At 71.3% G+C, this 57,671-nt stretch carries 49 protein-coding genes and 1 pseudogene (2 of these 50 running past the window's edge); 18 read left to right on the top strand and 32 right to left on the bottom strand.

Annotated elements, in window-relative coordinates:
- The 6 genes from DEJ24_RS09740 to DEJ24_RS09715 all read right to left on the bottom strand — a co-directional run.
- Nucleotides 1-887, bottom strand: part of the annotated coding region (locus tag DEJ24_RS09740) for a prepilin-type N-terminal cleavage/methylation domain-containing protein (RefSeq protein WP_111078448.1) (this coding region is incomplete at its 3' end). Its footprint begins 134 nt before the window's first position; 887 of its 1,021 annotated nt are in view.
- A 78-nt stretch (nt 888-965) separates the two neighbouring features.
- Nucleotides 966-1,406, bottom strand: coding sequence for a type II secretion system protein (locus tag DEJ24_RS17315; RefSeq protein WP_111078447.1), 441 nt, complete (start codon nt 1,404-1,406; stop codon nt 966-968).
- Between the two features lie 181 nt (nt 1,407-1,587).
- The gene (locus DEJ24_RS09730) at nt 1,588-2,811 is read right to left on the bottom strand and encodes a type II secretion system F family protein (RefSeq protein ID WP_111078446.1); all 1,224 of its coding nucleotides are present in this window, start codon (nt 2,809-2,811) and stop codon (nt 1,588-1,590) included.
- Nucleotides 2,811-4,448: a type IV pilus twitching motility protein PilT gene (locus DEJ24_RS09725; RefSeq protein ID WP_309147011.1), complete on the bottom strand. Its 1,638-nt coding sequence runs from the start codon at nt 4,446-4,448 to the stop codon at nt 2,811-2,813. Before DEJ24_RS09725 ends, DEJ24_RS09730 begins: the two co-directional genes overlap by 1 nt.
- Nucleotides 4,449-4,465: 17 nt before the next feature.
- Entirely contained in the window at nt 4,466-6,133 is a 1,668-nt protein-coding gene (locus DEJ24_RS09720; protein ID WP_111078445.1) for a GspE/PulE family protein, read from the bottom strand.
- Between the two features lie 190 nt (nt 6,134-6,323).
- Complete coding sequence (locus DEJ24_RS09715; RefSeq protein ID WP_181436573.1) at nt 6,324-7,355, bottom strand: GNAT family N-acetyltransferase; 1,032 nt, start codon at nt 7,353-7,355, stop codon at nt 6,324-6,326.
- 56 nt (nt 7,356-7,411) lie between these two features.
- On the opposite strand from DEJ24_RS09715, the gene DEJ24_RS09710 reads away from it, so the two are divergent.
- On the top strand, nt 7,412-7,810 hold the full coding sequence (locus DEJ24_RS09710) for a VOC family protein (RefSeq protein ID WP_111043506.1): 399 nt from the start codon (nt 7,412-7,414) through the stop codon (nt 7,808-7,810).
- Nucleotides 7,811-7,941: 131 nt separating this feature from the next.
- Here DEJ24_RS09710 and DEJ24_RS09705 read toward each other — a convergent pair whose 3' ends face one another.
- The 6 genes from DEJ24_RS09705 to DEJ24_RS09680 all read right to left on the bottom strand — a co-directional run bounded on the left by DEJ24_RS09705 (nt 7,942) and on the right by DEJ24_RS09680 (nt 19,213).
- On the bottom strand, nt 7,942-11,823 hold the full coding sequence (locus DEJ24_RS09705; RefSeq protein ID WP_110903686.1) for a DNA-directed RNA polymerase subunit beta': 3,882 nt from the start codon (nt 11,821-11,823) through the stop codon (nt 7,942-7,944).
- 44 nt (nt 11,824-11,867) lie between these two features.
- A complete protein-coding gene (rpoB, locus tag DEJ24_RS09700; RefSeq protein WP_110903685.1) occupies nt 11,868-15,356 on the bottom strand; it encodes a DNA-directed RNA polymerase subunit beta in 3,489 nt (1,162 codons plus the stop codon).
- Nucleotides 15,357-15,716: 360 nt separating this feature from the next.
- Nucleotides 15,717-16,373, bottom strand: a complete 657-nt coding sequence (locus tag DEJ24_RS09695) for a hypothetical protein (RefSeq protein WP_146245966.1) — start codon at nt 16,371-16,373, stop codon at nt 15,717-15,719.
- Nucleotides 16,374-16,728: 355 nt separating this feature from the next.
- Nucleotides 16,729-17,403: a response regulator transcription factor gene (locus tag DEJ24_RS09690; RefSeq protein WP_111078442.1), complete on the bottom strand. Its 675-nt coding sequence runs from the start codon at nt 17,401-17,403 to the stop codon at nt 16,729-16,731.
- A complete protein-coding gene (locus DEJ24_RS09685; RefSeq protein ID WP_181436572.1) occupies nt 17,400-18,707 on the bottom strand; it encodes a sensor histidine kinase in 1,308 nt (435 codons plus the stop codon). The genes DEJ24_RS09690 and DEJ24_RS09685 overlap by 4 nt, the downstream gene beginning before the upstream one ends.
- Entirely contained in the window at nt 18,707-19,213 is a 507-nt protein-coding gene (locus DEJ24_RS09680; RefSeq protein WP_111078440.1) for a hypothetical protein, read from the bottom strand. The genes DEJ24_RS09685 and DEJ24_RS09680 overlap by 1 nt, the downstream gene beginning before the upstream one ends.
- A gap of 130 nt (nt 19,214-19,343) precedes the next feature.
- Between DEJ24_RS09680 and DEJ24_RS09675 the strand changes: the two genes are divergently transcribed.
- The 6 genes from DEJ24_RS09675 to DEJ24_RS09650 all read left to right on the top strand — a co-directional run bounded on the left by DEJ24_RS09675 (nt 19,344) and on the right by DEJ24_RS09650 (nt 24,418).
- Nucleotides 19,344-20,186 (top strand): spermidine synthase, encoded by an 843-nt coding sequence (locus tag DEJ24_RS09675; RefSeq protein ID WP_111078439.1) that lies wholly within the window; start codon nt 19,344-19,346, stop codon nt 20,184-20,186.
- A 108-nt stretch (nt 20,187-20,294) separates the two neighbouring features.
- Nucleotides 20,295-20,939, top strand: coding sequence for a DUF4064 domain-containing protein (locus DEJ24_RS09670; protein WP_111078438.1), 645 nt, complete (start codon nt 20,295-20,297; stop codon nt 20,937-20,939).
- 110 nt (nt 20,940-21,049) lie between these two features.
- On the top strand, nt 21,050-21,862 hold the full coding sequence (locus DEJ24_RS09665) for a hypothetical protein (RefSeq protein WP_110903678.1): 813 nt from the start codon (nt 21,050-21,052) through the stop codon (nt 21,860-21,862).
- Nucleotides 21,859-22,365: a SprT-like domain-containing protein gene (locus DEJ24_RS09660; RefSeq protein WP_258374474.1), complete on the top strand. Its 507-nt coding sequence runs from the start codon at nt 21,859-21,861 to the stop codon at nt 22,363-22,365. Before DEJ24_RS09665 ends, DEJ24_RS09660 begins: the two co-directional genes overlap by 4 nt.
- Before the next feature lie 9 nt (nt 22,366-22,374).
- On the top strand, nt 22,375-23,070 hold the full coding sequence (locus tag DEJ24_RS09655) for a CGNR zinc finger domain-containing protein (RefSeq protein ID WP_111043514.1): 696 nt from the start codon (nt 22,375-22,377) through the stop codon (nt 23,068-23,070).
- A gap of 97 nt (nt 23,071-23,167) precedes the next feature.
- Nucleotides 23,168-24,418 carry an Nramp family divalent metal transporter gene (locus DEJ24_RS09650; protein ID WP_111078437.1) on the top strand — a complete coding sequence of 417 codons (1,251 nt, stop codon included), beginning with the start codon at nt 23,168-23,170 and terminating at the stop codon, nt 24,416-24,418.
- Nucleotides 24,419-24,473: 55 nt separating this feature from the next.
- Here DEJ24_RS09650 and DEJ24_RS09645 read toward each other — a convergent pair whose 3' ends face one another.
- Nucleotides 24,474-24,776: a DUF427 domain-containing protein gene (locus tag DEJ24_RS09645; protein WP_110903675.1), complete on the bottom strand. Its 303-nt coding sequence runs from the start codon at nt 24,774-24,776 to the stop codon at nt 24,474-24,476.
- A gap of 50 nt (nt 24,777-24,826) precedes the next feature.
- Nucleotides 24,827-25,435 (bottom strand): hypothetical protein, encoded by a 609-nt coding sequence (locus DEJ24_RS09640; RefSeq protein WP_111078436.1) that lies wholly within the window; start codon nt 25,433-25,435, stop codon nt 24,827-24,829.
- A 158-nt stretch (nt 25,436-25,593) separates the two neighbouring features.
- Between DEJ24_RS09640 and DEJ24_RS09635 the strand changes: the two genes are divergently transcribed.
- The 4 genes from DEJ24_RS09635 to DEJ24_RS09620 all read left to right on the top strand — a co-directional run bounded on the left by DEJ24_RS09635 (nt 25,594) and on the right by DEJ24_RS09620 (nt 27,787).
- Complete coding sequence (locus DEJ24_RS09635) at nt 25,594-26,226, top strand: GNAT family N-acetyltransferase (RefSeq protein ID WP_110903673.1); 633 nt, start codon at nt 25,594-25,596, stop codon at nt 26,224-26,226.
- A gap of 68 nt (nt 26,227-26,294) precedes the next feature.
- Nucleotides 26,295-26,768 (top strand): hypothetical protein, encoded by a 474-nt coding sequence (locus tag DEJ24_RS09630; protein ID WP_110903672.1) that lies wholly within the window; start codon nt 26,295-26,297, stop codon nt 26,766-26,768.
- 16 nt (nt 26,769-26,784) lie between these two features.
- Nucleotides 26,785-27,417, top strand: a complete 633-nt coding sequence (locus tag DEJ24_RS09625; protein ID WP_111078435.1) for a DUF1684 domain-containing protein — start codon at nt 26,785-26,787, stop codon at nt 27,415-27,417.
- Nucleotides 27,418-27,427: 10 nt separating this feature from the next.
- Nucleotides 27,428-27,787, top strand: a complete 360-nt coding sequence (locus DEJ24_RS09620; RefSeq protein ID WP_111078464.1) for a GntR family transcriptional regulator — start codon at nt 27,428-27,430, stop codon at nt 27,785-27,787.
- 70 nt (nt 27,788-27,857) lie between these two features.
- Here DEJ24_RS09620 and DEJ24_RS09615 read toward each other — a convergent pair whose 3' ends face one another.
- On the bottom strand, nt 27,858-28,754 hold the full coding sequence (locus DEJ24_RS09615) for an endo alpha-1,4 polygalactosaminidase (RefSeq protein WP_258374775.1): 897 nt from the start codon (nt 28,752-28,754) through the stop codon (nt 27,858-27,860).
- Nucleotides 28,755-29,163: 409 nt separating this feature from the next.
- Between DEJ24_RS09615 and DEJ24_RS09610 the strand changes: the two genes are divergently transcribed.
- Entirely contained in the window at nt 29,164-30,798 is a 1,635-nt protein-coding gene (locus DEJ24_RS09610) for a DEAD/DEAH box helicase (protein WP_111078433.1), read from the top strand.
- Between the two features lie 113 nt (nt 30,799-30,911).
- Complete coding sequence (locus tag DEJ24_RS09605) at nt 30,912-31,112, top strand: CsbD family protein (RefSeq protein ID WP_110824283.1); 201 nt, start codon at nt 30,912-30,914, stop codon at nt 31,110-31,112.
- A gap of 121 nt (nt 31,113-31,233) precedes the next feature.
- Here DEJ24_RS09605 and DEJ24_RS09600 read toward each other — a convergent pair whose 3' ends face one another.
- Complete coding sequence (locus DEJ24_RS09600; RefSeq protein WP_110903668.1) at nt 31,234-31,788, bottom strand: NUDIX hydrolase family protein; 555 nt, start codon at nt 31,786-31,788, stop codon at nt 31,234-31,236.
- A 146-nt stretch (nt 31,789-31,934) separates the two neighbouring features.
- The gene (locus tag DEJ24_RS09595; RefSeq protein ID WP_111078432.1) at nt 31,935-32,627 is read right to left on the bottom strand and encodes a PadR family transcriptional regulator; all 693 of its coding nucleotides are present in this window, start codon (nt 32,625-32,627) and stop codon (nt 31,935-31,937) included.
- 150 nt (nt 32,628-32,777) lie between these two features.
- Between DEJ24_RS09595 and DEJ24_RS09590 the strand changes: the two genes are divergently transcribed.
- The gene (locus DEJ24_RS09590) at nt 32,778-37,526 is read left to right on the top strand and encodes an ATP-dependent helicase (protein WP_111078463.1); all 4,749 of its coding nucleotides are present in this window, start codon (nt 32,778-32,780) and stop codon (nt 37,524-37,526) included.
- Nucleotides 37,527-37,534: 8 nt separating this feature from the next.
- Nucleotides 37,535-38,314, top strand: a complete 780-nt coding sequence (locus tag DEJ24_RS09585) for an Fpg/Nei family DNA glycosylase (protein ID WP_111078431.1) — start codon at nt 37,535-37,537, stop codon at nt 38,312-38,314.
- Nucleotides 38,315-38,362: 48 nt separating this feature from the next.
- Here the strand turns inward: DEJ24_RS09585 and DEJ24_RS09580 are convergent, their stop codons facing one another.
- The 5 genes from DEJ24_RS09580 to DEJ24_RS09560 form a co-directional block, all read right to left on the bottom strand.
- Nucleotides 38,363-38,881: a hypothetical protein gene (locus tag DEJ24_RS09580; protein ID WP_111078430.1), complete on the bottom strand. Its 519-nt coding sequence runs from the start codon at nt 38,879-38,881 to the stop codon at nt 38,363-38,365.
- A gap of 75 nt (nt 38,882-38,956) precedes the next feature.
- Complete coding sequence (locus DEJ24_RS09575; protein ID WP_258374777.1) at nt 38,957-41,023, bottom strand: glycosyl hydrolase; 2,067 nt, start codon at nt 41,021-41,023, stop codon at nt 38,957-38,959.
- 2 nt (nt 41,024-41,025) lie between these two features.
- Complete coding sequence (locus DEJ24_RS09570) at nt 41,026-41,766, bottom strand: HlyD family efflux transporter periplasmic adaptor subunit (RefSeq protein ID WP_111078428.1); 741 nt, start codon at nt 41,764-41,766, stop codon at nt 41,026-41,028.
- A complete protein-coding gene (locus tag DEJ24_RS09565; RefSeq protein ID WP_258374773.1) occupies nt 41,763-43,778 on the bottom strand; it encodes a glycosyltransferase family 2 protein in 2,016 nt (671 codons plus the stop codon). The genes DEJ24_RS09570 and DEJ24_RS09565 overlap by 4 nt, the downstream gene beginning before the upstream one ends.
- A 388-nt stretch (nt 43,779-44,166) precedes the next feature.
- Complete coding sequence (locus DEJ24_RS09560; RefSeq protein ID WP_220033961.1) at nt 44,167-45,087, bottom strand: LysR family transcriptional regulator ArgP; 921 nt, start codon at nt 45,085-45,087, stop codon at nt 44,167-44,169.
- Nucleotides 45,088-45,155: 68 nt separating this feature from the next.
- Here DEJ24_RS09560 and DEJ24_RS09555 point away from each other — a divergent pair, with 68 nt between their 5' ends.
- On the top strand, nt 45,156-45,944 hold the full coding sequence (locus DEJ24_RS09555; RefSeq protein ID WP_181432741.1) for a LysE/ArgO family amino acid transporter: 789 nt from the start codon (nt 45,156-45,158) through the stop codon (nt 45,942-45,944).
- A 190-nt stretch (nt 45,945-46,134) separates the two neighbouring features.
- Here the strand turns inward: DEJ24_RS09555 and DEJ24_RS09550 are convergent, their stop codons facing one another.
- From DEJ24_RS09550 to DEJ24_RS09530, 5 genes are all read right to left on the bottom strand, one after another.
- Entirely contained in the window at nt 46,135-47,622 is a 1,488-nt protein-coding gene (locus DEJ24_RS09550; protein WP_375334703.1) for an APC family permease, read from the bottom strand.
- Nucleotides 47,623-47,713: 91 nt separating this feature from the next.
- Nucleotides 47,714-48,601 carry a hypothetical protein gene (locus DEJ24_RS09545; RefSeq protein ID WP_111078426.1) on the bottom strand — a complete coding sequence of 296 codons (888 nt, stop codon included), beginning with the start codon at nt 48,599-48,601 and terminating at the stop codon, nt 47,714-47,716.
- Between the two features lie 19 nt (nt 48,602-48,620).
- Entirely contained in the window at nt 48,621-49,445 is an 825-nt protein-coding gene (locus tag DEJ24_RS09540; protein ID WP_111078425.1) for an alpha/beta fold hydrolase, read from the bottom strand.
- Between the two features lie 219 nt (nt 49,446-49,664).
- On the bottom strand, nt 49,665-50,177 hold the full coding sequence (locus tag DEJ24_RS09535; protein ID WP_111078424.1) for a methylated-DNA--[protein]-cysteine S-methyltransferase: 513 nt from the start codon (nt 50,175-50,177) through the stop codon (nt 49,665-49,667).
- Nucleotides 50,174-51,787, bottom strand: a complete 1,614-nt coding sequence (locus DEJ24_RS09530) for a DNA-3-methyladenine glycosylase 2 family protein (protein WP_111078423.1) — start codon at nt 51,785-51,787, stop codon at nt 50,174-50,176. The genes DEJ24_RS09535 and DEJ24_RS09530 overlap by 4 nt, the downstream gene beginning before the upstream one ends.
- A 104-nt stretch (nt 51,788-51,891) precedes the next feature.
- Between DEJ24_RS09530 and DEJ24_RS09525 the strand changes: the two genes are divergently transcribed.
- Complete coding sequence (locus DEJ24_RS09525; RefSeq protein ID WP_111078422.1) at nt 51,892-52,452, top strand: molybdenum cofactor biosysynthesis protein; 561 nt, start codon at nt 51,892-51,894, stop codon at nt 52,450-52,452.
- A gap of 99 nt (nt 52,453-52,551) precedes the next feature.
- Here DEJ24_RS09525 and DEJ24_RS09520 read toward each other — a convergent pair whose 3' ends face one another.
- The 5 genes and pseudogenes from DEJ24_RS09520 to folE form a co-directional block, all read right to left on the bottom strand.
- Entirely contained in the window at nt 52,552-53,100 is a 549-nt protein-coding gene (locus tag DEJ24_RS09520; protein WP_111078421.1) for a type 1 glutamine amidotransferase domain-containing protein, read from the bottom strand.
- 144 nt (nt 53,101-53,244) lie between these two features.
- The gene (locus DEJ24_RS09515; RefSeq protein ID WP_258374478.1) at nt 53,245-53,901 is read right to left on the bottom strand and encodes an HAD-IA family hydrolase; all 657 of its coding nucleotides are present in this window, start codon (nt 53,899-53,901) and stop codon (nt 53,245-53,247) included.
- Between the two features lie 30 nt (nt 53,902-53,931).
- Nucleotides 53,932-54,678 (bottom strand): pyrimidine reductase family protein, encoded by a 747-nt coding sequence (locus DEJ24_RS09510; RefSeq protein WP_111078420.1) that lies wholly within the window; start codon nt 54,676-54,678, stop codon nt 53,932-53,934.
- Nucleotides 54,675-55,616: a dihydropteroate synthase gene (gene folP, locus DEJ24_RS09505; RefSeq protein ID WP_111078419.1), complete on the bottom strand. Its 942-nt coding sequence runs from the start codon at nt 55,614-55,616 to the stop codon at nt 54,675-54,677. The genes DEJ24_RS09510 and folP overlap by 4 nt, the downstream gene beginning before the upstream one ends.
- A gap of 116 nt (nt 55,617-55,732) precedes the next feature.
- A pseudogene (folE, locus tag DEJ24_RS09500) lies at nt 55,733-56,299 on the bottom strand (GTP cyclohydrolase I FolE); the annotation flags it as partial.
- A 154-nt stretch (nt 56,300-56,453) separates the two neighbouring features.
- Here folE and DEJ24_RS09495 point away from each other — a divergent pair.
- A protein-coding gene (locus DEJ24_RS09495; RefSeq protein ID WP_111078417.1) for an NCS2 family permease crosses the window boundary here: on the top strand, nt 56,454-57,671 show its 5' portion. The gene runs 252 nt beyond the window's last position; only the first 1,218 of its 1,470 coding nucleotides appear in the window; it begins with the start codon at nt 56,454-56,456; the stop codon falls past the right edge of the window.

Below are 57,671 nucleotides of genomic sequence, written 5' to 3'. Positions count from 1 at the left end.
CCGTCGCTGTACGGGAAGAGCGACGTCGTCGAGGTCGACGAGACCGTTGACACGAGCCCGTGGGTGAACGTGGTGGTCATCGCAGTCGGCAGCTTCGCCCCGGACGGCACGTTCGCCGCGTACTTCGACGTGATCACCGTCGGCTGGTCGTACAGGAAGGTCTGGTTCCCGGTGCCGCCGGCGCTCGTCGTGACCGGCTTGGACGGCGCGGTCTGGCCGTCCGGGTCGATGTTGCCGGCCTTCGAGACCGTGACGGTGTAGTTCCCCGGCTTGACGCCGAGGGCGTAGGTGCACCCGTTGCCGTCGGTGAGTGCCGGCTGCGCGTTCAGGGTCCCGGCCCCGTTCCCGACCGGGGTGATCGTGACCTTGACCCCTTGGTTCGGCCCGCCGGTCGAGGTCTGCACTCCGACGACGATGGAGGAGGACGTCGCGCTGGAGACCGACGACGACGGTGCGACCAGGGTGTCGAGGACCACCGTCTTCTGCCGGGGAGACGTCCCGCTCGTCCAGCTCACGGTGATCGCGATGCGCTTGTACGCGAGGACGCCGGTACCGGCGCCGCAGGTCTTGTCCGAGCCGTCGGAGTTGATCCAGTTCGTGGTGCGGGTGATCGAGTAGTCCTCGCCGCCGACCTTCTGCGACGAGGTCTCGTCGTCGAGCGTGAACACGTCCTTCGTGCTCCGCGCCTCGTCGATCTCCTGCGACGCGAGGTTGAGCGCCGCCTCACGCGACCGGTTGTCCTGCGTGAGGTACATCGTGGAGACGATCCCGGCAGCCACACCCATCGCGATCAGGGCGAACACGGTCATCGCGACCATCACCTCGATGATCGAGACGCCGCGGTCGGCGCCGGGCGCCGTGTGCAGGCGCTGGACGAGACGGTGCACGGTGCTCCCTCGTGGATCGCGGTGGTCGGGGTGTGACGAAGGGCGGGCCGCGTACGGCCCGCCCTTCGTCGGGTGGGACTAGGCGCAGAGGCCCTTCACGACGCCACCGTCGTTCGTGACACTCCAGCCCTGGTTGGCGTTGCTCGTGGCCTGGATGCAGAACTTGCCGTCCGTCGCACCCGCGCCCGTCTTGAACGCCGGGGCGACACCCGTGCCGCTGTAGGTACCGGCGACAGGAGTTGAGTAGCCCTGGTCCGCGAGACCGGTGAGGTCGGCGGGGTTCTTGTTGTTCTGCGTGAAGTACGTGACGACCGCGGTCTTCGCGTTGGTCAGGTCAGAACGCGTCGCGGCGTCCTTCGCGTTGTTCTGCACACCGATGTACACCGGGATGGCGATCGCGGCGAGGATGCCGATGATGATGACGACGACGAGGAGTTCGATGAGCGTGAAGCCCTTCTCCTTGTCGGCGAGGAGACCCTTACGGCGAGCGTCCAACTTGCCCATGAGCGCGAAGTACATGAGTTTTCCGTTCTTCAGGAATGCGATTGTGAGATGTTGCGGGGCTGTGCTCTGCCGCCACGGAGAGCCTATTCATGGCATTCTCCGGGCGGAATCCCGAGAACGGGGGGTGAGCCGTGAACGAAATGCCCCCAGTACCGGGGGTGCAACGGGTCGGACCACTCCCGAACGGGGGAGGGAGTCAGTGCACCACCGTGCTGATCTGGAAGATCGGCAAGTACAGGGCGACGATCATGCCACCCACCACGACGCCGAGGAACGCGATGAGGAGCGGCTCGATGAGTGAGGTCAGTGCCTCCGTCGTCGCTTCCACCTCGTTGTCGTAGAACGACGCGATCTTTTGCAACATGATCTCCATCGAACCGGCGTCTTCACCCACCGCGATCATCTGCGACACCATCGACGGGAAGACATTCTCGCGGCTTAGCGGTTGGGAGATGGATTCACCTTTCCGAACCGATTCGGAAACACGGCCGAGTGCTTTTTCGACGACGAAGTTGTTCGACACCTGGCCGGCGATCTGCAATGCCTGCAAGATCGGCACACCGGCACCGATCATGTTCGAGAGGTTCCGAGCGAACCGCGCCATCACGATCTTCTTGGTCAGCTGCCCGAACACCGGCAGACGGAGGCGCATTGGGTCGACGACGCCGCGGAAGCCGTCCGTGTTCTTGTTCGCCCGCCACCAGAACCACCCGAGGACGAACGCAACCGCCATGACCGGTCCGACGTAGACCATCGCGTGTGACAGGTAGACGAGCATCATGGTCGGGAGCGGCAACTTGCCGCCGAGGCTCGAGAACATGTCCTGGAAGATCGGGACGATGAACACGAGCATGATCACGACGGCGAGCAACGACATGATGAGCACGACGACCGGGTAGGTCATCGCCGATTTGATCGTCGTCCGGAGCTTGTGCTCCTTCTCGAAGTTCGTCGCGATCGAGTCCATGGCCTGGTCGAGGAATCCGCCGGTCTCTCCGGCGCGGATCATGTTGATCATGATCGGCGGGAAGTCCACAGGGTACTTCCCGACCGCGTCGGAGAAGGAAACACCCTGCTCGACCTCGTCGCGCACCTTGCCGAGGATGACCTTGAGCTTCTTGTTCTCGGTCTGGTCCGCCAGGATGCTCAGCGTCTTCAGCAGCGACAACCCCGACGACAACATCGTCGACGCCTGCCGCGCCATGATCGCCAGGTCCTTGAGCCCGACGCCCTTCTCGAAGCCCGGGATCTTGATCTCGGTCTGCAGGCCGGTTCCGGCCTTCGCCTCGGTGATGGCGATCGGCGAGACGCCCATGCCACGCAGGCGCTGGACGACGGCACCTTCGGACGCGGCGTCGACGCGCCCCTTGACGAGCTTCCCCGCCCCGTCCCGCCCGCGGTAGTCGAATGCGAGGGACATCAGTAGCCTCCGGAGAACTTGTCGCCGAAGTCGATCCCGCTCGCGGCGATGGCGTCGGCGGACGCGTCGGACGGGGACTCGACGCGCTGCACGAGCCGGTCGAAGCCCTCGAGGTCGTGGACCTTCTCGAGCGCCGCCTTGCGGGTGATGGTGCCGACGTTGACCAGCTCGGCGAGGTCCTGGTCCATCGTGTGCATGCCCGCGTCGCGCCCGGCCTGCATGGCCGAGGTGATCTGGTACGTCTTGCCCTCACGGATGAGGTTGCCGATGGCCGGGGTCGTCTTCATGATCTCGGTGGACACGATGCGCCCGGTGCCGTTGGCCTTGGGGACGAGGGTCTGACAGACGACGCCTTCGAGGGTGGCGGCGAGCTGGGTGCGGATCTGGCCCTGCTGGTGCGGCGGGAACACGTCGATGACGCGGTCGATGGTGCCGGGGGCACTCTGCGTGTGCAGGGTGGCGAACACCAGGTGGCCGGTCTCGGCGGCGGTGAGCGCGACGGAGATCGTCTCGAGGTCGCGGAGCTCACCGATGAGGATGACGTCCGGGTCCTGGCGCAGCACGTGCTTCAGCGCTCGGGCGAACGAGTGCGTGTCCGCGCCGACCTCGCGCTGGTTGATGATCGCCTTCTTGTGCTCGTGCATGAACTCGATCGGGTCCTCGACCGTCACGATGTGGTCGGCCCGGGTCTCGTTGACCAGGTCGATGAGCGCGGCCAGGGTGGTCGACTTGCCGGAGCCGGTCGGTCCGGTGACGAGCACGAGGCCGCGCGGCAGCTTGGCGAAGTCCCCCACGTACTCGGGGATGCCGAGCTGCTTGAGGGTCTTGATCTTGGTGGGGATGATGCGGAAGGCCGCGCCCCAGTTGCCGCGCTGCTGGTAGTAGTTCACGCGGAACCGGAACTCCGGCGACAGCGAGTACGCGAAGTCGAGTTCCTGTTCCTGGTCGAACTGTGCGGCCTGCTCGGCGGACATGAGCGTCTTGAGGGCGGCGATGACCTTGTTGCGCGCCCACGGGCCTCCCGGCACGGCGGGACGCAGCGAGCCGTCGACGCGCACGATCGGCGGTGCGTCGGCGGTGACGTGCAGGTCGGACGCCCCCTGGTAGACGACCTGGGCCAGGGCGGTCACGAGGTCGGAGTCGGCGTCTTCGCGGGCGTGGCGCGTGAAGTTGATCTCGGCGCTGCCCGTCGGGGCGACCATCTGCACCGGCGGGGCGGCGACGGTCTGGAGGTTCGTGGTGGCGACCGCAGGCACCACCGGCAGCCGTTCGGTCACCTGGTACCCGAGAGCCGGGTCCGGTTCGTACCCGTAGCTCGCGGTCGACGGCGGCACCGCGGCGGGAGGTGTGGCCGGTACGGCGTACGGCTGCGCGACGGGGACGGCGACCGGCACGCCACTCGGGGCGGCCCAGCCGGCGAGGTCGTCGCTGAGGTCGTAGACGGGGGTGGCTGGTGCGGCTGGTGCCGCTGATGCGGCAGGGACGACGGGCGCCCCGGATGGTGCCGGGGACTGCTGCGCGGCCTGCGCGAGGCGCGCAGCACGGCGTCCACCGACCTCGAGACCGGGGGTACCGGGGTGCCAGCCGTCGACGGGTTCGTCCCCGGCGGGGCTCAGGTCGTACACGGAGTCGGTCATCTGTTCGTCTCCCACGGCTACGCGACCACGCGCAGGATCTCGTCGACGCTCGTCAGGCCGAGTTTGACCTTCTCCCACCCGTCCATGCGGAGGGTGAGCATGCCCTGCGCCTGGGCGACCCGGCTGATCTCGGCGCTCGAGGCCCGGGACACGGCGAGGCGCTCGATCTCCTCGGTCACGGTCATCACCTCGTGCAGGGCGATGCGTCCCCGGTACCCGGTGTTCGAGCACACCGAGCAGCCGATCGGGGCGAAGAAGTCGGGCACGGGGGCGTCGGCACTGTCGAGGAACCCGAGCGCGTGGAGCTGCTCGGCCTCGTAGAAGGCCGGGGCCTTGCACCGGTCACAGAGCTTGCGGGCGAGCCGCTGGGCGACGACGCAGTCGAGCGCCGACCCGACGAGGAACGGCTCGATGTCCATCTCGGTGAGACGGGTGATCGCCGAGGGGGCGTCGTTCGTGTGCAGGGTGGAGAGCACGAGGTGCCCGGTGAGGGACGCTTCGATCGCGATCTGGGCGGTCTCGTGGTCGCGGATCTCACCGAGCAGGACGACGTCGGGGTCGGAGCGGAGGATGCTGCGGAGCGCCGAGGCGAAGGTCAGCCCGGCCTTCGGGTTGACCTGCACCTGGTTGACCCCCGCCATCCGGTACTCGACCGGGTCCTCGACGGTGATGACGTTGATCTCGGGCTTCGCGACGGCGTTGAGCGTCGTGTAGAGCGTGGTCGACTTGCCGGAGCCGGTGGGGCCGGTGACCAGGATCATTCCGTACGGCTTCGAGTAGGAGCGCTGGTAGGCCGCGGCGTTCCGGTCGAGCAGGTTGAGGTCCTTGAGGGTCAACGACGTGTTCGTGTTGTCGAGGATCCGCATGACGACCTTCTCGCCCCACACCGTCGGCAGCGTCGCCACTCGGAGGTCGATCTGGCGGCCACCGTGCCGGACGGACATGCGGCCGTCCTGGGGCTTCCGTCGCTCGGCGATGTCGATGTCGCTCATGATCTTGAGCCGGCTGATCACGCCGTTCTGGATGTTCTTCGGCGCCGGGCTCATCTCGTGCAGGACGCCGTCGATGCGGTAGCGGACCCGGACCTCGTGCTCGCCGGGCTCGATGTGGATGTCGGACGCGTGGTCCTGGATCGCCTGCGACACGAGCAGGTTGACGAACCGGACGATCGGGACGTCGTCGAGTGAGCCGTCGCCGATGTCGGCCTGGTGCTCGGTGGTGCGCGCCTCTTCTTCGAGCGAGGAGGTGAGGTCGTTGAGCTCGTCGTCGGCGCGCAGGTAGCGTTCGAAGGCGGACAACAGGTCACGTTCGTCCACCTGCAGCGGCTTGATCGGCCGGCCGGAGGCGGTGCGTGCGTCGTCGATCGCCAGGACGTTGGCCGGGTTGACCATCGCGAGCACGAGGGTCTCGCCCTCGAAGCCGATGCCGAGCACCGAGTGCCGACGGCAGAGCGGAGCGGGCAGGACCGAGACGGCCGTGCCGTCGACCGGGTAGTCGGTCAGCGGGACCGTCTTCGAGTTGTGCGACGCCGCACGCGCGGTGATGTACTGCGCCTCGCTCACGACGCCCTGCTCGACCAGTGAGCGGATCGCCTGCTCGTCGACGTCTTCGTGACCGGTCATCGCGTCGAGGTACTCGATCGGGAGGGCGCCGTTGAGGATCAGGATCTCGGACAGGGTTGCCATGTGCCCTGTACCTCCTTGCTTGCGCGCGCGACGGATCGGCGTGGTTCGGTGGGCGCCGCCAGGGTTGCGGCGCTCGACCACGGTACGTCCGGTGTCGCTGCGCAGAGCAGTCCCAGAAGGAGGGGGCGGCGGGGTCCTGACTGGACCCAGAACAGGGGTACCCGCGGGTATCGAGTTCCGAGCTCGGTTGCTAGAGGGCCATCGAGGTCGTGATCGTCGCGGTCCCCGCGACGAAGCCGAACCGTTCGTACAGCGCCACGGCACCACTCGGGTTCTCGGCGTCGACCTCGAGCGACGCTGCGGAGAGGCCGGCGTCACGGACGGCGTCGAGGGTCGCACCGAGCACCAGCGGAGCGAGGCCACGACCGCGTGCGCGACGGACGACACCGACCCAGTGGAGGTACCCGAAGCTCCGACCGCGGGCAGCGAAGGCGCCGGGGTCGGACTCGACGACGGTGAAGGCCAGGACGTCCCCGTGCTCGTCCACCACGACGCGCGACAGGTCCAACCGGCTCTTCTCCGCCGTGAGGTACCCGCGCCAGTCCGCTTCCACCATCGGCTGCGAGCCCCAGTGGTCGCGGAAGGCGTCGTTCTTGGCCGCGCGCATCGGCTCGACGTCGGCCACCGTCGCCGCGCGCAGTACGAGCCCCTCGGGCAGCGGTGGTCCGGACCGCCGCCCGGGCGCATCCGCGTCGTCCAGGACGACCTGCATGTCGAGCCACGTCCGCACCGGGTGCAGTCCGGCGTGCGCGGCGAGTGCGAGTGTCGACGATCCCTGCGGTGCGGTGAGGTCGATGGCACCGGGCAGGTCGAGGTCGAGCCCGGCGAGGTGCTGCCGTGCTCGCCCGGTCTGCCACGCGAGCATCCGTCGGCCGATCCCCCGTCCGCGGTGCGCGGGGCGCACCGAGCCGCCGAGGATGACCCGGGCAGCGGTGTCCCGCGTCGGGACCGGGATGACGATGGCGTAGGCGTGCACATGCCCCTCAGCATCGATGCCGACCACCGTGTCACGCTCGGGGTCGAGCCCTTCTGTGGACAGCCGGTGCATGAAGTCCTCCGTGGAGGGATGCGCGTGCGGCTCGTCGACAGCAGCCGACTCGAGGGCGATGCCGTGCACCTCCGGCAGGTCCGCCATCGTGGCCGGCCGGAACGTCAGGCCACCGACCGGGGTCGGGACATCGAGGTGAGCCGGAGCCGTGACCCGTTCGCGCAGCGTCGCCATCCTCACAGCATGCCCTACCCCTCGACGCACCGGGCATCGACGGACCATGATGAGACATGGACATCACGAGCGTGACCGTGGGGTTGCCCGTCACCGACCTGGAGGCCTCCTGCCTCTGGTACGGCGCGGTGTTCGAACGGGTCGAGCCCGATCTCGAGCCCACCGAGGGCGTCGCCGAGTACGAGGTCGGCGGCATCTGGATCCAGCTCCTCGAGGACCCGGACGCCGACGACAATCCTGTCATCGTCCGCTTCGGCGTCGACGACGTCGTGGCGCAGCACGCCCGGATCGCAGCCCTCGGGATCGACGTCGGACCGGTCGAGTGCGTCGACGGTGCCGTCGACTGGTTCGACGCCCGCGACCCCGACGGCAACGTCCTGAGCCTGTACTCGCTCGCCGACGAGAGCGGCCGTGGTTCCGGCGGTCGCGACAGCGACGCCGGTCGCTCCGTCTAGGACCGGGCCGGATCCGGCCTGGAGGCTCGTGGCGGGCCCGCCCCGTGCCTCCCGTCCGGCGTCTCCCCCGTGACAGCGGAAGGGCCCCGCATCCGACTGGATGCGGGGCCCTCCTCAGGGACTCACTCGGTTCAGTTGTACGTACCCGGCGTGAAGTCGTCCGACGAGAAGCTGTCGAAGTCGACGAAGCTCAGGTCGGCGTCCGAGAACGACGAGTCGTCCGCGAAGATGCGGTTCGGGTACCGCTCCGCCTTCGCTTCTTCCGTCGCGTTCACGTCCACGTCGCGGTACCGGCTGAGGCCCGTCCCGGCGGGGATGAGCTTACCGATGATGACGTTCTCCTTGAGGCCGACGAGCTGGTCCTGCTTGCCCTCCATGGCCGCCTGCGTCAGGACGCGGGTGGTCTCCTGGAAGGACGCGGCGGACAGCCACGACTCGGTCGCGAGGGACGCCTTGGTGATGCCCATGACCTCCTGGCGAGCCGAGGCGGTCTTGCGACCCTCCTGCAGCGCCGCCCGGTTGATCGCGTTGTAGCGCGACCGGTCGACGAGCTCGCCCGGCAGCAGGTCGGTGTCGGCGTGGTCGACGACGGTGACCTTGCGGAGCATCTGGCGGACGATGACCTCGATGTGCTTGTCGTGGATCGGCACACCCTGCGAGCCGTAGACGTCCTGCACACCGTTGACCAGGTGCTTCTGGACCTCTCGGACACCCTTGACCCGGAGGACTTCCTTCGGGTCGACGGTGCCGGCGATGAACTGCTCGCCGAGCTCGACGTGCTGGCCGTCCTCGATGAGGAGGGTCGCACGCTTGAGCACCGGGTAGATGAACGGCTCGTCGCCGTTGTCCGGCGTGAGGATGATCCGACGACCCTTGTCCGTGTCCTCGATCGTGGCGCGGCCGGGGGCCTCGGCGATCGGGGACGCGCCCTTCGGGGTGCGAGCCTCGAAGAGCTCGGTCACGCGGGGCAGACCCTGCGTGATGTCGTCGGCCGAGGCCGAACCACCCGTGTGGAAGGTACGCATCGTCAGCTGGGTACCGGGCTCACCGATGGACTGGGCGGCGATGATGCCCACAGCCTCGCCGATGTCGACCAGGTTGCCCGTGGCGAGCGACCGGCCGTAGCACTGCGCGCAGACACCGACGGCCGACTCGCAGGTCAGGACCGAGCGCACCTTGATGCTCTCGACCCCGGCTGCCAGCAGCTTGTCGAGGAGGACGTCACCGACGTCCTCGCCGCCCTCGGCCACCACGGTGCCCGAGGCGTCGACGGCCTCGGTCGCGAGGGTGCGCGAGTAGACGGTGTTCTCGACCCGCGGGTCGCGGACGAGCTTGCCGTCGGCACCCATCGTCGCGATCGGCAGCTCGAGGCCACGGGTCGTCCCGCAGTCGTCCTCACGGATGATGACGTCCTGCGACACGTCCACGAGACGACGGGTCAGGTACCCCGAGTCGGCGGTACGGAGAGCCGTGTCCGCCAGACCCTTGCGAGCACCGTGCGTGGCGATGAAGTACTCCGCCACGGTCAGGCCTTCGCGGTACGAGTTGATGATCGGGCGGGCGATGATGTCACCCTTCGGGTTGCTCACCAGACCACGCATACCGGCGATGTTGCGCACCTGCAGCCAGTTACCACGAGCACCCGAGGACACCATGCGGTTGATGGTGTTGTCGATGGGGAAGTTGTCCCGCATCTCCTGCGCGATCTCGTTGGTGGCCTCGGTCCAGATCTTGATCAGGTCGGCGCGACGTTCCGCGTCGGTGATCAGACCCTTGTCGAACTCACCCTGGACCTTGGCGGCCTGGATCTCGTAGCCCGCGATGATCTCCTTCTTGCGAGGAGGCGTCACGACGTCCGAGAGGGCGACGGTCACACCGGAGCGGGTGCCCCAGTAGAAGCCGGCGTCCTTGATCCGGTCGAGCGCGGCGGCCGTCTCGGTCTTGGAGTAGCGCTCGGCGAGGTCGTTGACGATCGCGGAGAGCGTGCCCTTGTCGGTGACCTTCTGGACGAACGGGTAGTCCGTCGGGAGGGTCTCGTTGAAGAGCGCACGGCCGAGGGTGGTCTCGAGGAGGATCGACTGACCGACCTCGTAGCCCTCGGGTGCTTCACCCTCGGCGAAGTGGACACCCGACATGCGGATCTTCACCATCGCATTGAGGTGCAGCGTGTTCTGGTCCTTCGCCATGATCGCCTCGGCGACCGAGGAGAACGAACGGCCCTCACCCACGGCGCCCTCGCGGACGGTCGTGAGGTGGTGCAGACCGATGATCATGTCCTGTGCGGGCAGGGTCACCGGACGGCCGTCGGACGGCTTGAGGATGTTGTTCGAGGCGAGCATCAGGATGCGGGCCTCGGCCTGGGCCTCGACCGACAGCGGCAGGTGCACGGCCATCTGGTCACCGTCGAAGTCGGCGTTGAACGCAGCACAGACCAGCGGGTGGAGCTGGATGGCCTTGCCCTCGACGAGCTGCGGCTCGAACGCCTGGATGCCGAGACGGTGCAGCGTGGGCGCACGGTTCAGCAGCACGGGGCGCTCGCGGATGATCTCCTCGAGCACGTCCCAGACCTGGGCACGCGAACGCTCGACCATGCGCTTGGCCGACTTGATGTTCTGCGCGTGCGACAGGTCGATGAGGCGCTTGATGACGAACGGCTTGAACAGCTCGAGCGCCATCTGCTTGGGCAGACCGCACTGGTGGAGCTTGAGCTGCGGGCCGACGATGATGACCGAACGACCCGAGTAGTCGACGCGCTTGCCGAGCAGGTTCTGGCGGAAACGACCCTGCTTGCCCTTGAGCATGTCGCTCAGGGACTTCAGGGCGCGGTTGCCGGTACCCGTGACGGGGCGACCACGACGACCGTTGTCGAACAGCGCGTCGACCGCTTCCTGCAGCATGCGCTTCTCGTTGTTCACGATGATCTCGGGGGCACCGAGGTCGAGCAGGCGGCGGAGACGGTTGTTGCGGTTGATCACACGACGGTAGAGGTCGTTGAGGTCCGACGTGGCGAAGCGGCCACCGTCGAGCTGCACCATGGGGCGCAGTTCCGGCGGGATGACCGGCACGACGTCGAGCACCATCGCTGCCGGCGAGTTGCCGGTGGCGAGGAAGGAGCTGACGACGCGCAGACGCTTGATCGCACGGATCTTCTTCTGGCCCTTGCCCTCGGCGATCTGCAGACGCAGTGCCTCGGCCTCGGCGGCCAGGTCGAAGGCCTCGAGCCGCAGCTTGATCGCCTCGGCACCCATGTAGGCGTCGAAGTAGATCCCGAAGCGGTCCTGCAGCTCGTGGAAGACGGCGTCCTCGGGCTTGAGGTCGCCCACCTTGAGGTTGCGGAAGTCCTCCCACACACGCTCGAGACGGGTGATGTCCTCGTCGAAGGACTTGCGGACCTGGGACATCTCCTTCTCGGCGGTGTCCTTGGTCCGACGCTTCACGTCGGCCTTGGCGCCTTCTTCCTCGAGCGCTGCGAGGTCGTCCTCGAGCTTCTTGAGGCGGTCGGCGATGATCGAGTCGCGCTGGTTCTCGAGGTTCTTGATCTCGAGGCGCATCTCGTTCTCGAGGCCGGGCATGTCAGCGTGACGGCCCTCCTCGTCGATGCTGATGATCATGTACGCCGCGAAGTAGATGACCTTCTCGAGGTCCTTCGGGGCCATGTCCAGCAGGTAACCCAAGCGCGACGGGACGCCCTTGAAGTACCAGATGTGCGTGACGGGTGCGGCGAGCTCGATGTGGCCCATGCGCTCACGACGGACCGAGGACTTGGTGACCTCGACGCCGCAGCGCTCGCAGACGATGCCCTTGAACCGGACTCGCTTGTACTTGCCGCAGGCGCACTCCCAGTCGCGGGACGGACCGAAGATCTGTTCGCCGAACAGACCGTCCTTCTCGGGCTTCAGGGTGCGGTAGTTGATCGTCTCCGGCTTCTTGACCTCGCCGTACGACCACTGGCGGATGTCCTCGGCGGTAGCGAGGCCGATCCGAATGGCGTCAAAGGAAGTTGCTTCGAGCAATGTTCTTCTCTCTTGCTGGTTCGAAACGTGTTCAGCGGGCGGGATCAGATGTCGTCGACGGACGACGACTCGAACCGCGAGGAGATGTTGATGCCGAGCTCTTCAGCGGCACGGAAGACCTCGTCGTCCGTGTCGCGCAGGCTGACCGCCTGGCCGTCCGCCGAGAGGACCTCGACGTTCAGGCAGAGCGACTGCATCTCCTTCATGAGGACCTTGAACGACTCCGGGATGCCGGGCTCCTGGATATTCTCGCCCTTGACGATCGCCTCGTAGACCTTCACGCGGCCGAGGATGTCGTCGGACTTGATCGTCAGGAGCTCCTGGAGGGCGTACGCGGCACCGTATGCCTCGAGCGCCCACACCTCCATCTCGCCGAAGCGCTGTCCACCGAACTGCGCCTTCCCACCCAGCGGCTGCTGCGTGATCATCGAGTACGGGCCGGTCGAACGAGCGTGGATCTTGTCGTCGACCAGGTGGTGCAGCTTCAGGATGTACATGTAGCCGACCGACACGGGCTCCGGGAACGGCTCGCCGGAGCGGCCGTCGAAGAGCTGTGCCTTGCCCGAGGAACCGATCAGGCGCTCGCCGTCACGGTTCGGGAGCGTGGAGTCGAGGAGGCCCTCGATCTCGCGCTCGTACGCACCGTCGAACACCGGCGTGGCGACCTTCGTGCCGGGGGCTGCGCTGTGCGCGGCTTCCGGCAGGTTCTCGGCCCACTCCTGGATGCCCTCGACCTGCCAGCCCTGCTTGGCGAGCCACCCGAGGTGGATCTCCAGGACCTGGCCGAAGTTCATGCGACCGGGGACGCCGAGCGGGTTGAGGACGATGTCCACCGGGGTGCCGTCCGCGAGGAACGGCATGTCCTCCACGGGCAGGATCGTCGAGATGACGCCCTTGTTGCCGTGGCGGCCGGCGAGCTTGTCGCCCGCGGTGATCTTGCGCTTCTGGGCGATGTAGACGACCACGCGCTGGTTGACGCCCGAGCCGAGCTCGTCGTCGCCGTCCTGCGAGTCGAACACCTTGACGCCGATGATCGTGCCCTCTTCACCGTGGGGCACCTTGAGCGAGGTGTCGCGGACTTCGCGCGACTTCTCGTTGAAGATGGCACGGAGCAGGCGCTCTTCCGCGGACAGCTCGGTCTCGCCCTTCGGCGTGACCTTGCCGACCAGGATGTCGCCGGGGCGGACCTCGGCACCGATCCGGATGATGCCGCGCTCGTCGAGGTCGGCCAGGAGGTCCGGGCTGACGTTCGGCAGGTCGCGGGTGATCTCTTCCTTGCCGAGCTTCGTGTCGCGGGCGTCGACCTCGTACTCCTCGATGTGGATCGAGGAGAGCGTGTCGTCCTTCACGAGGTTCTGCGACAGGATCATCGCGTCCTCGTAGTTGTAGCCCTCCCACGGCATGAACGCGACGAGGAGGTTCTTGCCGAGCGCGAGCTCGCCGTTCTCCGTCGCGGGGCCGTCGGCGATGACCTCGCCCTGCTCCACACGCTCACCGGCGCTGACGATCACGCGGTGGTTGTAGCTGGTGCCCTGGTTCGAGCGGTCGAACTTGCGCAGGTAGAAGGTCTGCGTGCCACCCTCGTCGAGCTGCAGGGTCACGGCGTCGGCCGAGACCTCGGAGACGACACCGGCCTTGTCGGCGGTGACGACGTCACCGGCGTCGATGGCGGTGTAGCCCTCCATGCCGGTACCGACGAGCGGCGACTCGGAACGGAGGAGCGGCACGGCCTGGCGCTGCATGTTCGCACCCATGAGGGCGCGGTTCGCGTCGTCGTGCTCGAGGAACGGGATGAGCGAGGTCGCGACCGACACCATCTGGCGCGGCGAGACGTCCATGTAGTCGACCTCGTCGCGGGCGACGAGTTCGACCTCTCCGCCCTTCTTGCGGACGAGCACCTTGTCGTCGGCGAAGTGGAAGTCGTTCGTCAGCGGGGCGTTGGCCTGCGCGACGACGAACTCGTCCTCTTCGGAAGCGGTCAGGTAGTCGATGGTCTTCGTGACCTCGCCGTCGACGACGCGACGGTACGGGGTCTCGATGAAACCGAACGAGTTGATCCGACCGAACGACGCGAGCGAACCGATCAGGCCGATGTTCGGGCCTTCCGGGGTCTCGATCGGGCACATGCGGCCGTAGTGCGACGGGTGGACGTCACGGACCTCGACGCCGGCGCGCTCACGGGACAGACCACCCGGGCCTAGGGCCGACAGGCGACGCTTGTGCGTCAGACCCGCGAGCGGGTTGTTCTGGTCCATGAACTGCGACAGCTGGGACGTCCCGAAGAACTCCTTGATCGCGGCGACGACGGGACGCACGTTGATGAGCGTCTGCGGCGTGATGGCCTCGATGTCCTGCGTGGTCATGCGCTCGCGGACGACGCGCTCCATGCGGGACAGACCGGTGCGGACCTGGTTCTGGATCAGCTCGCCGACCGCGCGGATGCGACGGTTGCCGAAGTGGTCGATGTCGTCCACGTCGAGGCGGAGCTGGACCGGCTCACCGTCACGGACGCCGTCCATGTGGGTGCGCTCGGCGTGCAGGGACACCAGGTACTTGATCGTCGCGACGATGTCCTGCACGGTGAGCACCGAGTCGGACAGCGGGGCATCGATGCCGAGCTTGCGGTCGAGCTTGTAACGACCGACCTTGGCCAGGTCGTAGCGCTTCGAGTTGAAGTAGAAGTTGTCGAGGAGCGCACGCGCCGCCTCGGCAGCGACCTGCTCGCCCGGACGCAGCTTGCGGTAGATGTCCTTGAGCGCCTCTTCCTTCGTGAGGACGGCGTCCTTCTCGAGGGTCGACTCCATGGACGCGAAGCCCTGGAACTCCTCCATGATCTCTTCGCTCGTCAGGCCGAGGGCCTTGAGGAAGACGGTCACGGACTGCTTGCGCTTGCGGTCGATGCGCACGCCCACCTGGTCGCGCTTGTCGATCTCGAACTCGAGCCAAGCGCCACGGGACGGGATGATGCGAGCCGAGTAGATGTCCTTGTCGGACGTCTTCTCCTGCTGGCGCTCGAAGTACACGCCCGGCGAGCGGACGAGCTGCGAGACGACGACACGCTCGGTGCCGTTGATGATGAAGGTGCCGCGCTCGGTCATGAGCGGGAAGTCGCCCATGAAGACCGTCTGCGTCTTGATCTCACCGGTCATGTGGTTCATGAACTCGGCGTTGACGTAGAGCGGGGCAGCGTAGGTCTTGCCACGCTCCTTGCAGTCGTCGATGGAGTACTTCGGGTCCTCGAGCTCCGGGGACGTGAACGAGAGCTGCATGGTCTCGCCGAGGTCCTCGATCGGGGAGATCTCCTCGAAGATCTCCTCGAGGCCGGAGTGCAGCGCGAGGTCGGTACGACCCTGCTCCTGCCCTTCGGCGAGGCGGGCCTTCCATGCGTCGTTGCCGACGAGCCAGTCGAAGCTCTCCGTCTGGAGGGCGAGCAGATCAGGAACCGTGAGGGTGTCCGTGATCTTGGCGAACGAGAGTCGCGAGTGGTTGCGACCGTTCTTGGGGTTGGTGGATGCGTTGGGCGCAGCAGCCAAGGGTGTGACCTCCGGTAGGCCCCGTCGGGCCGACACTGACGAAGCAGTGTGTAGGTGAGTGGATTGATCGCTCGGCGCAACCCGGTGATCAGGACACGAGTACGGTGTGCTCCGGGTCCGGAGCCGCGTGTGGGATGATCGGTGAGCGGGTCCCGCCGCCATATACGGGACCGGCATCACCAGGCGTGTTCAGCGAAGCACCTGCTGAGAGGCGTCTTCGTGGAACTCGGTCGACCGCAATATGACGACACGGATGCCAGGGAGCGCGAACTGTCATCATAGGTGGCTCGACAGTGCGCTGTCCAGTCCCTGGCTTGACCGAGATCGAGTCCGACGTGTATAAGCCCCGGGCGACCGGTCTCATTCCCCGGCGGAGGGCCCTGCAGGCCAGCCGGGACGGCCACCAGGACCCGTGGCAGCGCCGTCGACGGTGCTGTCGGCAGTGCTGTCGACAGTGGCGCCGACCAGCGCCCGCACCGCGTCCTGCGGCCGGTCGCTCCGCACGAACGTCGTCCGTCCCGACGCGTCGGTGATCTCCACACCGGGCCCCGGCGTGAGCACGAGGGCTCGGCGACGACGACCGATCCGCAACCCGAGGCCGCCGTAGGTGCGCGCGTCCGCCTCGGTCACCCGGACGGCCGTGATGCTGCGCCGGGCGATGCGCCGCCGCGGGAGCGGGCGGAAGTGCAGGACGACAGCGTCATCGGTGACGGTCAGGCCGGCCCGGGCGACCAGCGCCAGGACCCCGACTACGACCGCGACGAGGCCGGGGATCACGAGCGCCGACTCCGGCGCGTCCCCGGGCCAGCCGAGGACGGCTGCGGTGAGCGCCAGCCCGGCGGCCAGGACGACCCCGCCGACGACTCGCATCCAGGCCGGCGCACCCTGGTGGTCGTCGACGAGCGGACGGGAGGCACGGCTCGGCCCCGCCGTGCTCCGTACCCGGTCCGGAGCGGACGTCGGCGACCGGTCCGGTCGGCTCGGTCGGACGGGGACGGACATGGTGTCGGCGGTCATGGGGTGCTCCTTCGGGCGCGGGGCCCGGACGTCGTGCGGCGGTGCGTCTGCGGCGGTGCGTGGTGCAACGCTCGGTGCAGCGGTGCAGCGGTGCGCGGTGCAGCGGTACGGGTGGACGCGGAGCACGTCGTCGAGACCCGCGACGGGAGCGGGGCTCGTCGTCGGGCAGGCGTCCGGGTCGGACCCCTGCGGGGACGCACGAGGGACCGGGACGACGGGCACGACCGGTCGGTGGGGACCCGCGGTCGCGTCGCTCGTCGTCGTGAGGACCGCACCACGGTACATCGCGAGGCTTGACGTCCCCTGTCAGTCGATGCAGAAGCATCGAAAAGCGCGGTACGACGAGCCCGGCCGGTCAGCGCAGGACGCGGGCGACCGCCTCCGCCCGGGTCCGGACGCCGAGCTTCGCGAAGACCTGGTTGACGTAGGACTTCACGGTCGGCACGGTCAGGAACAGCTCGGCGGCGATCTCCGGGTTCGTCCGGCCGTCGGCGATCCGGCTCAGCACGTCGGCCTCGCGCGGGGTCAGCCCCGGGAACCGCTGCCGGAGGTCTCGCCACGCACCGGCACCGTCGTCTGCCTCGGCAGCAGCACCGACACCGGCCGCACCAGCCGCGAGCCGCGCCAGCACCTTCGCCCCGACGGTCGCGTCGAACGTGGTCTGCCCCGAGGCCACCGAACGGATCGCGGTGGCGATCTCGGCGCGGCCGGCGTCCTTCGTCAGGTACCCGCGGGCCCCTGCCGCGAGTGCGGTGAGGATCGAGTCGTCGTCCGCGTGGGTGGTCAGCACGAGGACCGCGACCTGCGGGTGCCCTGCGGTGATCCGCCCGGTCGCCGCCGCCCCGTCGAGGACGGGCATCCGCAGGTCCATGAGCACGACGTCCGGCGTGAGCGCCTCGACCATCGCGACGGCGGCCGCGCCGTCCTCGGCTTCGCCCACGACGTCCAGGTCGTCGACGAGCGAGAGCACCGTCACCAGTCCGTCGCGGACGATCGCCTGGTCGTCGGCGACGAGGACCCGGATCGTCACGAGGTCCGGCCGGTCGTTCCGTCGACGCCGGGCGGGTCGGCGACCTGGGCGACGGGCACGTGCATCGCGACGACGAACTCGCCGTCGGACCGCTCCGCCTCGACGGTCGCGTCGGTGCCGAGCTCTTCGAAGCGCTCGCGCATCCCGAGCAGGCCGTGTCCGTCCGCGGCGACCGGGTTCGCGACCACGACGTCCACGGCGTCGCCGTCCCGGATGACGGACAGGGACACGGGGCGGCCGGGAGCGTGCCTGCGGGCGTTGCTGAGGGCCTCCCGGACGCCCGCCACGACGACCGCGCGGGTCGGCTCGTCGACGTCGGGCAGGTCCAGGTCGCCCTGCACGACCGCGGTGCCACCGAAGGAGCGGTGCGCGTCGACCAGGGCGGCGATGCCGTCGCCGGCCGGCCGGGAGGCCCGTGCCGACTCCGGCGCACTGCTCTCGTCGGACGAGGGGTCACCCTGGGCGACGGCGGTCTCCGTGTCCGTGTCGGCGTCGACGTCGACGTCGGCGTCGGCGTCGGGCAGGTCGTCGCGGAGGGCGCGGACGGCCCGACGTGCCTCGGCGAGCCCGTCGGCGGCGAGCGCGCGGGCATCGGTCGCGCGCCGTCGAGCGTCGTCGACCCGGCCGACCTCGAGGAGGGCCTCCACCGCGTCGAGCTGCAGGACGAGTCCGCCGAGCGAGTGCGCGAGGACGTCGTGCACGTCCCGGGCGACCCGCGCCCGGTCGGCGAGCAGGCGGGCACGCTGCTGGTCGCGGTCGGCCTGGCGGGCCTGCTCCTCGAGGACGCGCGTCTGTTCCTCAGCCATCCGGAGCTGTCGGCGGCTGATGCCGATCACGACGCCGAGTGCCAGGCCGAGGGCGACACCGAGGACCAGGGCGACCGATGTGCCGACGACCGTCGCGATCCCGGCGACGACGACCACGGCGGCGAGTGCGGCGAGGACGGCAGCCCAGCCGGGGAGGGTCGGCGCGGCTCCGAGGACCACGAGCCCGATGATGACCGGGACGAGCAGGAGTCCGTCGGTGTGGACGACCGCGAGTGACCCCGCGGCGACCATCAGCACGGCCGAGGGCACGACGACGCGGGGTGGGCCGTACTCGCGGACCGCCCACGCGGCGAGCGCCACGGCACCGCCACCCCAGACCCAGACGGGGAGTTCCTGGGCGACGCCGTTCCGGACGAACCAGAAGGCGACGACGACGATGCCGATCGCGGTGAGCCCGACGGACAGCCCGGCGCGGGACCGGCCCCGTGCGGAGTCGGTCCCGGCGTCACGCCCCTCGGGGCCGCGGAGGTCGCTCATCACACCATCATGCCGCGGGCCGTGCGCGCGTCGTGCTGGAGGCGCTGGTCGACGACCAGGGCCCGTGCGGCGCGGTTGACGGCGAGCATGAGGAGGATGACGCCGGTCGAGGTGAGCAGGTGTGCGCCGAGGTGGGCACCGACGACGTCGAGGCCGATCCGGACGACGATGAGGGCGATCCAGAGGCCGGCACCGACCCAGCCGGTGCGGGACTGCATGGTGCGTCCCTTCCCGTCGGGGGTGCCGACGGTCCGGAAGCGGGTGCGGCCGCCCATCGCGAGGCCAATGCCGACGGAGAGCAGCGCCTCGATGCCGAGGAAGACGACGTCCTGGGTGTCGATCGTGGCGGCGCTCTGGGCGAGGACCACGATGCCGATGCCGGCCATCACGACCGGGCCGCGCCAGATCCGTGCCGGGTCGAGGTACTGCCAGGTGGACTGCTGCCAGGCGAGGTACCCGACGAGTGCGAGTCCGATGACGGTGTTCGTGAGGAGCTGGACGGACATGGGTGAGCCTCCCGGTCGTGTCCGGCGGGGTGTTCCCTGCCGGTGGTCCCATCGTCGCGAGGCCGCGTCCGCCGGCCCACCACCCACGGGTGGGGACCGGGCAGGGGTCCGGGTGGTGTTCCATGGACGCATGGCTGATGCGTTCGACGGGTTCCGGGTGGGTGCGGGGTACGCGGTCGTCGAACCGGACCGACACCGTCCGGGGTCGTTCACCCTGGTGGTGGACGGGACGCCGCAGTCGCACGTCGACCTCGAGGACCCGACGCACCTGGCGTTCGAGTACATCCGGCGGATCGGGCACGCGATCGACCTGCTGCCGCCGGGGCCGGTGACGGCGCTGCACCTGGGCGCCGGCGCGCTGACGCTGCCGCGGTACGTGGCGGTGACCCGGCCGGGTTCCCGGCAGCAGGTCATCGAGCTCGAACGGGACCTGGTCGACCACGTCCGGGACGCCCTGCCCTTCCCCCGCGGTGCGTCGATCCGGGTGCGGTACGGCGACGCCCGCGAAGTGCTCGAGAAGCTGCCCGCCGGGCTCCGCGGCACGGTGGACCTGGCCGTCGTGGACGTGTTCTCGGGGGCACGCACGCCCGCGCACGTCACGAGCGTCGAGTTCTACCGCTCCGTGGCGTCGTTCCTGTCGCCGACCGGCATGGTCGCGGTGAACGTCGCGGACGGTGCCGGACTGGCGTTCGCCCGCGGGCAGGCGGCGACGCTGCAGTCGGTGTTGCCCGCGGTGGCGGCGGTCGCGGACACCGGGATGCTGAAGGGTCGCCGCTTCGGCAACATCGTGCTGCTCGGCTCCCCCGGCGAGCTGCCGATCGCCGACATGCCCCGGCGGTACTCGTCCGATCCGCTGCCGAGCAAGGTCGTCCACGGTGACGAGCTGCGGTCCTTCATCGCGGGGGCACCCATCGTCACCGACACCACGGCCGTCGGGTCTCCCGAGCCGAACCGGTCGGTCTTCGGCGCCTGAGCCCCGGCTGCGGATCACCTCCTGGCCGTACCCCGCGCGGGGGACGCTGCCAAGATGGGCTGAGCACGCCGCGCCAGCGCGCGACCGCACACCACGAGGAGGCCGCCGATGACCAACGACGATCGCAACGACCAGCAGCCGCGCTACGGCGAGCGTGTCAGCCCGGAGCAGGGCGGAGCGCCGCGGTACGAGGACCAGCCGACACAGCAGTACGGGCAGCAGCAGTCCGCACCGCAGTGGGGCCAGCCGACACAGCACGGGCAGCAGCAGTACGGGCAGCCGCAGGACCAGCAGTACGGGCAGCAGCAGCACGGCGGGGCGCCCGCCTGGCACTCGTACGAGGAGCCCGCGAAGAAGAAGAAGACCGTCGGCCTCATCGCGTTCGCCGCCGCCGTCATCGCGCTCGTGATCGGCGTGATCGGCGGCGTCATGCTCGGCACCGCACTGTCGAGCAGTCAGCTGCTGCAGGACTACGCGCAGAACGGCGGATCCGGCAACCCCGCCGACTCGCAGGAGCTCCAGCGTCAACTCATGCAGGACCCGGAGGCGATGGCAGGACTCGGCACCGGCGCCGTCCTCATGCTCGTCGGGTCGGTCTTCGGCCTGTGGGCGATCGTGCAGGGCATCGTCGCGATCGTCGCGAAGCGCGGTCGGCTCTGGGGTGTCCTGGCGATCGTCCTCGCCGTCCTGGCCTCCGTCGTGGCCGGTGCCGTCTACATCGGCGTCGCCGCCAGCTCCTTCAACGGGATGTGACCAGCAGCACTCCCGAGCACGGCCCGTCCCGGCGCATCTGGGGCGGGCCGTCCGCGTTCGTGCGCGTGGCACGGACACCTCCCGGGGCGACGCGGATACCCTCGACCGTGATGTCCCTCCCGCCCGAAGAACGCCGAGACCACGACCGTGCCGACCAGGCCCGGGAGCCCCGTCATGCCGCTCCGGTGACCGCCGGCGTCAGCCCGGGCAGCACCTTCGCGCCGGTCAGCCTCCGCCCGGCGGTCGACGTCCAGGCCGTGCAGGACCGCCTGCGGGACCTCGGGCAGAGCCGCAGCACCGACGCCCTGGCCGAACGCGCCGAGCTGCTCCGCCTGCTCGGACGGCTGGACGAGGCGCTGACCGTCGCCGAAGAGGTGTTCCGGCTGACGATGTTCACCGGGGAACGCCAGGACAAGGTGGCCGCCCGGATCCGCCGCGCCCACATCCTGCACGACCTCGGGCGGTACGAACGTGCGGCGACCGAGGCCTCGATGGCGCGGGACACCGCCGCGACCGAGGAGTGGCCGGAGCTCGAGGGCGCCGCCGCCGAACTCGAGGGCTGGTCCCTCTACGAGCTGTCCCGCTTCGAGGAGGCCCGCGCCGTCCTCAGCCGGTCGTACGACGCGTTCCGCGCTGCCGGCGCCCCGGCGGAGCGCACCGAGGCGCTCCGGACCGCCGTCGAGGCCGCGCTCCGGGCCTCCATGACGCAGCCCGCGGTCGAACCGGAGGCCGAACGCCCGCGGACCGCCCGCGACTTCGCGGTGCGCACCGACTCCGAGCCCGCACCTCGTCCGGCCGAGACCGCGCCGCAGGTCCCGCCGGCCCCGCGTCGGGTGCTCGGCGCCCCGGACGCGGCGCGGACCGAGGGCGACTCGCTCTGGGGTCGGCTGGCGCGTCCGTCCCGCACGGACCGGGACGAGTGACCCCGCTCGACCACGTGCGGAACCGCGCCGCCGAGCTGATGGGGCACCACCTGCCCGACGGCTCGTGGGCCTTCGCGTTCGACAACGCGAAGACCCGTGCCGGCCAGTGCGACTTCGCGCGACGCCGGATCACGGTGAGCCGCCACCTCGCGGTCCGCTCCACCCCGGAGGACGTCGAGCAGGTGCTGCTGCACGAGATCGCACACGCGCTGAGCGGGCCGCGCGCCGGCCACGGTCCCACGTGGCGGCGGACGGCCCAGGGCCTCGGGTACACGGGCTCGCGGCTGCACGACGGCCCGATCGCCAGCGAACTGGCCCCGTGGGTGGGGACCTGCCCCGCGGGGCACGAGCACTTCCGGTACCGCACGCCCACCCGTCCGCTGGCGTGCGCGCGCTGCGGTCGTCGGTTCGACGAGCGGAACGTGATCACCTGGCACCGCCGGAACGGAACGGCTAGCCCAGCTTCGGGAGATCGTGTCGGAGGCGCGCCGCGCACCCGTTAGCCTGGGCGGATGCGAACAGGGCAGGACATCCGGACCGATGCCGGGTCCTCGTGGTTCTTCGACGCCGGTCGGATCGCCCTGGACTTCGCGCACACCGGTGGGTTCGCCGACGACCCGGACCGTCGACGCCCCCGCGGTCACCTCGGCGAGCTGCTGGCCACGCCCGCTGACCTCGACGAGTGGCTCGGGTTGCACACCGAACCGATCGACGTCGGGGCGACCGCCCGTGAGCTGCAGGACGCCCGCGCGCTCCGGGCCGCGATCGCCCGCCTGGCCACCGCCGCCGCTCCGGCACCCGCCGACTCCGCCGCCGAACGGACCGCGGTCGCGGCGGGCCTCCGTGCCGGGACCGGACGGACCCGGCCGGTGCCGGACGACATCGACACGGTGAACCTGTTCGCCGCCCTGCCGGACGTGCCCCCGAGCCTCCCGGGTGGCCGACGCCGTGCCGGGGCGAACCGGGTGCGGCTGGCGCAGGCACTGTCGAGCGTCGCGCGCGACGCGGTCGCCCTGCTCACCGAGGTCGGTTTCGACGACGTCGAGGCCGACGGCCGGCCGGCACGCCTGAGCCGCTGTTCGGCGCCGGACTGCGGCCTCGTGTTCTACGACTCCTCGCGTGGCGGCACGCGCCGCTGGTGCTCGATGCAGCGCTGCGGCAACCGCGCGAAGGTCCGGGCCCACCGGGCCCGGCGCGCGGCCGTCTGAGCGGAGCTCGGGACCCGCTCACCGAAGATCCGCGGAGATCGGACGGCCCGTCGAAAGTCTGGATTCGGTACGCCGAAACCTCTGGCATGGTGGGTGCATGACGGACACCGCTGCCCCGGTCGTGGGCCACCGCCCGCCCGGTCGTCGTGCCACCGGACTCGGACTCCTCGGCCCGGCGTTCGTCGCGGCGATCGCCTACGTCGACCCCGGCAACGTCGCCGCGAACCTGACAGCCGGCGCCCGCTACGGGTACCTGCTGCTCTGGGTCCTGATCGCTGCGAACGCGAGTGCCGTCGTCGTCCAGTACCTCTCCGCCAAGCTCGGCATCGTCACGGGGAAGTCGCTGCCGGAACTGCTCGGTCTGCGGATGCGCCGCGCACCCCGGCTGCTGTTCTGGGCGCAGGCCGAGGTCGTCGCCGCCGCGACCGACGTCGCCGAGGTGATCGGCGGCGCCCTCGCCCTGCACCTGCTCTTCGGCGTCCCGCTCGTGGTCGGCGGCGTGATCACCGGCGTGGTCTCGATGGCGATCCTGCTGCTGCAGCACCACCGCGGTGCCCGGACCTTCGAGGCCGTCGTCACGGCGATGCTCGCGGTCCTGACGATCGGGTTCTGCGCGGGACTGCTGTTCGCGCAGGTCTCCCCCGGGGCGCTGCTCGCGGGCATAGCACCGCGGTTCGCCGACTCCGGCTCGGTGTTGCTCGCGGCGTCGATGCTCGGTGCGACGGTGATGCCGCACGCCGTCTACCTGCACTCGGCGTTGGCCCGCGACCGGCACGGCGACACCCCGGTGGGTCCGGAACGCCGACGGGTGCTGCTCGCCACGCGGTGGGACGTGGCGCTGGCGCTCGTCCTCGCCGGCGGGGTGAACATCAGCATGCTCGTCCTCGCCGCCGCCACACTGCAGGGGGTGTCGGGCACCGACTCGATCCCGGGAGCGCAGCACGCCATCGCCGAGAACGTCGGCCCCGTCGTCGGGGTGCTCTTCTCGATCGGGCTGCTGGCGTCCGGGCTCGCGTCGACCTCGGTCGGCTGCATGGCCGGAGCGGAGATCATGCACGGCCTGCTGCACATCCGGGTCCCGCTCGTCGTGCGGCGGCTCGTGACGCTCGTGCCGGCGATCGTCCTGCTGGCGCTGCAGTACGACGCGACGCAGCTGCTGGTGATCAGCCAGGTGGTGCTGAGCTTCGGGATCGCCTTCGCGATCGTGCCCCTGGTGGCCTACACGTCGCGGCGGAGCGTCATGGGCGACGACGTCAACGCGGTCGGGACGCGGGTGCTCGCGTGGCTCATCGCGGCGGTGATCGTCGCGCTGAACGTCGCGCTGATCGTGCTCACCGTCACGGGGTGACGCGACCAGGGTGCCGCGGCCGCGCCGCACGAACGTGCGGTGCGGCCGCGGGTGCTCACTCGGAGACCTCGACGTCCTTCCAGAACGCCACGTACCCGCTGTAGTCCTTGCCGACACGGTCGAACGACGTCGGGATCGGCTCCGGGTAGGACCATGCGTTGTCGACGTGCTGCTGCCCGTCGACGGTCACGGTCCAGTACTGCGTGTCGCCCTTCCACGGGCAGTGGTACTGGGTGGGGCTCTCGCTGAAGAGCTCGGTCTTCACGCTCGCCGGCGGGAAGTACCAGTTGCCCTCGATCTGGATGAGGTCCGTCTCCGGGGCCTCCGCGATGACGGTGTCACCGATCAGTGCCTGCATGGCTCACTCCTCGTTCTTCGCCGTCGGTGGGACGGCATCGAACCGGGACGTTACGCCCGCTCGGTGGACGGCCGCAGCGTGACCAGCTCCGGACCGACGGCGAGCGCCGCGTGGACGCGCTCGACACCGAGCACGTCTGCCGACTCGGACGCGGTCACCAGGTGTCTCGCGGCCCGCCGGAGGCCCGTCCACGCCGCGCAGGCAGCCGCCGCCTCGGGTGAGGTGTGGTCGATCCCGGTGGTCACGAGCGCGTCGACGACGGCGCCCGCCGCGAGCAGGTCCTCGACCGCGAACTCCGGCACCGCGGGCACGTCGGGGAACTCGCCGGCGTCGTCCGCCGCACCGCCGCCGACGGGCTCGTCGAGGTGACCGGCAGCGACGACCGCCACGACGCAGCGGTCGCCGCGGTCGGCCTGGAGGCGCAGCACCCGTTCCGCGACGGCCGTCACGTTCCCCAGGTGGCCGAGCACGACCTCCGGCCCGACCGGCAGCTGCGTGAGGGGCGCGCGGTGTCCGTCGGGTCCCGGTGCCGCTGCTGCTGCGGGGGTCGGGAGGACGTCGACCCAGACAAGGAGATGCGCGTCCGCGGCGATCCGTGCCGCTCCCGCCGCACCCCAGCCGAACCGGACCTGGTACCTCCGCTGCCCTCGTTCCTGCACCCCGACACGATACCGAGACGGGAGCGGGCGCCCGCCGTCTCGTCCCGGGTGCGCGGTGGTCGCTGGATGCACCGTGCATCCTGTGTGTCTCGTGCACACGGGATGTGATGGTTCGCACGCAGCATGGGTGTCCGCGCCGGCCGGTACGATCCGATGCCATGGAGACCGACCCCGCGCCCACCCTCACCGGCGACCGCGTCACGCTCGAGCCCCTGTCGCTCGAGCACGCGGACGACCTCCGGGCAGCGGTCGCGGACGGGGACCTCTGGCGCGCCTGGTACACGTCCGTCCCCGCGCCGTCGCAGGTCGACGCCGAGATCGCTCGACGCCTGTCCGAGCAGGCCGCCGGCCGGATGGTGCCCTTCGCCGTGCGGGACCGCCCGACGGGCCGGGTCGTCGGCGCCACCACGTTCCTCGGCCTCGACCGTGAGAACCGCCGGGTCGAGGTCGGGGGGACCTTCCTCGCCGCGTCGTCACAGCGCACCGGCATCAACACCGAGGCGAAGCTGCTGCTCCTCTCGCACGCGTTCGAGACCTGGCAGTGCATCGCGGTCGAGTTCCGGACGCACTGGCACAACACCCGGTCCCGTGCGGCGATCAGCGGGCTCGGCGCGAAGCAGGACGGCATCATCCGGAACCACTCGATCGGGCGGGACGGCAGCATGCGCGACACCGTGGTGTTCTCCGTGATCCAGTCGGAGTGGCCGACCGTGCGGCTGTCGTTGTCTGAACGTCTGCGCAGCCACGACCGGGCGGAGGGTGCGCGCCGCCGCTCGGCTCGTCACGCCTGAACCCGGGCCCGCCCCTCACCGCGGGAGTGCGCGGCCGGACCCCAGCCCGTCCGCGTAGCGTCCGCCACATGCACGTCGGTCTCCGCATCGTCCTGGACGCTCCCGTCGACGCCGTCCGGGACGCTCTCCTCCGGCCGTCCGTGATGGTCGCCGTCACGAAGCCGTTCCTCGTCTACCGCTCGCTCGACCCCGCCGGGTTCCCCGAGCACTGGACCCCGCATCAGCCGCACCCGATCAGCGCGTCGACGTTCGGCCTGGTGCCGAGTGGGTCGAGCCACGTCGACATCGACCTGCACCAGACCGACGGGGTCCCGGTCCAGGTCGACCGCGGTGGTGGCACGAGCGGCCTGTTCGCCCGGATGGACATGCGGCACCGGATGGCCGTCTCCGCGCTCCCCGACGGCCGGACCCTGTTCCGCGACCGCCTGACCTACCGCACGCGCCCCGCGCTCCTCGGCGTCGCGCTCTGGCCCGGCATGTGGGTCATCTGGCAGTGGCGGGCGTTCCGGATGCGCGCACTCGCCCCCACCTGGCGGGCGTGAGCGTACGCTCGACGACGTGACCCAGACGGAGACCGCCGACCGCGTCCGCACCGCCCTCGCCACCGCCGACTGGCGTCGCGAGACATTCGACCTCTTCCGCCGGGTCCGGGCCACGCCCGAGCCCGAGGCGGCGCACACGCTGTGGCGCGAGGGCCGCGACGCGATGTTCGCCGGACACCCGGCCAGTCCGCTGCTCCCCGAGGACGCCGCCGGGTTCACCTCGCTCCCCTTCCCGGCGTACGACCCGGCCTGGCGCTTCCACGTCCGGATCGAGGAGGCCGAGCCTCGGGTGCTCGACGTCGAGACCGGCACCGACGGCATCGTGCACTTCGACCGACTCGGCGTGGTGCAGGTCCCCGGCGTGGGCTCGCTCGACGTCTGGGCGCACGGCGGGTACGCGGGCGGGCTGTTCGTCCCCGTGAAGGACGCGAGCGCCGGCAAGCCGGGCGGCACGTACGGCGGCGGGCGCTACCTCATCGACACCATCAAGGGCTCCGACCTGGGGGGCGATGACGGCGCGCTGGTCCTCGACTTCAACTTCGCGTACAACCCGTCGTGCGCGTACGACCCGGCATGGGCGTGCCCGCTCGCGCCTCCCGGCAACACCCTGCCCGTGGCGGTCCCCGTCGGCGAGCGGTACGGCTCCTAGGGTGGACCGCATGTCGGGATTCGTCGCGATCGACGCCGGTGGCCGCGTGCCGCCCTTCGAGCAGGTCCGCTCGCAGCTTGCCGCCCAGATCGCCGCCGGGTACCTGGTCGACGGCGAGCGCCTGCCCAGCGTCCGCGGACTGGCCGCCGAACTCGGGCTCGCCGCCGGGACGGTCGCGAAGGCCTACCAGCTCCTCGAGGAAGCGGGGCTCGTGCAGACCGCGCGCGGCGCGGGGACCCGGGTGGTGCGCCCCGCCGCCGTCCCCGAGTCGGTGACGCACGCCGCGGCCGCCCTGGTCGCGGCCGCCCGCGAGGCCGGTCTGTCGGCTGACCAGACGGCGGCCGCGCTGCGCGACGCCTGGCCCGCGTAGCCCCGCACACCACCGCATCCGCGCTGGACACGAGGCCTCCCCGGGGCGCCCGGGGGCCGTCCGGGTCCGCTCAGCAGTGGCGGAAGACGTACCCGTCCTCGCCGGCTGCCACGAGGTCCCGGTCGCGGAGGATCGTCATCCGCGGACGGTCGGTCATCGCGCAGACGGCAGACCACTTCCCCTTGAGCGTGTCCGCGTACTCGACGTCGATCACGCGTGCCCCGTAGACGTCCGTGTAGGCGGCGCACTCGTCGTACTGCACGCACTCCTCGGCGACCACGAAGTCGAACCCGGTGCGCTCCCGTCCGGAGGTCCCGAGCTGCGGGGTGTTCTTCTGCGCGGCGGCCAGGCCGTGCTGGTGGGCGACCCGGACGAGCGACGTCGCCAGTGCGAGGTTCCCCGAGCGGGTCAGACGTCCACCGGAGCGGGTCCACGAGTCCAGGTTGTCGAACTCGACGGCGTCGAACCCGCGGTCGGCGCACCGGGCGATCGACCGCGTCAGCACCGAGGTGATCGTGGCCCGGGCGTTCGCGGTCCGGGTGTCGAGGATGAGCTCGTCCGGCCAGCCCGGGTCGATGACGGGCTTGCCGGTCGCCGTGCGGAGGACCGCTCCCGGGTGCTCGGCCAGCCAGGAGGCCCGGTCCTCCGGCTGCGTCTGGAACCCGTTGACGTAACAGATGCCGTACACGTCGGCAGCGGGCTTCTCCGTGCTGTCCCGCTCGACGACCGTGACGCCGGCCGGGGGCGTGTACGACCCGCCGAGCTGGTAGTCGGGGATGCCGCCGATGGGCAGTGCACGCGCGGCGACGTCGACACCGGCGGTCGCGCCTCCCGTCCCGGCGTCGTCGACGGTGCGGTGCGCGCCGGGCGTGGTGTCCGCGCCGCCGGTACCGGCGGCGCAGCCCGTCAGGCCGGTGACGGCGACTGCGACCAGGGCGGTGGTGACGAGGGACCTGCGGGAGAGCACGAGGCATCCTCGCACGTCGTCGTGACCCGCTCGTGCCACCGTGCGGGAGGCCGCATCGCCACGCTCGACGCGAACACCCCTCCCGTTCCGGCGCCCGAGCCCGCTATGCTGGGAACACTCGAGGCACCGATCGCCTCGTGCGTCGTACGGACGCCCCCGAAACCTCCCGGTGTCCCGCACGAGTCCACGTGACTCCCGCGGAACCGACACCGATGTGTATCGTGCACCACCCTCGCCCCGGAACCCGTCCGGTGGCGCAGATCCCGGTGCCAGGCTCTCTGCTGCGGCGACAGCACCCGCACTCCAGCGCCGACGTCCTCCCGGACCCGGACCGCTGAGCGGATGCGCTCCCGCCCGCGCCGGCCTCGACCGCGCGCCCTTCCGGCCCTCACGGGCCCGAGAGGTCACCATGACCACCCAGAACACCACCCAGAGTGCTGACAGCACCGACGTCCGGTTCGCCGACCTCGGTGTCCCCACGCCGATGGTCGACGTCCTCGTCGCCCAGGGCAAGGAGAACGCCTTCCCGATCCAGGTCGACACCCTGCCCGACTCCCTCAAGGGCAAGGACGTGCTCGGCCGCGGCCGCACGGGTTCCGGCAAGACGATCGCCTTCGCGATCCCCCTCGCCGCCCGTCTCGCCGCGTCGGCCCGCAGCCGTCGCGCCGGTCGCCCCCGCGCCCTCGTGCTCGCACCGACCCGCGAGCTCGCGACGCAGATCGACGCGACCCTCGCCCCCCTCGCCAAGGCGATGGGCCTGAACACGACGACCATCTTCGGTGGTGTCGGTCAGGGCCGTCAGGTCGAGGCACTGAACCGCGGCGTCGACATCGTCGTGGCCTGCCCGGGTCGCCTGGCGGACCTCATGCAGCAGGGCCACGTGCACCTGGACGCCATCGAGGTCACCGTCCTCGACGAGGCCGACCACATGGCGGACATGGGCTTCCTGCCCGGCGTCACCAAGATCATGCAGGCGACCCCGGTCAAGGGCCAGCGTCTGCTGTTCTCCGCCACGCTCGACAACGGCGTGGACAAGCTCGTCAAGAAGTTCCTGCACGACCCGGTGATGCACTCGGTCGACGACGAGAACAGCCCCGTCGAGGCGATGACCCACCACCTCTTCGAGGTCGCGGACGCCGACGCCAAGAAGGACCTGGTCAAGGCCCTCGCCTCCGGCACCGGCCGTCGCATCCTCTTCATGCGCACGAAGCACCACGCCAAGCGCCTCGCCAAGCAGCTCTCCAGCCAGGGCATCCCGGCCGTCGACCTGCAGGGCAACCTGTCGCAGGGTGCCCGCGAGCGGAACCTCGCCCGGTTCTCCTCCGGCGACGCGCTGGTCCTCGTCGCGACCGACGTCGCCGCCCGCGGTGTGCACGTCGACGCCGTCGAGCTCGTCGTGCACGTCGACCCGCCGACCGAGCACAAGGCGTACCTGCACCGCTCCGGCCGCACCGCCCGTGCCGGTTCGTCGGGTGACGTCGTCACCGTGACGATGCCTGCCGAGCGTCGCGACGTCGCGCAGATGATGCGTGCCGCCGCGATCAAGGTCACCCCGCAGCACGTCACCGCGACCTCCGCGGCCGTCACCGAGCTCGTCGGCGAGGTCGCCCCGTACCGCGAGGACACCACCCCGGCGCCCCAGCAGCAGCAGCAGCCGCGCCGCCAGTCGTCCGGTGACGCCGCCGGCCAGGGCCGTGGCCGCTCGCGTGGTCGTGGCGCCCCCGCCGGTGGCACCGGCGGCCGGTCGGGAGGCTCGTCCTCCGCCGGTCGTTCCGCCGCCGGTTCCGAGTCGGCCGGTTCCGGCGCACGCCGTGGCGGTCGCGCCGAGGGCGCCGGTCGTGACGACCGTCGTGGCGCCTCGGCCGGTCAGCGTGGCGGTGCCCCGCGCCGTGCCGGTTCCGACACCACCCGCGGTGGCTCGGCGTCGGTCTGGTCCTCGGACGGCGGCTACAGCGCCGGCCGTGCCCCGCGTGACGACGCTGCTCCCGCAGGCCGTCGTGGTGGCTCGCGCCGCGCCTCCCGTCCGGCCGGCTCCGGCCGCTGACCCCGGTCCTGGACGCTTCCTCCGAAGCGCGCGGATCGCGCGCGTACGGTTCTGGTCACCGGCGGGTGCGCGAGCAGCCGTCGGGGAACTTTCCGTTGTCGAGAGGAGCGCACATGGCTGGGATCGAAGACATCAAGAACGCCGCGGAGAAGGCGGCTGGCAAGGCCAAGGAAGGCTTCGGCAACGCCACGGACAACGACCGCCTGAAGGCCGAGGGTCAGACCGACCAGGGCAAGGCCTCGGCCAAGCAGGGCGTCACGGACGTGAAGGACGCGGCCCACGGCGTCGCTGACAGCTTCAAGAACGACAAGTAACGAAGCCGGTCTCGTACCGCGCTGCGAAGCCCCCGGATCCGATCGGATCCGGGGGCTTCGTCGTTCTCGGCTTCGTCGTTCGTGGGCTTCGTCGTTCACGGGCCCGGACGCGTCCCAGCGGTCAGTGCAGCGCGCCGACCGAGGCGAGGCCGGCGCGGAGGAGCGTGCCGCGACCGCCCTCCATCTCGTCCGCGACAGCGTCGGACGCGGCCTCCATCGGGCTCATCCAGGTGAGCTCGAGGGCGTCCTGCCGCGGCTCGCACGTCCCAGTGACGGGGACGACGTAGGCCAGGGAGATCGCGTGCTGCCGCTCGTCCGTGTAGACCGAGGCCCCGGGCAACGGGAAGTACTCGGCGACCGTGAAGGGGTTCGGGCTCGCCGGCAGCTGCGGGAACGCCATCGGCCCGAGGTCCTTCTCGAGGTGCCGGAACAGTGCAGTGCGGATCGACTCGCCGTACATCACGCGGCCGGAGACCAGCGTGCGGGCGATCGACCCGCTCGGCGACACCCGCAGCAGCACCCCGACCTCGGTCACGACCCCGAGGCCGTCGAGCCGCACGGGCACCGCCTCGACGTAGGTGATCGGGAGACGACGGCGGACGGACGCGAGTTCCTCGTCCGACAGCCAACCGGAGCCGGAGTCGGGATCGGGATCGGGGGTGCGCAGCGAGGACATGCACCGTTCCTACCAGGCCCGGTCGCGGAAACGGCCCCCGGCGCGGCTTCTGTGGACACCGACCGCTCGCGACGAACGGACGGGAGGCCCGTTGCCGGCTGGCAACGGGCCTCCCGTCCGGACTGTGGTGCTGTCGCTGGGGCCGCTCAGTCGCTGAGGACCTGGAGCAGGTCGCGGCGCAGGCCGTCGATCTTCTCGGTGGCGGCCTTCGTCTGCTCCTCGGTCGCGCTCGTGCGGAACACGTGGACCACGCCCACGAGCTTCCGGAGGGCCTCGAAGAACTCGCGCTGCGAGTCCGGCATGCCGGGCGTGGACTCCCAAGCGGCGGCGATCTCGTCGGCCTTGGCCTCGGCCTCGGCCCGACCGGCGTCGGTGAGCTCGAACAGGGTCTTCCGACCGTCACCCGTGGAGACCACGAGCTCTTCGTCGACGAGCTGCTGGAGCGTCGGGTAGACCGAGCCGGGACTGGGCTTCCAGGCGCCGCCGGTGCGCTCGGCGATCGTCTTGATGACGGCGTAGCCGTTCTGCGGGCCCTCGGCGAGGAGCCCGAGGATGGCGAGGCGGACGTCGCCGCGGCGACGGCGCTCGCGGCCGGGGCCGAAGCCCGGACCGAAGCCGCCGCCGAACCCGGCGCCGAAGCCCGGTCCGCCGAACCCCGGGCCGCCGAAGCCCGGACCGAAGCCCCGCCCGCCCCGGCCACCGCGGCCGTGTTCGTGGTCACCGTGGTCACGGCCGGGGAACCCGGCACCGTGGTGCTGGCGGGCGCTGCCGAAGCGGGGCCCGCGGGAGCCGCGACCGAAGGGGTCACGGGGGGACGTGGAGCTGTTCTCGTCGTTCATGGGGTGCATGACGACTCCTTTCGTGAAGTTGGTTTGCGATGGGTTCAGGACCGCTCGCGATGCGGTAACGATAGATCGCTAGTGTTCTCGTTGTCAAGCATCGATCCGCACGGCCTCCTGTCGGTGGTCAGGAGCAGGATGGAGCGGACCATGACGGACGTCTTCGAGCGCTTCTCCCCCGCCACCGCAGAGTGGTTCCGGGGGGCCTTCCGCGAACCGACGGCAGCGCAGGCCGGGGCGTGGGACGCCATCTCCACGGGGCAGCACGCGCTGGTCATCGCCCCGACGGGCTCCGGCAAGACCCTGGCCTCGTTCCTGTGGTCGATCGACCGGCTCATCTCGGCGTCGGACACCCCGCCCGCCAAGCAGCGCACCCGGGTGCTCTACGTCTCACCACTCAAGGCGCTCGGCGTCGACGTCGAGCGGAACCTGCGCTCGCCGCTCGTCGGGATCACCCAGACGGCCAAGCGGCTCGGCCTCGAACCGCCGGACGTCACCGTCGGCGTCCGGAGCGGTGACACCCCCTCGTCCGACCGGCAGAAGCTGCTCCGACTGCCGCCGGACATCCTCATCACCACGCCCGAGTCCCTCTACCTGATGCTGACGTCGAAGGCGCGCGAGACCCTGGTGAACGTGGACACCGTCATCGTGGACGAGGTGCACGCGGTCGCGGCGTCGAAGCGCGGCGCCCACCTCGCCGTCTCCCTCGAGCGCCTCGACGACCTGCTCGAGAAGCCCGTACAGCGCATCGGACTGTCCGCGACGGTCCGCCCCGCCGAAGAGGTCGCCCGGTTCCTCGGCGGTCGGGCTCCCGTGCAGATCATCGCCCCGCCCGCGCAGAAGACCTTCGACCTGCGCGTGGTCGTCCCGGTCGACGACATGACCGAGCTCGGCGCTCCGCCGGTCGGGGCGGACGCGACGTCCGGACCGACGAACGGTTCGATCTGGCCGCACGTCGAGGAATCCGTCGTCGACCTGGTCGAACAGCACCGGTCGACGATCGTCTTCGCCAACTCCCGGCGGCTCGCCGAACGGCTGACCGCTCGACTCAACGAGATCCACGAGGAACGGGCCCTGGCCGCAGCCAGCGACGGGGTCCTGGTCCCCGCGGGGGTCGTGCCCGAGGACGACGACCTGCCCGCTGCCCGACCAGCGGCGCGACCGGCCCCGACGCGTCCGCCCGCGCAGCTGATCGGTGGGTCCGGCCAGACCGACGGCGGTGGCTCCGACCGGACCGTCCCGGTGCTCGCCCGTGCGCACCACGGCTCGGTGTCGAAGGACCAGCGCGCGATCATCGAGGACGACCTGAAGTCCGGGCGACTCCGGTGCGTGGTCGCCACCAGTTCGCTCGAACTCGGCATCGACATGGGCGAGGTCGACCTCGTCATCCAGGTCGAGGCACCGCCCTCGGTCGCCAGCGGCCTGCAGCGCGTCGGCCGCGCCGGGCACCAGGTCGGCGAGATCTCGCGCGGCGTGCTCTTCCCGAAGCACCGGGCCGACCTGGTCAACAGCGCCGTCACCGTCGAGCGCATGGTCGCCGGGCAGATCGAGTCGATCTCGGTCCCCGCGAACCCGCTCGACGTCCTCGCGCAGCACACCGTCGCCGCCGGGGCCATCGACACCGTCGACGTCGAGCACTGGTTCGAGCTCGTCCGCCGCAGTGCCCCGTTCAGCAGCCTGCCCCGGTCGGCGTTCGAGGCCACGCTCGACCTGGTCACCGGCCGCTACCCGAGCGACGAGTTCGCCGAACTCCGGCCGCGCCTGGTCTGGGACCGCGTGCACGGCACCCTCACCGGACGTCCGGGGGCCCAGCGCCTGGCGGTGACGAGCGGCGGCACGATCCCGGACCGCGGCATGTTCGGCGTCTTCATGGTCGGTGAACGGGCCTCCCGCGTCGGTGAACTCGACGAGGAGATGGTCTACGAGTCGCGCGTCGGCGACGTCTTCGCCCTCGGTGCCACCAGCTGGCGGATCGAGGAGATCACCCACGACCGCGTCCTCGTCAGCCCTGCGTTCGGGCAGCCCGGCCGCGTGCCGTTCTGGAAGGGCGACGGGTTGGGTCGACCGGCCGAGCTCGGTCGTGCCACCGGCGCCTTCGTCCGTGAAGTGGAGTCCGCGTCCGATGAGGACGCCCGCACCCGCGTGGCCGCCGGCGGGCTGGACGAGCGTGCCGTGACGAACCTCATCACCTTCCTCCGCGACCAGCGCGCCGCCACGGGGCACGTGCCGAGCGACACCACGCTCGTCGTCGAGCGCTTCCGCGACGAACTCGGCGACTGGCGGCTCATCCTGCACTCCCCCTACGGCATGACCGTGCACGCGCCGTGGGCCCTCGCGGTCGCTGCCCGACTGCGGGAGCGGCACGGGATCGACGGCGGTGCCATGGCTGCGGACGACGGCATCGTCGTGCGGATCCCGGAGACGGACGCCGAGCCCCCCGGGGCGGAACTGTTCGTCTTCGAGCGGGACGACCTCGAGACGATCGTCACCGACGAGGTCGGGGGTTCCGCGCTGTTCGCCGCACGCTTCCGCGAGTGCGCCGCGCGCGCGCTCCTGCTCCCCCGCCGTGACCCCGGACGCCGATCGCCGCTCTGGCAGCAGCGGCAGCGGGCGTCCCAGCTGCTCGAGGTGGCGCAGAAGTACCCGACGTTCCCGATCCTGCTCGAGACCGTGCGCGAAGTGCTGCAGGACGTGTACGACGTCCCCGCCCTGCTCGGCATCGCGGACGAGATCGCCCGACGACGGATCCGCCTGGTCGAGAGCGAGACCGAGCAGCCCTCGCCGTTCGCCCGCACCCTGCTGTTCGGGTACGTCGCCGCGTTCATGTACGAGGGCGACTCCCCGCTCGCCGAACGCCGGGCCGCCGCACTGTCGCTCGACTCGACCCTGCTCAGCGAACTGCTCGGTCGGGCGGAGCTCCGCGAGCTCCTCGACCCGGCCGTCATCGACGGCGTCGAACGCGACCTGCAGCGGCTCTCCCCGGACCGCCGTGCCCGCGATGTCGAGGGCATGGTCGACGTGCTCCGGCTCGTCGGTGCGCTGGACCTCGACGAGCTGGTCGACCGGAGCTGGCTGGCCGAGGCCGCCGACCGAGCCGACGCCCAGGCAACGCTCCGGACGGCGCTCGGAGGACTGGAGCGCGACCGCCGGGTCCTGGCGTTCTCGCACGCCGGGGCCATGCGCTGGGCCGTGATCGAGGACGCCTCCCGGCTCCGCGACGCCCTCGGGGTGCCGCTGCCGATCGGCGTGCCCACCGCCTTCGTCGAGCCGGTCGCGGACCCGCTCGGGGACCTGGTCGGCCGGTACGCCCGCAGCCACGGCCCGTTCGGCGCGGACGAGGCCGCAGCACGCCTCGGCCTGGGCGTCGCCGTCGTGCAGGACACGCTGCGCCGACTGACCGCCGACCGTCGCCTGGTCGAGGGCGAGTTCCGTCCGGACCGCCAGGGCGCCGAGTGGTGCGACTCCGAGGTGCTCCGACGGATCCGCACGAAGTCCCTCGCGGCACTCCGGCACGAGGTCGAGCCGGTCGCCCCGGACGCCCTGGCCCGCTTCCTGCCCGCGTGGCAGCACGTCCGCGTACCCGGGGCGCGCGGCGGCCTGCGCGGCATCGACGGCGTGCTGCAGGTCGTCGACCAGCTCTCCGGGGTCGCCCTGCCGGCGAGTTCGTGGGAGTCGCTCGTGCTGCCCTCCCGCGTCTCCGACTACGCCCCGAGCATGCTCGACGAGCTGACCGCCACCGGCGAGGTGCTCTGGTCCGGCGGTGGCACCCTGCCCGGCAACGACGGCTGGGTCCGGCTGCACCTCGCGGAGACCGCCGCGACCACCCTCGCCGAGGCCGCGGGCGACGAGACCACCGAGCTGCAGCGGGACGTCCTCGGCGCCCTGGCCGGCGGTGGCGCGTACTTCTTCCGGCAGCTCGGCCAGGCCGTCGGCAGCACCGACGACTCCGCCCTGACCACCGCGCTGTGGGACCTGGTCTGGGCCGGCCAGATCACCAACGACACGTTCGCACCACTCCGGGCGATGCTCGGCGGCAAGGCCCGCACCTCCAGCGCGCCGCGCACCCGCGCCTACCGCGGGCGGCGCCGCCCGACGCTGCCGACCCAGTCCGGTCCGCCGAACGTCGGCGGACGCTGGTCGTTGCTGCCGCTCGCCGAACCCGACGCCACCGTCCGGGCGGCGGCGACCGCCGAACTGCTGCTGGAGCGGTACGGCGTCGTCACCCGTGGTGCCGTCCAGGTCGAGGGCGTCCGGGGCGGCTTCGCCGGGGTCTACCGCGTCCTGGCGAAGTTCGAGGAGTCCGGCCGTGCCCGACGCGGGTACTTCGTCGAGGGGCTCGGCGCCGCGCAGTTCGCCACCGGGCCGACCGTCGACCGCCTCCGCACGTACGCCCGCGACCTGGACGACGAGGAGCGCGCCGACCCCGACCGGGCACGCGAAGCCCTGACGCTGTCGGCCACCGACCCGGCGAACCCCTTCGGTGCGGCCCTGCCCTGGCCGCACGACGCCGCAGCGGTCGACCCCGACGACCCCACCGCAGCCGACCCCACCGCCGCCGGTGTCGGGCCGGTGGCACAGACCAGCGTGAGCACCGCCCCCGCGAACGGCGGTGCCCGCGGACACCGTCCGGGTCGCAAGGCCGGTGCGCTCGTCGTGCTCGTCGACGGGCGGCTGGCCGTCTACGTCGAACGCGGCGGCAAGAGCGTGTTGACCTTCACGGAGGACCCGGCCGACCTGGCGGCAGCGGCCACCTCGATCGCGGCGACCGTCCGGAGCGGACTCGGCAAGCTGTCCGTCGAACGGGTCGACGGGGTCTTCGTGCTCGAGGCCCCGCTCGGCGACGCCCTCCGCACCGCCGGCTTCACCGCCACCCCGCAGGGGCTGCGACTCCGTGCCTGAGGTGATCCGTGCCTGAGGGCGACACCGTCTTCCGCGCCGCGGCACGGCTGCACACGGCGCTGGCCGGCAAGGTCCTCACCCGCAGCGACTTCCGGGTGCCGGCGTTCGCCACGCTCGACCTGGTCGGCCGCACCGTGGACGAGGTCGTCCCGCGCGGCAAGCACCTGCTGCACCGGATCGGCGACCTGACCGTGCACTCGCACCTCAAGATGGAGGGCCGGTGGGACGTCTACGCCCCCGGTGAGCGCTGGCGGCGGCCGGCGTTCCAGGCACGGGTCGTCCTCGATGCCGCCGACGTCTCGACCGTCGGCTTCACCCTCGGTGTCCTGGAGGTCGTACCGCGCGACCGGGAGTCCGAAGTGGTCGGGCACCTCGGACCGGACCTGCTCGGGCCGGACTGGGACGCCGAGGTGGCCCTCGCGAACCTCACCGCGGAGCCGGACCGACCCGTCGGTCTGGCGCTCCTCGACCAGCGGGTGATGGCGGGGCTCGGCAACGTGTACCGCAACGAGCTCTGCTTCCTGCGGGGCGTGCTGCCCACCCGGCCGGTCAGCGAGGTGCGGGACCCGGCGCGGATGGTGACCATGGCCTCCCGGCTGATCGTCGCGAACCGCGACCGGAGCAACCGGGTGACCACGGGTGTCGACCGGCCGGGACAGCGCTTCTGGGTCTACAACCGGGCCGGCAAGCCGTGCCTGCGCTGCGGGACCCGGGTGCGGTCAGGCGATCTGGGCGAGTCGGAACTCACCCTGCGGGACACCTACTGGTGCCCGCGCTGCCAGACCTGACGCGGCCCGGATGGAACAGCCCGGTCTGGTCCGGGCCCCGTCGGTGCGTCAGTGGTCGACGGCCTCGATGATGCAGCTCTGGACCTGCTTCGCGGCGTCCGAGGTCTCGGAGAAGTCGGACGGCGCGGCGGTCGCGGTGCTCTCGTCGGCGACGACGTCCTCGGCGACCTTGTTCACCGGCACGACCATGCCGTCGAAGTCCTCGGCGGTGGGGTCGGACTCGGTTCCGAAGATCGCGACCTCGTCGTCGTTGGGGTCGTCGCTCTGGTTCGGGGCGACCGAGACGCCGAGGTACCAGCCGGCATCGCCCTTCGTGACGCTCGCGACGTCCGTGTTGTCGTGCGGCCCCACGGCCTTGTCCACAGCGTCGACGGCAGCGCTCGAGGCGACCTGGCACGGGGCGCTGTTGCGCTGACCCGGGTCCGTGCGGGTGGCGGACTCCTCCGAGCCGGGCACCTTCGCCACCGGGTCACCGTTCTGGGCGCCGGCGTTCGAGCAGCCGCCGAGCAGCATGCCGATGGTGGCGAGGCCGACGAGGGTGGCAGTGGTCTTCGCGCGCATGGTCATGCCGTGGACGGTAGGCCGACGCAGGTGTGCCGGAGCCCAGGAGTGCGTCCTGTGGCTCCGGCACGCCGACTCGCGCTACTCGTGCGACATGATCCAGGCGAGCAGGTACGACCGGGTGTTGCCGGTGTCGATGTCCTCCGCCGGCAGGTCCCGGGCGACGGCGAGCGCCGCCTTCGCCTGACTGCCGGACGCCAGCGCCCGGTACATCAGCAGGTAGTCACCGAACTGCACCGCGTAGTCGCCCTCCGGGACGGCCTCGTCGAGCACCTTCGCGATCTGCTGCTTGCCCCCGACGGCCACGTAGTCCGCGGCGACGGCGGGCATCGGGATGAGCTCGATGCCGGCCGGTGCCGCCGGGTCCGCGCTGAACCACGTGGCGTGGTCGCGCTTGCCGCCCCAGTTCAGGGACACGACGGTGTGCTGGAACCCGGGGAAGGTCCGGAGGTCCGGGTCGAGGACGTCGCGCCGCGCTGATGCAGCCTCGTTCGCCAGCAGCCAGTCGCCGAGTCGTTCGGTGGCTCGGGAGCCGGAGACCTGTCCCCAGCGGGCGAGCCCGTTCCAGGCCGACACCGCCTCGGACGACGACTCCTGGTTGTTCCCGTCCGCGAACGGCGAGTACCCGGAGGCCCACGAGTGCTGTGCGTACGGGTCGTACACGCGGAGCTCCGGGAACGACTTCGTCGCCTCGGGGGACGCGATGTCGTCCGCCACCAGGTCGAGGACCGGCTTCCACTTCGCGACGAGGTCGTCCGACCCGTCCGCCACGATGGCGGCTGCGGACAGCAGGTACCCGTAGTGGAAGTGGTGGTCGTTGAACTCGTCCGAGCCGAACGAGGGCGCCTGTCCGACGAGCCCCTTCACGGTGTCGTCGTACGCGAAGCACCGGGTGCCGCTCACGCCACACCCGTCGGGGTCGGTCCACTGGTCGATCTGGGTGACGAGTTGCTGCTGCAGGCCGGCGGCGACGTCGTCCAGGTCGAGCTGCGTGGCGAGCCGGTACAGGTTCGCCACCCGGTACAGGTCCTTGCCGCCGCCGTAGCTGTCGGCGCCGAAGGACGCCTCGGACACCCCGCCGGCGTCCGCGCGGACCTGGGCGACGAGGGTGGCACGCTGCGCCGACGTCAGGCCCGACAGGTCGAGCCGGTCGGCGGCCGGGAGGCTCGGTGCCGCGATCCGCAACACGTCACCGATGCAGACGGGCGCGTCCCCGGTGATGGTCGCGTAGTGCAGTCCGGTGCAGCTCAGACCCGTGGTCCCCTGGCCGGGTTGCGGCACGATGAGGGTCTTCCCCCTCGCGGCGGTGCGGTAGCCGAGCGCGGTCCGCTGCTCCCCGTCGGATGCGGTGCCGGTGGACGAACGGGCCATCGTGACCCCGGTCAGGGGCGACGCGGCGGCCGCGGACAGCGCCCGGACCTGCTTCGCGGTGGCGTCGTCCGGCACCGGGAAGAGCACGACCGAGCCGCCGGCGGCCAGGCGGATGCCACTGCCGCTGACGTCACCGGTGGTGACGACGCCCCAGGTGCGGCCGTCGGCGGTGATGGTGCCCGTCGTCGTGCCGTCCGGACCGTCGGTCGTCTCGGAGACCGTCCCCGTGGCGGTGACGGACTGCGCGCCCTCCGCCGTGTACGAGACGAGGGGTGAGCCCTGCGCGAGCACGGTGTGGCCGAGGACGGTGGAGCCCTTCCGGTGCTCGACCGTGACGGACACCTGGTCGTACGCCGACACCAGGGTGCGGTCGGCGCCGAGGTGCAGGCCGACCTGCTGCACGGCACCGCCGGCGATCGTCTTCTCGGTCGCGCTGACGACGGGCAGGCCGGCGGCGAACCCGTCGTCGGTCACCTGCCACGAGATCGGCGTCGGGAAGACGGGCTGTGGTGCTGGGCCGTGGACGAGGCCGGAGAACCACCGGTTCGTGGGCGGGACCAGGCCGTCGGCGAGACGCATCGTGCCCGCGGTGGTCTTCGCGACCGAGCCGAGCGCCCGGACGGCCCGCTGCTGGGCCGCACCGTCCACGGAGGGTGACGCCGTCCCGGTGGCCCGGTCGGAGCCTCCCGTCCCGGTCTCACCGCCGGTGCCGGTGCAGGCGGTGAGCACGAGTGCTGACGCGGCCACCAGGGCGACGGCGCCGACGCGGAACCGCATCGTCACAGGCCGATCTGCCGGAGGAAGTCGCGGAAGCCGTCGGTGACGCCGGACAGGCGACCGTCGTCGCGGAGGTGCAGGGTCGCGTCGACCGGCGTGCCCGGGCTGGTGACACCGGAGGACGGCGAGGCAGACAGCTCCGGACTCTCCACCGACACGGTCGTCTTCGCCTGGCCGTCACCGTCGGTGACGACGCTGACGTTCTTGACCTTGCCCTCGAGCGAGCGGTCGTTCGGCAGGAGCAGGTCGACGGTCGCGCCGTCGGCGATCCGGCCGTAGTCGCGGGGGCTGACGAGGAACTCCGACGTCACGAACAGGCTCTGCGACTTGTGGATGGTCCCCAGCTCGGAACCGGCCTGGACGTAGCCGCCGGCCTTCACGTCGAGCTTCGCGACGGTGCCGGAGACCTCGGCCTTGAACGTGATGAGGCCGTCCGGGGCGATCTCGTACGCGCTCGTCTTCGTGTTCGCGCCGACGACGCCCTTCCGGATGTCCTGGGCGAGCTGCAGGCTCTGGACCTGCATCAGCTTCTCGCCCTCCTGGACGGTGTCGCCCTCTTCGACGTACTCCTCGGTGACGGTCCCGCCGTAGTCGGTGCCGACGGCGTACTCCTGCGCGGTGATCGCGGCCGAGGTGCTTGCGACGGCGCTCTGCCGCTGGTTGAAGACGAGCGTGCACGCCGCCACGACGACGAGCACCACGAGGATGCCGCCGTACAGACGGAGTCGGTTGGTCCAGGTCACGAGGCGACCTCCACGGGGGTCGGGGTGCCGGAGGCGGCACTCGCGGTGATCACGTCGCGTGCGGGCTGCAGCGAGTCGGGTCGGACCACCTGGGTCCGGAGGGCCGGTGCGGGCTCGAGCCCGGCAGCGGCGGCGAGCACGAGCACCGGCGCGGTGTCGGCGTCGCGCTCCTGGCGGGCCGCCCGACGGTTCGCCGACTGCTCACGGAACGCGGTGATGATGAACGCGCCGAAGATGAGCGAGTTCGTGATGTTCCACGCGGTCGCCAGGGTCAGTTGACCGTTCGAGACGTCACGCCAGATGGCGACGACGCTCGTCAGGGACAGGAACACGAAGACGAGCACCTGCGGCACGATGAAGTTGAACGGCGACGGGGCCCGGCCTCGACCGGCTCCGGTGACGTGCCACGCCTGCTCCTTCCCGCAGATGACGTTCCACAGCGCACGGGCGTAGATCGGGAACGACACGGCGGCCAGCAGCAGCGTCTCGTACCGGAAGGACCCCAGCGCGTAGAACGCCAGGACGACCTGCATGAGGTAGAAGCCCAGGTAGAAGAGCACCCACTCGCCCACGCCGATCGACATGTTCATCGGTCGGAGGTCGAAGAAGATCTCCAGCGGCGGGACCAGGAGCAGCAGTCCGGGCACGATGCCGGTCAGGTAGAAGCTCGCCGTCACGAAGTACTGCAGGCGCTGGTCCATCGTCAGCTTGCGCTTCGGGTTGAACGGGAAGTGCGTGAGCAGGATCTCGAATCCACCGGTCGCCCAGCGGAGCTGCTGCTTGCTGTACGCCTCGATCGTCTCGGGGGCGTCACCGACCGCGAGGGTCATCGGGATGAAGACCGACTTCCAGCCGCGCTCGTGCAGGTGCAGGCTCGTCCAGACGTCCTCGGACTTCGAGTCGGTGTGGATGCCACCGACGTCGTCGATCGCGGCGCGACGGAAGATGACGTTCGTGCCGACGCAGAACGCCGCGTTGAAGCGGTTCCGGCCGGGCTGGATGAAGCGGTAGAACACCGTCTGCATGTAGCCGGCACCGCGGGAGACGAGGTTGTGCAGGTTGCCGTAGGTCTGCGGCGTCTGCACGAAGGCGATCGAACCGTCCGCGAAGAACGGCACGGTCTCGAACAGGAAGTCCTTGCCCGGCACGAAGTCGGCGTCGAAGACCGCGAAGTAGTCGCCCTTCGCCAGGGTCAGGGCGTGGTTGATGTTGCCCGCCTTCGCGCCGTTCGAGGACAGGCGCCGGACGTACCGCGCGCCGAGGCGGTCCGCCAGGGCCCGCACGTCGTCGCTCCGGCCGTCGTCGAGGATCCAGGTGTGGTGCTCGCCGCGCATCGCGACGGCGGCGGCGACGGTGGCCGCGATCTTCGTCAGCTCCTCGCCGTAGACCGTGATGAACACGTCGACGACGACACGCTTGCCACGGACCCGCATGGGCCACAGGTGGCTGCGGTTCGTGAGCCCCTCGCGGTCGATCTCGTCCAGGTCGAACATCGTGTCCTGGGTGTTGTGGAACGCGAAGTCGCGAGGGTCCGAGCCACCGGACAGGATCGTCCACATCGACAGCAGCGACTGCCCGACGAGGACGCTCTCCGCCACGATGACCAGGCCGTAGGGCAGGAAGTCGCCGCGGTTCGCGGGGTTGAGCAGGAACACCGCGTAGGTGACGACGCCGAGCGTCGCCAGCAGCACGATCAGCACCATCACGGGGCTGTGGGCCCGGGTGTCGGCGCGGGACCGACCGGTGGCGGCGGTGCCGGTCAGGCGCTGGAGCTGCTCGCGGTCGCGCTGGTCGCGCTCGTCACGGCCGCGCTGGTCACGGTCGCGCTGCTCGCCGACACGGCGGACGGAGCGGCGGGTGGCGGCACGGCCGCGGGGGTCGGACGCCGCTCCGGTGCCGGGTCGCTCGCCGCCCCGCTCGTTCGCGGGGACGTCGATCACGACCTGTTCGGCCGGGTCGTTCGGGGGTTCTGGGGTCGTCCGGGGTCGCCGGACGTCCGTGGGTGCGGACATGCGCGTTCTCCTGTCGGGTGTCGGAGATGTCGCCCGCCGGGCCCACGGGGGCATGACGGACGACGGCGTCGGCGACGGTGGCGACAGGACCCGGACGCGGTGGTCCGGCGCGGACGGAGGCTAGGGTTCCTCGTCCGTGGCACGGTGCCCGCCGAGGGTGCGGCGTGCACCGGAGCGGTCCGCCCTCGGGAGACGGGACCGGTGTTCGGTGTGTGTTCGGATGTGTGCCGACGACCCGTGCCGTCGGTGGAGCGATCGTACGTCACGGTCCGCGCTCCTCATGTGACGATCGCGTGAACATGCCCCCTGAGCAGGGGGCACGGGCCTGTCGCCCGGCGGGTCGTGCGTTCTGGGGACAGTCACAGGCGGGCGGCGCGCCCACGCCCGGTCAGCCCGGCTGGTGCAGCCGTTCCGCAGCAACGGTGCGCACGGCATCGGTCACGCGTTCGAGCAGCGGCGACGCCAGGTTCCACCGCTGCCACCAGAGCGCCACGTCCGCCCGGCGCCCGGGCGTGAGCTCGACCAAGTCGCCCCGCTCGAGCGCCTCGAGACACTGCGCTTCGGGCAGCAACCCCCACCCGAAGCCGAGCTGTACCGCCCGGGCGAAGTCCGCCGAGTTCGGGACGAAGTGCCGCGGACCGCGGGGAGCGTGCCCGAGCACCCGCCGGAGGAACCCCTGCTGCAGGTCGTCGTCACGGTCGTAGTCCACGAGCGGCACGCGGTCGAGACGGGTCGTCATCCGCCGCTCGGTGTCCGCACCGTCGAGGTACCGCCGGACGAACGACGGCGCAGCGACGGCCCGGTACCGGTCCACCCCGAGCGGGACGGACGAGCAGCCCTGCACCGGTTCCGCCTCGGCGGTGACCGCCGCCATCACCGTGCCGGCACGGAGGAGCTCGGCGGTGCGGTCCTGGTCCTCGCGGTGCAGGTCGAAGACCACCTCGGTGTCGTCCCGGACGATCGCGAGGGCGTCGAGGAACCACGTCGCGAGCGAGTCCGCGTTCACCGCCAGCGGGATCGACGGTGTCCGACCGGGGACGTCGGAGTCTGGGACGTCGAGGGCACGCGACGTCTCCTCGTCGAGCAGCCGCACCTGTCGCGCGTGCCGGAGGACGACCTCGCCGTCCGGGGTCGGCATTATCGGCGTGGTCCGCTGCAGCAGCACCCGGCCGACGAGCTGCTCCATCGCCTTCACCCGCTGCGACACCGCCGACGGGGTGATCGACAGCTCGCGGGCGGCGGCGTCGAACGTCCCCGCGTCGACGGCGGCCAGGAGGGTCTCGAGGTGGTCACGCTGGAACTGCACCATCAGCGCAGCTTACGGCGCACCAGGAACCTGAGCTGGCCTGCAGCTCGAGCACGGCCTACGGTTCCCCTGTGACCACGCCGCTCGACGCCCTGCTCCCCGCCCTCTCCGGCCTGGGCACCGGGCTGGCCCTCATCGTCGCGATCGGCGTCCAGAACACCTACCTGCTCCGGCTCGCGGTGAGCGCACGACTGGCGGTGGTCGCCGTCGCCGTCGCGGTGTGTGCGCTGTCGGACGCGGCGCTCATCACCGCCGGCGTGCTCGGCGTCGGGGCCGTCGTCGAGCGGGTGCCGGCAGCACTGCTGGTCATCCGCTTCGTCGGGGCGGCGTTCCTGCTGACGTACGGGGTGCTCGCGGCCCGGCGGGCGCTGCGGCCCTCGGGCGAGGCCATCCGTCTCGACGAGCGGGCCGCCGAGGACGGGGTGCCCGTCGTGGCGGGTGCGGGCCCTGGGACCGATGGCCTGGAGGCTGCACCGACGTCGCGGGGTGCGGGCGAGCCTCCCGGCCGGGCCGGCCTGGGCGACCGGCGTCCGGGCGAGTGGCGTCCGGGCGGCGACCACGGTGGACCGACGATGCGTGCCGCGGTCCTGACCATGCTCGTCTTCACATGGGCGAACCCGCACGTGTACCTGGACACCCTGGTGTTCCTCGGGTCGGTCGCGAACCAGCAGGGTGTCGACGACCGCTGGTGGTGGACCGTGGGAGCCGTCGCGGCGAGCTGCCTGTGGTTCGGTGCGCTCGGTTTCGGCGGCCGACTGCTGCGGCCGCTGTTCGCGCGACCGATGACGTGGCGGGTCTTCGACGCCCTGGTCGCCGTCGTGATGCTGGCCTTCGGCTCGGCGCTGCTCCTCGGCGCCTGAGGGCTGGCCCGCCCCGGCGTCGCCCGGCCTGCCGGCGTCGTCCGACGTCGCCCGGCCTGCCGGCGTCGTCTGGCGTCGCACAACAGAAGACGGCTCGCGCCACTGGATCCGGTGGCGCGAGCCGTCTTCTGTTGTGCTGATCCGAACGGTACCGCGGGGCGCGGGGCGTACCGCGCGGCGGCGACGGTGGTTACTCGCGCATGGCCTTGCCGACGCGGCTGTTGCGGCGGCTGTAGCCGAAGTAGATCGCGAAGCCGATGACCAGCCAGATGACGAACCGGATCCAGGTCTCGACCTCGAGGTTGAGCATCAGCCAGAAGCAGAGCACCGCGGACAGGATCGGGATCACGGGCGACCACGGCACCCGGAAGGCGCGAGGTGCGTCGGGGCGGGACTTCCGGAGCACGATGATGCCGATCGACACGAGCACGAAGGCGGACAGCGTGCCGATGTTGATCAGGCCCTCGAGCTTCTCGACCGGCGTGAACCCGGCGAGCACCGCCACCACGATCCCGGCGATGAGCTGCACCCGGACGGGTGTCTGCGTCTTCGGGTTCGTGACCGAGAACCAGCGGGGCAGGAGTCCGTCGCGGCTCATCGAGAAGACGATGCGGGACAGGCCGAGGAGCAGCACCATGACGACGGTCGTCAGGCCGATGAGCGACCCGATGGCGATGATGCCGGCGGCCCACGGTAGTCCGACGATGTCGAAGGCCGAGGCCAGGGACGGAGCGTCCTCCTGCGCGAGCTGCTTGTACGACACCATGCCCGTGATGACGATGCTCACGCCGACGTAGAGCAGCGTCACGATGCCGAGCCCGATGAAGATGCCGCGGGGCAGGGTCTTCTGGGGGTTCTCGGTCTCCTCCGCACTCGTGGCGACGACGTCGAAGCCGATGAAGGCGAAGAAGACCAGCGACGCCGCGGCGAGCAGTCCGAAGACGCCGTACTGTGCCGGCGCCGCTCCGGTGACGAACGAGACGAGCGACTGTGTGAGGACGCTGCCCTCGGCACCCTTCGTCGGCTCGGCAGCGGGGATGAACGGCGTGAAGTTCGCGGCCTTGACGAAGAAGGCACCGACCACGATGACGAACAGGACGATCGCGACCTTGATGACCGTGATGACGGCCGACACCCGGCTGGACAGTCGGGTGCCGAACGCCAGCAACGCGGTGAACACACCGACGATGAGGACCGGGCCCCAAGTGAAGCCGATCGGGCCGATCGCGATGGTGCTCGGCAGCGTGATGCCGAACACGTCGAACGCGGTGCTGAGGTAGATGCCCCAGTACTTCGCGATCACGGCGCTGGCCGTCAGGGTCTCGAGGATGAGGTCCCAGCCGACGATCCACGCGAGCAGCTCACCCATCGTGGCGTAGGTGAACGTGTACGCCGACCCGGCGACGGGGATGGTCGAGGCGAACTCGGCGTAGCACATGATCGCCAGGCCGCACGTGACGGCGGCGAGCAGGAACGACACGATGACGCCCGGGCCGGCGAAGTTCGCGGCGGCGTTCGCGCCGACCGAGAAGATGCCGGCACCGACCGCGACGGCGATGCCCATCGCGGCGATGTCGAACGTCCCCAGGGAGCGCTTGAGCGAGCGCCCCTTCTCGTCGGCGTCGGCGAGCGACGCCTCGATGGACTTGGTGCGGAGGGCCATGGTCGTTCCCGTCATCGGAGCAGGCGGACCCCGGAAGGGTAGTGGTATACCGCACGATGGTGCAACCGCAGGTCCTGCGACCGGTCAGGGCCGGTCGCGGGTCCGGTCAGACCGCCGAGTCGGAACGTCCCTCGCGCCAGGCCCGGAGGAACCGGGCGCCGGCCTCGTCGTGGATGACCCCCTCCGGCGCGGTGAGCACCGGGTACGGCGTCTCGGGCACCCCGTCAGCCGGTCGGACGTCCACGTGCGCGACCCGGTGTCCGTTCGCGTGCAGCCAGTCGGCCATCGCGTAGTCGCTCCGGGAGTCGCCCACCGTGCGCCACTCCAGCGGCAGGGCACCGTCCTCGGCCAGGAGCTCCAGCGCACGCTCGGCCCCGAGGTCCTTGCCGCTGCGGTCGGACTCGATGTCGGTCGAGATGATGGTCGGGTCGACGCGCCAGTCCACGGCTCCCCGATCATCCGGCCGGACGTCGTCCAGGCGACGGACGCCGAGCCCGCGACGCTCGAGCGCGGACATCGCCCGGGCGTCGAAGTCCGGCTGCCGGGCCAGGTACGCCGCGTTGTCGACGTCCACCAGCTGCTCGATCGACACCATCGCGTGCTTCGTCTCGTCGAAGAACACCAGGTCGGCGTACTCGTCGTGGACGAGCCCACGCATCTCGTCGGCGAAGTCCTCCGGCAGCGCCAGGTCCTCGGCGACGGTCAGGTCACCCATGCCGTCCGGGAACTGCGGGCCGATCGAGCACCAGACGGCACCCTTCTCGCACACCGCGTGCACCCGGCCGCCGGCCGCGAGACCGCCGGCGAGGAGCGGGCCGACGACCTGCTCTCGGATGAAGGCGTCGCTGCGGCCGGTGTTGAACACCACGGGGATGCCCTCGGCCGCCAGGGCGACGAGGTCCTCGACGATGCTCGGGATCGCGATGGTCCGCGAGAGCGGACTGGCGATCGGGCCGTCGACGTCGAGCAGGAGTCCGAGGCGGGGTGCGTTCACCCGTCCATCCTGGCCCAGGTCAGTGCGGGTCGGGACTGGGCTGGGCCTGGAGGAAGCCGTCGACCGTGCTCCGCAGGACCGCGGGGTCCGGCACGTGCCCCTGTCCCTCGAGCACCACGGACGTGGAACCCGGCACGGTCTCGACCACGGCGCGGGCGGCCGCCCGGGTCCAGGTCGGGCCGCTGGTACCCGCGGCGACGAGCACCGGGATGCCCACGGCGGCGAGCGCCCGCTCCGGCACCACGAGCCCGCTGAGCACGCGGACGTCGCGGCCGAGGACACCGGCGTCAGCGAGCAGCGCCTTCCACAGCTTCGGCTTGAGGGGCACGGCGGAGACCTGGAGCATCGGGACGCCGAGCACCCGGGTGAGGTAGGCACGGACCGCGGCGGCTCGACGTCCGCCGGCGATCATCTCGTCGAGGCGGTCGGCGAACAGGACGTCGTCGGCGTGCGCGTCGACACTCGCGCGGTACGGCGGTTCGTAGAGGACGGCCCGGCCGACCGGGACCCCGGTGGCGACGGCGTGCAGCACGACGGCGGCACCGACGCAGATGCCGAGCAGGTCGACGGGGGCGCCGACGTCGGCGACCACGGCGGCCAGGTCCTCAATCTCCCGCGTGACGGACCACGGCCGGGTGTCGCCGCTCTCCCCGCGTCCGCGCCGGTCGTAGGTGACGACCCGGTAGCGGTCGGAGAACGCGGCGACCACTCCGTCCACGAACGGTGTGCCCCGGTGATCGAAGGCCCCGCCCACGACCACGAGCGCGGGCCCGTCGCCGCTCGACGAGACCGCGATCCGCGTGCCGTCCGCAGACAGCACCGATCGGTCGGCGGTGGTCGTCATGGGCGTCCTCGTTCGGTCTCGACGGCGGGTGGCGCGTCCCCGGTCGTGCCGCACCTCGAGGTGCCACACGCATCGCGCTCGACGCTGCTCTCGGTCCACGGTGTTCGTGGGCCACGCCGTCGTCGCGAGTCTGACAGGCCCGGGGCTCCGCGTCACCACCCACGTCCTGGGGGAGCGCTTGGTGCTCGCTGTGAACGCGTCACCTGTCCGAGGGGCCGCTCAGACGAGGGCGTCGGCGGCCACGGATTCGCGTTCGAGCAGCGCCCGTTTGACGTCGAGTCCCCACGCGAACCCGCCGAGGGACCCGTCCGAACGGAGCACCCGGTGGCAGGGGACGAACAGTGCGGGTGCGTTCCGGGCGCAGACACTGGCGGCAGCACGGACCGCGTCCGGCCGGCCCATCGCACTGGCGAAGGCCGTGTACGTCAGGGTCGACCCGGCGGGGATGTCCCGCAGACGCCGCCAGCCCTCGGCGAAGAGCTCGGTGCCGACCTGGTGGACGGGGACCTGCATGGCGTGCTCGGGTTCCCCCGCGTAGTAGGCGTCCACGGCGTCGGCAGCGCGGACCTGCCCGTCGAGGACCCGCGTCGGCCGGTGCCGTTCGGCCAGGCGCGCGAGGATCCGGTCGGGATCGGCGGTCCACCCCGAGGAGAGGACCCGCCCGCGGTCGTCCTCGAGCACGGTGAAGGGCCCGTCGGGGGTGGAGAGGGTGGTGAGGACGGCGTCGTTCATCGGGGTTCCTTCCCGGGGTTCGTGGAGGTCGCTGCGGTCCGGTCCATCGCGCGATCGATGATCGGCCGCCAGCAGTGCATCGTGAGGTAGCTCCGCCAGGGGGCCACCCGTTCCGACCATAGGGAGAGTGCACGCGCCGTCCCGGGCAGCCCGAGTTCCTGTGCACCGTTCCGCACGGCGAGGTCGCTGTGCAGGAAGAGATCGGGGTGGTGCCGCACCCGCAGAGCGACGTAGTCCGCCGTCCACGGTCCGATGCCCTTCACCGCGAGCAGGCCGGAGCGGAGTTCGTCGAGCGACTGCCCGCCGTGGACGCCCAGCGTGCCGTCGGCGAGCGCCGCAGCGACCCGCATGATCGTGTCGACACGGGCTGCGGGGCCGCGGAGGACCTCCCGCCCGCGCTCGGCGATCACCGCGGCGCGGGGGAACAGCCGCACGAGGGACCCATCGAGATCGGAGGCACCCGACCCCTCGACCACACCCGGCACGAGCCCCGTCGCCACCCGCTCCCCCAACGCCGCGACGAGTCGTGTCTGCGCCGTCCGGGCCGCCGCGACGGACACCTGCTGCCCGATCAGGGTCCGGAACACCACCTCGTGCGGGTCCACCGCCCCCGGCAGCCGCATGCCGGGCACGCGTGCGACGACCGGTGCGAGCTCGGGCACGGCTGCGAGGGCGGTGTCCACCGCCACCGGATCGGCGTCGAGGTCGAACAGCGCCCGCACCCGGGCCACGAGGGTCGGCAGGTCGGACAGGTCGGTGAGCCGGACGAGCAGGTCCAGCCCGGTCCGCACCCGGCCGACACGAGCACCGGACCCGGCCGTGTCGGCACCCGCAGCCGTCGCGCGGAACCAGCCCGGGCCTCCCGGCAGGTCCAGCACCCGCCCGTAGGAGGCGACCCGCCCCGCCGCGTCGAACCCGACCTGCTCCATGCCGGCGAGCGCATGCAGCGCATGCCACTCGAGGAGCCCCTGCACGTCGAACGGCGGCCGCGCCGGCAGGTGCACGCGCAGCGCGCCGTCACCACCCGGCGCGGTCCGTCGTCGGGCACGCAACTCGGTGGGTGTGAGCGCGAAGACCTCGCGCACGGTGTCGTTGAACTGGCGGATGCTCGCGAACCCTGCGGCGAAGGCGACGTCCGCGATCGGCAGGTCGGACGAGGTGAGCAGGGTCCGCGCGGTCTGCGCCCGGTGTGCGCGGCTCAGGGCCTTCGGTCCGGCGCCGAGCTCGTCGGTCATGATCCGGTTGAGCTGCCGCTCCGAGTAGCCGACGCGCCCCGCGAGGCCGGGGACGCCCTCCCGTTCCACGACACCGTCGAGGACCAGGCGCATCGCACGGGCCGCGACGTCCTCGCGGAGGTCCCACTCGGGGCTGCCGGGGGTCGCCTCGGGCAGGCAGCGGCGGCAGGCGCGGAACCCCGCGAGGTGCGCGGCGGCACTCGTCCGGTAGAAGGTGACGCCCGCCGAGCGGGGTGTGCGGGCGGGGCAGCTCGGGCGGCAGTAGATACCGGTGGAGTGCACGGCCGTGACGAACTGCCCGTCGAACCGGGCGTCCCGGGACGCCGCGATCCGGTACCGCTCGTCGTGGAGCGCATCCGCTCCGGTGATGGTCATGTGGTCAGCCTGACATGCGCCGACGACAGCGGACTGGCGGGAATCGGACGTCGCAGCACCGCGGATGGACGGGCCGGCCGGGAGGCACGGCTAGCGTCGTCCGCATGGCTCCCGTCGTCGACCCGGTCGCCTCCGTCGCGCTGCCGCACGCCCGCGACGTCGAGGTGACGATGCTGCTGGTCTCCCGGCGCCACCGCTACGAGGGGCGTCCCGCGGACGGGGCGTCACCGGCGGACGAGGAGGAACTCCGCGACCGCGTCGAACTGCGCGCCGGACTCGGCATCGTCGGCGACCGCTACTTCGCCGCCCGGGCGCACGTGCACGCCTCGGTGACCCTGATCGGGGTCGCGGGCCTCGAGGCGGTCGGCCGCGAGCTCGGGGTGTCGGTCGACCCGGCGGCGACCCGGCGGAACGTGTTCCTGCGCGGCGTCGACGTCGAGGCGCTGCGGGGCGAGCCGTTCTCCCTGGACTCCGGCGACGGCCCGGTCCTGTTCCGCGGGTACCGGCCGGCGAACCCGTGCGCGTGGATGGACACCGAGATGGCGCCGGGAGCGTTCCGGGCGATGCGCGGGCGTGGCGGGGTGCGGTGCGACCCGGAGTCCGACGGGGTGCTCACCCTCGGCCCCGCGGTGCTCCGCACGGCGCTTGCGGTCCCCGTCGCCTGACCGGGCCCGCCGCCCGCCGGCCCGCGAAACGCAATGCGGGCGGCACCACGCCACGGAGTACCGCTGCGCGCTGCCGCCCACGTTGCGTGTTGCGAGGGGTCAGGCGAGCGCGGCCTGGATCGCGTCCACGAACGCCGGCAGGTCGCCGGGGTTCCGCGAGGTGATGATCGTGCTGCCGGTCTCGTCGACCTGGACCTCCTGGTCGACCCACTCGGCACCGGCGTTGCGGACGTCCGTCTGCAGCGACGGGAACGAGGTGATCGTGCGACCCGGCAGGACACCGGCCTCGACGAGGGTCCACGGGCCGTGGCAGATCGCCGCGATCGGCTTGCCGGCCTCGACGAACGCCCTGACGAGGTCGATCGCGGTGGGCTCCTGGCGGATCGTGTCGGCGTTGATCGTGCCGCCGGGGACGACGAGCGCGTCGAAGTCACCGGCCGAGACACCGTCGAGGGTGGTGTCGGAGTCGACGCTCTTGCCCGGGTCCTTGTCACCGACCAGGGTCTGGATCGGGCCGGACTCCTTCGCGGCGACGGTCACGGTGGCGCCGCGCTCCCGGAGCTGCTCGGTGGGGACGACGATCTCGTCCTGCTCCACGCCGTAGTTCGTCGCGATGACGAGGATCTTCTTGCCGTCGAGGGCTGCCATGGTCACTCCTTCCGCAGACCGGGGTCTCCGGCTGCGCACACCACGGTCGTCGGACGCCGCTGGACGCGTTCGCAGTGCGCCGGGGGCGTCCAGCCGGAGTGCGCGGACCGGAGTGCGCGGACCGGCCCACCGCTCGCGCTGAGCTCAGCCGTGGATGCGGAACCCGTCGCCCTCGGCCGTCACCGTGACCCCGTCGTACCCGGTGATCCGCACCAGGTCCGCCGGCAGGTCGGCGGGGGCGAGCGGCCCGACGGCGACGGTCGTCGCACCGGAGGCGAGCGCAGCCTCCAGGCCGGCGGGTGCGTCCTCGAACGCCAGGCAGTCCTCGGCCGCGACCCCGAGCAGGGCCGCACCGCGCAGGTAGCCGTCCGGGTGCGGCTTGCCGTGCTCGACGTCGTCGGCGGCGACCACGGCGTCGGGGACGGGCACGTCCGCGGCGCGCATCCGGTTCACGGCGAGGTCCCGCGGGGCGCTGGTGACCAGCGCGACGGGCACGCCGGCGGCGAGCAGTCGGCGGACGAAGGCGCCGGCACCCGGGACCTCGATGATGCCCTCGGTGTTCTCGACCTCGTCGTTGACGAGTTCGAGTGCGACCCGACGCTGCTCGTCGGGTGCGAGGTCGGGCAGGAAGTGCCGGATCGTGTCGATCGTCTGCCGGCCGTGCGAGAAGCCGAGGATCGTCTGCGGGTCGAGGTCGTGGTCGGCGCCGAAGCGACCCCACGCACCCTCGACGATGGCGGTCGAGTCGACGAGCGTCCCGTCCATGTCGAACAGGACCCCGGACACCACGACGTCGATCACGGTGCCGACCCTACCTGCCACCCGGCGCCGTCATCGCGCACGCACGTACCGCGTCAGCAGCACGTCCCCGGCCCCGTGCAGCACGTGCGCGAGCCGCATCGACCGCAGCTCCGGCGACGACCCGTGCACGATGCGTCCCCCCTCGCCGCCCTCGAGCGACGGGTCGATCGACAGGCACAGCTCGTCGACCAGGTCCGCCGCCACCAGGGCACCGAGGAACGACGGCCCGCCCTCGCAGTGGATGGTCGGCAAGCCCCGGTCGACCAGGGCGGCCCGGACCTGGGCCGGGTCGACGGAGTCCTCGCCGCAGGACACCACGTCCGCGACGGCCTCGAGCGCGTGTCGCCGCGAGGGGTCCGCGGACGCCGAGGTCAGGACGACCGGCCGGACCGGCGCGTCGGTGAACACCCGCGATGCCGGGTCGAGGCCGAGTGACCCCGTCACGATCGCGAACACCGGGTGGTCGGACAGGCCGTGCTCCCGGCGCCAGGCGACGTCGGCGTCGTGCAGCACCATCGGCCCGTACCCCTCGTCGCGGACGGTGCCCGCGGCGACCAGGACGACGTCGGCGACCCGGCGCAGCAGGTCGAACACGCGCAGGTCGTCGTCCCCGCCCAGCGAGCCGGACTTCCCGGAGGCGGTCGAGGAGCCGTCGAGGGAGCTGACGAAGTTGACGCGGAGCCAGCCGCCGTCAGCGGTGCCCTCCGCACCGTCCCTGTAGACGTCGAGCAGCTCGTCGTCGGACAGGTCGGAGATCGGGTCGGGCAGGTGCGTCACGTGTTGTGCCTCGCTTCCAGGGGCGCTCGCCAGCCGAGGACGGTCTCGACCATGCGCATCGCGTCGACGGACTCGACGACGTCGTGCATCCGGACGATGCGGGCGCCGAGCATGGCACTCACCGTCGCGGCCGCGAGCGTCCCGGACAGCCGTTCGCCGCGGGGACGGCCGAGGCTCTCCCCCACGAAGTCCTTGTTCGACACCGCGGCGAGGACCGGGTAGCCGAGGGCGACGACCTCCGGCAGGCGCCGGGTCAGCTCGAGCGTGTGCACGGTCGTCTTGTTGAGGTCGTGCCCGGGGTCGATGATGATCCGGTCCTCGGAGATGCCCGCCTCGAGCGCCCGGTCGACACGCAGCCGCAGGAAGGCCGCGACCTCGCCCGCCACGTCGGCGTACTGCGGCTTCGGGTACTCCTGCCGTGGCGCCGCGAGCGAGTGCGTGATGACGATCGTCGCGTCCGAGTCCGCGACGACGGCGGCCATCCGCGGGTCGGCGAGGCCGGTGGTGTCGTTGACGACGCTGGCACCGGCGGCGATCGCGGCGGCCGCGACCTCGGGCCGGAAGGTGTCGACGCTGATCGTCACGTCGGACTGCTCGGCGACCTGCTCGACGACCGGGAGGACGCGCTCGATCTCGTCGGCCGCGGACAACTCCGGCCCCGGGGCGAACTTCACCCCGCCGATGTCGACCCAGTCGGCGCCCTGCTCGGCGGCGGTGACCGCGGCTTCGACCGCGTGGTCCAGGGCGAACGTGCGGCCCTTGTCGTGGAACGAGTCGGGGGTGCGGTTCACGATCGCCATCACGGCGATGCGGTGGTCGAAGTCGAAGGTACGGCGGCCGATGGTCCGGATCGGCTGGCCCAGGTCCGGGACCACCCACCCGGGTCCGGTCGCGCCGGCCGCACCGGACGGGAGGCCCGTACCGAGTCCGACGCGCATCAGGCGTCCGCCCCGGCGCCGGCTCCGGCTGCGGTGTCGGCAGCGGCTCCGGCCCCGGCTGCGGCTCCGGCTCCGGCCCCGGCTGCGGCCCTGGCTCCGGCCCCGGCCCCGGCTCCGGCTCCGGCCCCGATGAGGGCGATCGCCTCGGCGCGCCCGGCCGCCTCAGCGAGGATCCCGCTCGCCGCGACGGTGACGGTCGTGGAGCTCGTCTGCCGCTCACCCCGGGTCGTCACGCACTGGTGCTGGGCGTCGAGCACCACGAGGACACCCCGTGCCTCGAGGCCGTCCTGCACCGCGGCGACGACCTGCTCGCCGAGGCGCTCCTGCAGCTGCGGACGGGAGGCAAGTGCTTCCACCACCCGCGCCAGCGTCCCCAGGCCGATCAGTCGCTCGCCCGGTGCGTACGCCAGGTGGGCGGTGCCGAGGAAGGGGAGCAGGTGGTGCTCGCACACCGACCGGAACCGGATGTCGCGGACGATCACCAGGTCACCGCGTTCGCCGTCACCGGCGGGCACGGTGCCGTCCCGGGCGATCTGCGTGGCGTCCTGGTCGAGCCCGGCGAAGAACTCCGTGTACGCGTCCGCGACCCGTTGCGGGGTCCGCTCCAGTCCGGGTCGGTCGGGGTCTTCGCCGATGCCCGCCAGCAGCTCCCGCACGGCGGCCTCGACACGGGCACGGTCCATGCGCTGCGTCACCCGCTCATCCAACACCGCCGAGCGGTAGTGCAACTGACCACGGAACGCGGTGACGTACCCCGACCAGCAGGATCGGGCCTCCAGGACGGCTACCCTGCCGCCCCGACGTGCCCGCGGTCCCAGGTTCCTTTAAACTCCCCCGGTGAGCGCCCCGCAGACATCCAGCCCGCCCCGGAACCGCGTCGCATCCGGCCTCGACCGCTTCTTCTCGGTCACGAAGCGCGGATCGACCATCCCCCGCGAGATCCGTGGTGGTCTCGTCTCCTTCGTGACGATGGCCTACATCGTCATCCTCAACCCGCTCATCCTCGGTGGTTTCAGTGCCGACCAGGCCGCCAAGGACGTCAGCGGCGGATGGCTCGAGAACGCTCAGGTGGCCGCGGCCACCGGCCTGGTCGCCGGGCTGATGACCATCGCGATGGGCCTCGTCGCGAACCTGCCGTTCGGCATCGCGGCAGGCCTCGGGATCAACTCGTTCCTCGCCGTCAGCGTCGTGCACCAGGTGACGTGGGCCGAGGCGATGGGCCTCGTCGTCATCAACGGCGTGATCATCGTGATCCTGGCGTTGACCGGTATCCGGACGATGATCTTCACGGCGGTGCCCGCGCAGCTCAAGGCGGCGATCACGGTCGGCATCGGCCTGTTCATCGCGTTCATCGGGCTGGTCGACTCCGGCTTCGTGCGGTCCTCGGGGCTCGCGTCCCCGCCGCTGCAGCTCGGTGAGGACGGCTCGGTCGGGGCCCTGCCGACGATCGTGTTCCTCATCGGCCTGGTGATCATCGGCACGCTCATGGCGCGGAAGGTCAAGGGCGCGCTGCTCATCGGCATCATCGCGACGACCGTCATCGCGGTCATCCTGCAGGCCGTGTTCCACGTGCCGACCTCGGTGGAGTCGAAGACCGGCTGGAACCTCAACGCGCCGGGGCTGCCGAGCGCGCTGTTCGCGCTGCCCGACCTGTCGCTCGTCGGTCAGTTCGACTTCGGTGCGTTCGCCCGGATCGGTCCGCTCGCCGCGTCGATGCTCGTCTTCACGCTGGTCTTCACGAACTTCTTCGACGCCATGGGCACGATGACCGGCCTGGCGAAGGCCGCGGGCGTCGCGGAGAAGGACGGCACGTTCCCCCGCCTCCGTGCGGCGCTCGTCGTCGAGGGTGCCGGGGCGATCGCCGGTGGTGGCGCCTCGGTGTCGTCGAACACCGTGTTCATCGACTCCGCCGCCGGCATCGGTGAGGGCGCCCGGACCGGCATGGCCTCGGTCGTGACCGGTCTGCTGTTCCTGGCCTCGATGTTCCTGACCCCGCTGACGCAGGTCGTCCCGCTCGAGGTCGCCGCCGCCGGGCTCGTCGTCGTCGGTGCGCTC

This window comes from Curtobacterium sp. MCPF17_001 (genome assembly GCF_003234615.1).
GTDB lineage: Bacteria > Actinomycetota > Actinomycetes > Actinomycetales > Microbacteriaceae > Curtobacterium.
The sequence above is the reverse complement of the archived record's forward strand: the minus strand, read 5'-3'. Positions and strand labels throughout refer to the sequence as shown.

Excerpts from the sequence above, each read along its gene's own strand:
- DEJ24_RS17315 (WP_111078447.1), bottom strand. The coding sequence starts at position 1,406 with ATGTACTTCGCGCTCATGGGCAAGTTGGACGCTCGCCGTAAGGGTCTC.
- DEJ24_RS09730 (WP_111078446.1), bottom strand. The coding sequence starts at position 2,811 with ATGTCCCTCGCATTCGACTACCGCGGGCGGGACGGGGCGGGGAAGCTC.
- DEJ24_RS09725 (WP_309147011.1), bottom strand. The coding sequence starts at position 4,448 with ATGACCGACTCCGTGTACGACCTGAGCCCCGCCGGGGACGAACCCGTC.
- DEJ24_RS09720 (WP_111078445.1), bottom strand. The coding sequence starts at position 6,133 with ATGGCAACCCTGTCCGAGATCCTGATCCTCAACGGCGCCCTCCCGATC.
- DEJ24_RS09715 (WP_181436573.1), bottom strand. The coding sequence starts at position 7,355 with ATGGCGACGCTGCGCGAACGGGTCACGGCTCCGGCTCACCTCGATGTC.
- DEJ24_RS09710 (WP_111043506.1), top strand. The coding sequence starts at position 7,412 with ATGGACATCACGAGCGTGACCGTGGGGTTGCCCGTCACCGACCTGGAG.
- DEJ24_RS09695 (WP_146245966.1), bottom strand. The coding sequence starts at position 16,373 with ATGACCGCCGACACCATGTCCGTCCCCGTCCGACCGAGCCGACCGGAC.
- DEJ24_RS09685 (WP_181436572.1), bottom strand. The coding sequence starts at position 18,707 with ATGAGCGACCTCCGCGGCCCCGAGGGGCGTGACGCCGGGACCGACTCC.
- DEJ24_RS09680 (WP_111078440.1), bottom strand. The coding sequence starts at position 19,213 with ATGTCCGTCCAGCTCCTCACGAACACCGTCATCGGACTCGCACTCGTC.
- DEJ24_RS09675 (WP_111078439.1), top strand. The coding sequence starts at position 19,344 with ATGGCTGATGCGTTCGACGGGTTCCGGGTGGGTGCGGGGTACGCGGTC.
- DEJ24_RS09670 (WP_111078438.1), top strand. The coding sequence starts at position 20,295 with ATGACCAACGACGATCGCAACGACCAGCAGCCGCGCTACGGCGAGCGT.
- DEJ24_RS09665 (WP_110903678.1), top strand. The coding sequence starts at position 21,050 with ATGTCCCTCCCGCCCGAAGAACGCCGAGACCACGACCGTGCCGACCAG.
- DEJ24_RS09655 (WP_111043514.1), top strand. The coding sequence starts at position 22,375 with ATGCGAACAGGGCAGGACATCCGGACCGATGCCGGGTCCTCGTGGTTC.
- DEJ24_RS09650 (WP_111078437.1), top strand. The coding sequence starts at position 23,168 with ATGACGGACACCGCTGCCCCGGTCGTGGGCCACCGCCCGCCCGGTCGT.
- DEJ24_RS09645 (WP_110903675.1), bottom strand. The coding sequence starts at position 24,776 with ATGCAGGCACTGATCGGTGACACCGTCATCGCGGAGGCCCCGGAGACG.
- DEJ24_RS09635 (WP_110903673.1), top strand. The coding sequence starts at position 25,594 with ATGGAGACCGACCCCGCGCCCACCCTCACCGGCGACCGCGTCACGCTC.
- DEJ24_RS09630 (WP_110903672.1), top strand. The coding sequence starts at position 26,295 with ATGCACGTCGGTCTCCGCATCGTCCTGGACGCTCCCGTCGACGCCGTC.
- DEJ24_RS09620 (WP_111078464.1), top strand. The coding sequence starts at position 27,428 with ATGTCGGGATTCGTCGCGATCGACGCCGGTGGCCGCGTGCCGCCCTTC.
- DEJ24_RS09610 (WP_111078433.1), top strand. The coding sequence starts at position 29,164 with ATGACCACCCAGAACACCACCCAGAGTGCTGACAGCACCGACGTCCGG.
- DEJ24_RS09605 (WP_110824283.1), top strand. The coding sequence starts at position 30,912 with ATGGCTGGGATCGAAGACATCAAGAACGCCGCGGAGAAGGCGGCTGGC.
- DEJ24_RS09600 (WP_110903668.1), bottom strand. The coding sequence starts at position 31,788 with ATGTCCTCGCTGCGCACCCCCGATCCCGATCCCGACTCCGGCTCCGGT.
- DEJ24_RS09595 (WP_111078432.1), bottom strand. The coding sequence starts at position 32,627 with ATGAACGACGAGAACAGCTCCACGTCCCCCCGTGACCCCTTCGGTCGC.
- DEJ24_RS09590 (WP_111078463.1), top strand. The coding sequence starts at position 32,778 with ATGACGGACGTCTTCGAGCGCTTCTCCCCCGCCACCGCAGAGTGGTTC.
- DEJ24_RS09580 (WP_111078430.1), bottom strand. The coding sequence starts at position 38,881 with ATGACCATGCGCGCGAAGACCACTGCCACCCTCGTCGGCCTCGCCACC.
- DEJ24_RS09575 (WP_258374777.1), bottom strand. The coding sequence starts at position 41,023 with ATGCGGTTCCGCGTCGGCGCCGTCGCCCTGGTGGCCGCGTCAGCACTC.
- DEJ24_RS09565 (WP_258374773.1), bottom strand. The coding sequence starts at position 43,778 with ATGTCCGCACCCACGGACGTCCGGCGACCCCGGACGACCCCAGAACCC.
- DEJ24_RS09560 (WP_220033961.1), bottom strand. The coding sequence starts at position 45,087 with ATGGTGCAGTTCCAGCGTGACCACCTCGAGACCCTCCTGGCCGCCGTC.
- DEJ24_RS09550 (WP_375334703.1), bottom strand. The coding sequence starts at position 47,622 with ATGACGGGAACGACCATGGCCCTCCGCACCAAGTCCATCGAGGCGTCG.
- DEJ24_RS09540 (WP_111078425.1), bottom strand. The coding sequence starts at position 49,445 with ATGACGACCACCGCCGACCGATCGGTGCTGTCTGCGGACGGCACGCGG.
- DEJ24_RS09535 (WP_111078424.1), bottom strand. The coding sequence starts at position 50,177 with ATGAACGACGCCGTCCTCACCACCCTCTCCACCCCCGACGGGCCCTTC.
- DEJ24_RS09530 (WP_111078423.1), bottom strand. The coding sequence starts at position 51,787 with ATGACCATCACCGGAGCGGATGCGCTCCACGACGAGCGGTACCGGATC.
- DEJ24_RS09525 (WP_111078422.1), top strand. The coding sequence starts at position 51,892 with ATGGCTCCCGTCGTCGACCCGGTCGCCTCCGTCGCGCTGCCGCACGCC.
- DEJ24_RS09520 (WP_111078421.1), bottom strand. The coding sequence starts at position 53,100 with ATGGCAGCCCTCGACGGCAAGAAGATCCTCGTCATCGCGACGAACTAC.
- folP (WP_111078419.1), bottom strand. The coding sequence starts at position 55,616 with ATGCGCGTCGGACTCGGTACGGGCCTCCCGTCCGGTGCGGCCGGCGCG.